The sequence below is a fragment of the Castellaniella ginsengisoli genome (assembly GCF_040955415.1).
Taxonomy (GTDB): Bacteria; Pseudomonadota; Gammaproteobacteria; order Burkholderiales; family Burkholderiaceae_B; genus Castellaniella; species Castellaniella ginsengisoli.
In genome coordinates this window covers 559,431-616,034 of record NZ_CP158257.1, presented here as the reverse complement: position 1 = coordinate 616,034, position 56,604 = coordinate 559,431, and the positions used below count along the sequence as shown (strand labels likewise).

Below are 56,604 nucleotides of genomic sequence, written 5' to 3'. Positions count from 1 at the left end.
CGCTGGGGATGCTGCTCGTCATCATCTCGGGCCAGATCGATTTGTCCGTGGGCTCGATCATGGGTTTCATCGGCGCGCTGGCCGCCATGATGATCGTCCCCTACGAAATGCCCGTGGGCCTGACCATCGTCACCTGTCTCTTGTGCGGCATGCTGATCGGCGCCATCCACGGCTACTTTGTGGCTTACTGGAGGATTCCGTCCTTCATCGTCACGCTGGCGGGCATGCTGATCTTTCGCGGCCTGTCGCTGTGGCTGCTGGAAGGTCAATCGGTCGGGCCGTTTCCGCGCAGCTTCCAGGCGCTTTCCACGGGTTTCATCCCCGATTTCATCGGCCCGGGCCGTCCCAACCTGACGGCGTTCATCGCCGGTCTGGCCGCCGTGCTGCTGATCTTGTGGCAAGGCCTGCGCGGGCGGGCGCACAACGCCCTTTATGGCATCGAGGACGAACCCATCGGGCTCTTTCTGCTGCGCAATGCCTTGATGGCTGCGGCCATGCTCTTCATCGGCTGGAAGCTGGCCTCGTTCCGAGGCCTGCCCAATGTGCTGGTATCCATGGTGGTCCTGACCGCCATCTATTTTTTCATCACCGAGCGCACCGTCATTGGCCGGCGCATCTATGCGGTGGGCGGCAATGAAAAAGCGGCCAAGCTGTCCGGGATTCGCACCGAACGCCTCACGTTTCTCACCTTCGTCAACATGGGCCTGCTGGCGGCCCTGGCCGGTCTCATCTTTGCCGCCCGGCTGAACACGGCCACGCCCAAGGCGGGATTCGGCGTCGAACTGGACGTCATCGCCGCCGTTTTCATTGGCGGCGCTTCGATGTCCGGCGGGTCCGGGCGGATCATGGGGGCTGTCATCGGCGCTTTCATCATGGGCGTGATGAACAACGGCATGTCCATCATCGGCATCGGCATCGACTACCAGCAGGTGATCAAAGGGCTGGTCCTGTTGGCGGCCGTATTTTTCGATGTTTACAACAAGAACAAAGGAGCATAAGCATGATGCTGCTTTCCCAGATCCGCCGGGGCAACGGCGAACGGGCCGTGGCGGCCCGAGAAGGGCGAACGGCCTGGATCGTGCCCGAAGCTGACTCGATCTATGCGCTGGCCCGGACTGCTTTGGCTGAGGGCCGCCTGCTGGAAGAGGAGATTGCGGCGCGTGGCAAGGGCGAGCCTGTCGATCTGGCGCGCGCGCTGGCCGAGGGGCGCTTGTTGCTGCCCATCGATCATCCCGATCCGGCGCACATGCATCTGACCGGAACCGGGTTGACCCATCTGGGCAGTGCGTCCACACGCAATGCCATGCATGCCAAGAGCGATCCGGAAACCCTGACCGACAGCATGAAAATGTTTCGCATGGGCATGGAGGACGGCAAGCCGCAGCCCGGCCGGATCGGGGTGCAGCCCGAATGGTTCTACAAGGGCAATGGGCACACGGCCGTTGCCCCGGGCGCGATCCTGCGTTCACCGGGCTTTGCGCTGGATGCGGGAGAGGAGCCCGAAATCGCCGGCATCTATCTGATCGCACCCGACGGGGTGCCCCGCCGGCTGGGTTTTGCGCTGGCCAATGAATTTTCCGACCACGTGACCGAGCGGGGAAACTACCTGTGGCTGGCCCATTCCAAATTGCGGCCCGCCAGTTTCGGCCCTGAACTGCTGCTGGGCGGCTTGCCCGCCCATGTCGCCGGTACCAGCCGCATCTTGCGCCAGGGCCAGGTGCGCTGGGAAAAACCCTTCGTATCGGGCGAAGACAATATGTCCCACAGCCTCGGCAACCTGGAGCATCACCACTTCAAATACGACGTGTTCCGCCAGCCGGGCGATGTGCATGTGCACTTCTTCGGCACGGCCACGCTGTCCTTTGCCGACGAGATCCGCGTGGATCACGGCGATGTCTTTGAAATCGTCTCGCCGGTCTTCGGCCTGCCGCTGCGCAACCCTCTGGAGCAGTGTCCCGCCGCAACCCGCCCTGTCCAGATCGAACGACTTTGATGAGGTTCACCCCATGTCTTTCAAGCCCGCACCTTGGCCCCGGAAGCTGCGCTCCCAGCACTGGTATGGAGGCAATACACGCGATGCCATCTATCACCGCGGTTGGATGAAGAACCAGGGCTATCCGCCGGACTTGTTCGATGGCCGTCCGATCATCGGCATACTCAATACCTGGTCCGATCTGACGCCTTGCAACGGCCATCTCCGCGAACTGGCCGAAAAAGTGAAGGCGGGGGTCTGGGAGGCCGGCGGGTTTCCCGTCGAAGTGCCGGTGTTCTCGGCGTCTGAGAACACCTTCCGGCCCACGGCCATGATGTTCCGCAATCTGGCCGCACTGTCGATCGAAGAGACCATGCGCGCCCAGCCCATCGACGGTGCGGTCCTGCTGGTGGGCTGCGACAAGACCACCCCCAGCCTGCTGATGGCGGCGGCCTCGACCAATATCCCCTCCATCGTGGTGTCTGGCGGACCGATGCTCAACGGCTGGTTCCAGGGCGAGCGGGTCGGCTCGGGCACCCACCTGTGGAAATTCTCCGAGGCCGTGCGCGCCGGCAGGTTGACCCAGAACGAGTTCCTGGAGGCGGAGCAGTCGATGTGCCGTTCTTCGGGAACCTGCAACACCATGGGGACGGCCTCGACCATGGCCAGCATGGCCGAGGCGCTGGGCATGGCGCTGTCGGGCAATGCCGCCATCCCGGCTGTCGATTCCCGTCGCCGCGTCATGGCGCAGATGACGGGGCGGCGCATCGTGCAGATGGTCAAGGACGACCTCAAGCCTTCGGACATCCTCACCAGACAGGCCTTCGAAAATGCCATCCGGACCAATGGCGCCATCGGCGGCTCGACCAATGCCGTCATCCACCTGCTGGCGCTGGCCGGGCGCATCGAGGTCGATCTGACGCTCGAGGACTGGGATCGCTGCGGGCGCGACGTCGCCACGATCGTCAATCTCATGCCGTCTGGCAAGTACCTGATGGAAGAGTTCTTCTACGCGGGCGGCCTGCCCGTGGTCCTGAAGAGCCTGGGAGAGGGCGGCTTGCTGCACAAGGAGGCGCTGACCGTATCGGGCCGCAGCATCTGGGATGAAGTCAAGGACGCGGTCAACCATAATCCCGACGTCATCCGGCCGGTGGACAAGGCACTGACCTCGCAAGGCGGCATTGCCGTCCTGCGAGGCAACCTGGCGCCCAGGGGGGCGGTGCTCAAGCCGTCCGCCGCCAGTCCGGAATTGATGCGTCATCGTGGCCGCGCCGTGGTCTTCGAGGACATCGACGACTACAAGGCCCGCATCAACGATGAATCTCTGGATGTCGACGAGCATTGCATCATGGTCTTGAAGAACTGCGGCCCCAAGGGCTATCCGGGCATGGCCGAAGTGGGCAACATGGGGTTGCCGCCCAAGGTGCTGCGCAAGGGCATCACCGACATGGTGCGGATCTCCGACGCCCGCATGTCGGGGACGGCCTATGGCACGGTCGTGCTTCACGTGTCTCCGGAAGCTGCGGCCGGCGGCCCGCTGGCCGTGGTTCGCGAGGGCGACATGATCGAACTGGACGTGCCCGGCCGCCGCCTGAACCTGGAGGTCTCCGACGAGGAACTGGCCGCGCGGCTGGCGCAGTGGCAACCTGCGCACGAGCAGGCCGCCAGCGGCTACGCCTGGCTGCATCAGCAGCATGTCCAGGGCGCCGACCAGGGCGCCGACCTTGATTTCCTGAAAGGATGCCGGGGCAGTCCGGTGCCCAAGGAGAGCCACTGATGATGAAGATTGCGCTTGTCGGCATGGGCAAGATTGCCCACGACCAGCATGTGCCGGCGCTGCAGGCCAGCCCGGACTGGACGCTGGCGGCCACGGTTTCCCTCGATGGCCGAAGCGATGGGCAGACCTCCTTTGTCCGGATCGAGGACATGCTGCTCGCCAGGCCCGACATCGAGGTAGTGTCGCTCTGCCTGCCGCCCGTGCCGCGTTTCCTCGTGGCCCGGGCGGCTCTGGCAGCCGGCCGCCATGTCATGCTGGAAAAACCTCCCGGGGCCACCTTGTCCGAAGTACAGAACCTGGCGATGCAGGCTCGGGCCCAGGGGCTGACCTTGTATGCCACCTGGCACTCCCGCGCAGCGGCAGCGGTGGCGCTCGCCAAGGTCTGGCTGACCGGAAAAACGATCCGAAGCGGCCGGATCATCTGGCGCGAGGATGTGCGCAAATGGCATCCCGGCCAAGATTGGATCCTGGATGCCGGAGGGATGGGGGTGTTCGACACCGGAATCAATGCATTCTCGATCCTGACGGAAATCGCGCCAGACCCCGTGCATCTGACGGCGGCCGAACTGGATTTCCCAGCCAACCGCCGGGCCCCGATTGCGGCCCGGTTATCGCTGACGCACGGTATTGAGGCGGATTTCGACTTCCGCCAGGAAGGCACACAGACCTGGGACATGACGTTGGACACCGATGAGGGGAGCGTGTCATTGCGCCTGGGCGGCAACCTGCTGGAAATCGACGGCGAATACGCCGGGGGCGAGCCCACGGTCATGGGGGAATATCCTGTCCTGTACACCCGGATGGCTGAGCTGGTCCGCCGGCGCGAATCCGAAGTCGACCTGTCGCCAATGAGGCTGGTGGCCGATGCTTTTATGGTGGGCCGGCACACCACGGTGGAGCCCTTTGAGTTGACCGCTTGATGGTTATGCCCCGGATCTTTGATACGCGCGCCTGTGAGCTGGGCGAGGGGGCTTTGTGGCATCCGTTGCGCCAGCAGTTCTTCTGGTTCGATATTCTGGGCCGCAAGCTGTTGTCCCGCAGCGGCCATCTCCCAGGTGTCTGGCACTTCGACCGGATGGCTTCGGCCGCTGGCTGGCTCGATGCAGAACGCCTGTTGTTGGCGACTGAAACGGGGTTGGCCATCCTGGATCTGCCGTCCGGGCGGTTGACGAACCATTGGACCTTTCCTTCGGCGGACGCCGCTTTGCGTTCGAACGATGGGCGCGCTGACCGCCGCCACGGGTTCTGGTTCAGCACCATGGGCAAGCGGGCGCAACCGGGTGCGGGCGCTATCTACCGTTATTTTCAGGGTGAGGTGCGTCAGTTATTCAACGGACTGACCATTCCCAATTCCATCTGCTTCAGCCCGGAGGGTGAACATGCCTATTTTTCCGATACGGCTCGGCACATCGTGTGGCGGCAGGCGCTCGACGCGGATGGTTGGCCTATCGGCCGACAGGAAGTCTTTCTTGATCTGACGGCTGAAGCGCTGAATCCAGATGGCGCCGTCGTCGACTCGGCGGGCGGGCTGTGGTGCGCTCACTGGGGCGCGGGCGCCGTGATGCGCTACGGCCCGGATGCCCGGCGCACTCATACGTTCCCGACGGGTGCCGCGCATGTGTCCTGCCCCGCCTTCGGAAGGCGGGATCTGCGCTGCCTGCTGCTCACCACGGCCCGCGAGGGCTTGTCCGACCCCGATCCCGTCCAAGGGATGACGTACCTGCTGAATGCCCCTATCAGGGGCTTGCCGGAACCTCGAGTGATTCTCTGAGCGTTCCGGGCAAACCACCCAGCGCCCTTAGTCATCCGGCCGCACCCGCCTCGGATGCCTGGGCGTGCTGCGCGCGCATCCACTCCGCCAGATAGTCCAGGAACACCCGCGAACGCTGCGGAATGAATTTGCGGCTCGGCAGGGCTGCGTACATGGCCAGGCGTCCCGTGACCCAGGGGCTCAGGACGCGCACCATGTCGCCGCGCGCCAGATAGGGCGCGATGATGTCCATCGAGATCGAGGTGATGCCGGCGCCGTCCAGCGCCGCGCGCAGCAGCGTGTCGGTGTGGTTGGCGCTCAGCACCGGCTCGATGTCCACATCGATCACGTGCTTCGGGTCCGCATCGCGCCATATGCGCCAGGCGCCCGGAGGTTCGCCCGGTTTTTTCAGGCGCAGGCATGCGTGCCGGCTCAAGTCGCCCGGCTGCCTGGGTGCGCCCTTGCGGGACACATAGGCGGGCGCGGCGACCAGGATGGCTTCGGACTCGAAGATTTTGCGGGCGACGATGCCGGCGTCGAAGTCCGCATCGACGCCCATCAGGGTGATGTCGTAGTCTTCGATGGGCGGGTTGCGGTAGGTTTCGACGTCGATGTCGATCACGATGCCGGGATGGCGCTGGCGGAATCCCGACAATAGCGGGGCGATCACGTAGCTGGCCAGCACCGGTTGCGTATGCACGCGCAGGCGGCCGGCCAGCGAGTGGGTATGCGCGCTGGCGATGGCGTCGGCTTCTTCCACGTCCTGCAGAATCTGGTGGACGCGCGCCAAGTAGGCTTCGCCGGCCTCGGTGAGCGATACGCGCCGCGTGGTGCGCTGAAAAAGCCGTGTGCCAAGCTGGGTTTCCAGTTCGGCGACCAGGCGGGTGACGACGGGCGGAGAGATGTCCAGCGCGCGCGCCGCTGCGGCGAACCCGCCTTCGCGCGCGACGCGCTCGAAGACCTGCATGGCCAGCAATCGATCCATCGTTCACTCCGGTTGATTGAATTCAATTATTCCTATAATTGGAATTATATATGAATAATTATAGTGTTTATTCTTCATTCGGGAATTTTTAGAATGATGCCATCGATGAGCGCCGGGGTGTTCCAGGCAGGCGCAGCCGTCAAGGCGCGCCTGGACCGGAAGGTGTGCCGCCCGGCCTGGCGCAGATTCGGACAGCCCCCCGGAGATGAATATGAACGCAGCCTCGCGCTATACCCGCACAGCCATTTTTCTGCATTGGCTGGTCGGCCTCGGCCTGATCGGGACGTTCGCGCTGGGCTTCTACATGGAAGGCCTGCCGCTTTCGCCCGCCAAGCTGAAGCTGTATGCCTGGCATAAATGGGCGGGGATCGCGCTGCTGGCGCTGGCCGTGGTGCGGCTGGCCTGGCGCATGAGTCATCCCGCCCCCGATCTGCCGCCGGAGATGGGGCCCAAGGCGCGTCTGGCGGCGCATGCCGGGCACTGGGCGCTGTATGTGCTGATGCTCTCCATCCCGATCAGCGGCTGGCTCATGAGTTCTGCGCAAGGGTTTTCCGTGGTGTGGTTCGGCGTGCTGCCCTTGCCCGATCTGGTGGCCAAGAACGCGGCGTTGGGCGAGGTGTTCGGCAACGTTCACGTCGTTCTGAACTACACGCTTCTGCTGGCCTTCGCCGGGCACGTGGGCGCGGCCTTGCAGCATCATTTCATCAAGAAGGATACGGTGATGGCCCGCATGCTGCCGTTTGCCGGCAGGGCTTGAGCACACGATCGCGCACGAATTTCAGACATCAAAGGACATACCGATGAACACCGCTTTTTTCCGCCCGTTCGCCTTGGCCGCAGTCCTGAGCCTGGGGATGCCCGCTGTCGCCGGCGCCGTTGAATACACCACGCTCGACGCGCAGGCCAGTCACGCCGCCTTTGCATACAGCCAGATGAACGTGAAGATGGACGGCCGCTTCGGCGCACTGGCGGCCCCCGTCCTGAGCTTCGACCCCGCCCGGCCGGAGGCGGCCAAGGTCGTCATCGAAGTGGCGCTGGCCGGCGTCGATGCCGGCTACGACGAGGCCAATGCGGAGCTGTCGAAGGACGAATGGCTGGCCACGGCGGCGCACCCGCTTGCCGTCTTCACGTCGGACCAGGTCGACGCACTCGGCGGCGGCCGCTACCAGGCGACGGGCCGCCTGACGATCAAGGGCGTCACGAAGACCGTGACGGCGCCCTTCACCTTCAAGGAGGACGGCCAGACCGGCGTCTTTGAAGGCGGCTTTACTTTCCAGCGCGCCGATTTCGGCGTGGGCGAAGGCCCGTGGAAGGATTTCGGCATTGTCGCCAACGACATCGGCATCACGTTCCGCGTGGTGGCCAAACCCTGAACACCGGTTGTTCAAGGCAACCCGCTTTTACCGCATCATTCACCATAGAGGAATCATCATGAAAAAACCCTTCATCGCCGCCGCTTTCGCCGTATTTTTTGCCGGGCAGGCGCTGGCCGCGCCACAGACGTATGCGGTGGACCCCGCGCATACATTCCCGCGCTTCTCGTATGACCACATGGGCATGTCCAAGCAGATCCTGCGCTTCAACAAAACAGCGGGCACCGTGGTGCTGGACAAGGCGGCCAAGGAGGCCCGGGTCGACGTGACGATCGACATGACTTCCGTGAGCACCGGGTTCGAGGTTTTCGACGGCCACATCCAGGGCGCCGATTTTCTGGATACCGCCCAGTTTCCGCAGGCCACGTTCAAGTCCACCAAGGTGGTCTTCGACGGCGACAAGCCTGTCAGCATCGAGGGCGACCTGACGATCAAGGGCATCACCAAGCCGGTGACGCTGACCGTGACGTCGTTCTACCACGGCCCGCATCCGATGATGAAGAAAGACGCCATCGGCGCCAATGCCACGGCCGTGATTTCGCGCACCGCCTTCAACGCGGGAAAATTCGCCCCGGGCGTGGGCGACGAGGTGACGCTCGACATCGCGCTGGAAGCCGTGAGCGAGTAACCCCGCGCACAGGCTCGGGGCGGGCGGTGCGTGGCCGCCGTCCGCACGCTTCGGCCACGCGCTCACACAAGGAACGGACATGGGACTTCTGATCGACGGCAATTGGCACGACCAGTGGTATGACACCAGTGGCACCGGTGGGCGCTTCGTGCGCAGCGATGCGCAATTCCGCCACTGGATCACGCCGGACGGTAGCGCCGGGCCGAGCGGCGAGGCGGGCTTTCGGGCCGAGGCCGGACGCTACCACCTCTATGTGTCGCTGGCCTGCCCGTGGGCGCATCGCGTGCTGATCCTGCGGGCGCTGAAGGGGCTGGAACACATGATCGGCGTGTCGGTCGTCAACCCGTACATGGGCGAGCACGGCTGGACATTCGACCCCGGCCCCGGCGTGGTGGCCGACCCCGTCGGCCAGGCGCAGTACCTGTACCAGGTCTACCTGCGCGCGCAGCCCGGCTACAGCGGGCGGGTGACCGTGCCGGTGCTGTGGGATCTGCACCGCGGCATGATCGTCAACAATGAATCCTCGGAAATCATCCGCATGCTCAATTCGGCGTTCGACGGTATCGGCGCGCGGGACGGCGATTACGCGCCGGCCGGGCTGCTGGCGCAGATCGACGCGCTCAATGTGCAGATCTACGACGCCGTCAACAATGGCGTCTACAAGGCCGGCTTCGCGACGTCGCAGGCGGTCTATGAGCAGGAAGTCAGCCAGCTATTTTCCTGCCTTGATGCGCTCGAAGATCGGCTGGGGCGGCAGCGCTACCTGTTGGGCGAGCGCCTCACCGAGGCCGATTGGCGGCTGTTTACCACGCTGATCCGCTTCGATGCCGTGTATCACGGCCATTTCAAGTGCAATCTGTGGCGCCTGGCCGACTACCGGAACCTCTGGAGCTACACCCGCGAGCTCTACCAGACACCGGGCATTGCCGCGACCGTGAATTTCGATCACATCAAGCAGCACTATTACCGCAGCCACGGCACCATCAATCCCAACGGCATCGTCCCGCTCGGGCCGGTGCTCGACCTGGAGCGCGCGCCCGACCGCGCACTGCGGGATTAATATGCCTGTAGCGGCCCGGTCGATGGGCATCGGGCCGGTTCCGCCGCAACAGGAGGCCACGGCATGTCGAATCCCCTTACCTTGTACACCGATGCGAATTTCATCAGCCCGTATGCCATGTCGGCCTTCGTCGCCCTGGAGGAAAAGGGCGTGTCGTTCGAACTGTCGCCGGTCGATCTCGACAAGGGGGCGCAGCGGCAGGCCGGCTACCTTGCCCTGTCCTTGACGGGCAAGGTGCCCTCCCTGACGCATGGGGCGTTTTCGCTGGCCGAATCGTCCGCCATCACGGAATACGTGGACGAGGTGTTTCCGGGGACTGCGCTGTATCCGGCGAACGCGCCGCAGCGCGCGCGGGCGCGCCAGATCCAGTCCTGGCTGCGTTCCGACCTGATGCCGATCCGGGAAGAACGCTCGGCGGAAAACCTGTTTCGCCGCCTGCGGCCGCTCGCGCCGCTGTCGGCCGCCGCCCGGCAGGCGGCCGACCGCTTGTTCGCGGTGGCCGATTGCTTGCTGCCGGAAGGCGCGGGCGAGTTGTTCGACGCCTGGAGCATTGCCGATATGGACCTGGCGTTCATGCTCAACAGGCTGGTGCTGTGCGGCGATGCCGTACCCCGGCGGCTGGCGGACTATGCGGATCGGCAATGGTACCGGCCTTCGGCCCAGCGTTGGGTCGCGTTGCCGCGCCCGGGCATCGCCTGACGGTATTTCCGCAAGCCCGTCCGTCCGCAGCCTGGGGGAAGGCAGGGCCGGGCAGGCCGGATTTCGTCCCGGGGCGTGTGCGATATATACTCCGCCCCATGTCCGCCTTCCGACGGCTCTTCTGGCTCAGGCACACGATCGTCCGGCACGCTTTGCTGTGCCTGACCGTGGCGTCGTTCCTGGCCCGGGCGGTCGTTCCCGCGGGCTATATGCCGGATGTATCCGGTGCGCAGGAGGGGCGCGCCCTTTTGACCCTCTGTGCCGCTGCCGGCGGCCCGGACGCGCTGTGGCTGGACTGGGGCGGCCCGCCCGATTCGTCTTCCGGCGATCACTTCGGCCAGGACTGCCCGTTCGGCATCGTCATGTCGCAAGCGGTCCTGCCCGGCCAGCCCGCCCTGGCCCTGATGGGCGACATCGTCCATCGTCCCGCCGTCCCGGCGTCCCGCAACCAGGCCCGGCCGCCGCTGCCCGCCCTGGGGCCCCCTCTCGGATCTCGCGCGCCTCCCTCGTTTTTTGCCTGAGGGCCGGCTGGCGATCGTGTGTGCGCACCGATCGCCAGCCGGCGATTCCAGTGCCGGCATCGCCAGGCAGGGCGATGCCGTCCCACGTGATCGTGCAACGAAGTGATGGGGGTCTTTCATGACGCTTCCGATGAACCGTCGGCATTTTCTTTCATGGGCGCTGGCCGCCAGCGCCGTTTCCTATGGCTGCTCGTCCCGCGACCTGGAGGCGCTGGACGAACCTTACGGCGTGGACATGACGGATGCCGGGATAGGCGCCGATTTCGTATTGAACGGCAGTGACGGCAAGCCGCACCGCCTGTCCGATTTCAAGGGCAAGGTGGTCCTGATCTTCTTCGGCTTCACGCAGTGTCCGGACGTGTGCCCGACCGCCTTGTTCCGTGCGGTGGAGATCAAGAAGATGCTGGGCGAAGACGGCGACCGCCTTCAGGTCCTGTTCATCACGATTGATCCGGAGCGCGATACGCCGGAGCTGTTGCGGGCCTATCTCGCCGCTTTCGACCCGGGTTTCATCGGGCTGTACGGGGATCGCGACCAGACGGCGCGCACGGCGCGTGATTTCAAGGTGTTCTACGCCAAGGTCCCGACCGGATCGTCCTACACCATGGACCATTCCACGATCACTTATGTCTATGACGAGGCCGGCCATCTGCGCCTGGGCCTGCGTCATGCGCAGACGCCCGAAGAATGCGTGGCGGATATCCGCCAACTGTTGCAGCGGCGTTGAACGAACCGGCCCGGCTGCGGCATCCCGGGGCCGGGCGCGCTTTTTCTGGATGGGCTTGTCGCCCAGGAGATCATTATGTTTTTCATGTCCAAACCGCTCGTCCTGGCTGCGGCCCAGGCGTGCTTCCTGTTCGTCGTTTCCGCCGCCCAGGCGCAGGTCGTGGTCCACGAACCCTGGGTGCGTGCCGCAGTCGAACAGCAGCGGGCCACCGGCGCGTTCATGCGTCTTTCCTCCGGCACGGACCGTGCGCTGGTCCAGGCGGCCTCGCCGGTTGCCCGGCACGTTGAAATCCACGCCATGATCCTGGAGGGCGATGTCATGAAGATGCGCCAGATCCCGAGGCTGGCGCTGCCTGCCGGGCAGGCGGTCGAGCTGGCGCCGGGCGGGTATCACATCATGCTGATCGATCTGTTGTCGCCCGTTCGCGAGGGCGGTCATGTGCCCTTGACGCTGACTTTCGAAAGCCCCGACGGCAAGCAAGAAACGGTCGAAGTCGAGGCGCCCGTGCGCCCGCTGGCGGGCGGCGGCGCGAAGCCCGGCGAACACGGTCATGCACATGCGCATGACCATCCACACGCCTCCGGGCATACCGGCGATGCCTCGACGGCCGCAGCCCCCGAGGGCGTTTCGGTCACCGGTTGCTGGATACGCGCGCTGCCCAATCGCTTGCCGTCGGCCGCTTATTTCAGGATCGACAATTGGGGCGCCCGGAATGCTGTGCTGGTGGGCGCGCAATCCGCGCGCTTCGGCAAAGTGATGCTGCATGCGAATCAGACGGTCGATGGGATGGCGACCATGGTCCACGCGGATCAGATCGTGGTGCCGCCGGGAGAGCGTTTTGAATTTGCTCCGGGGGGACATCACGTCATGCTGGAGCAGCCTGCCTCGGAACTGCGCGTGGGCGACGCCGTGCCCCTGACGTTCTGGTTCGAGGGAGGGCGTGCGCTGACGGAAAGCTGCGAGATCCGGCCCGCGGCCAGTCTGAAATGACCGGCGGGCGCCGCGCCGCGTGAAACCGGTGCGGCGCTCACGGGCCGGCCCGCCGGGGGGATCTGATGGCCGCTTGAAAGCCTGTTAGAATTCCAGAGGCGGGCCCCTTCGCATGGTTCGGCGGTGAACCTGGTCAGGTCGGGAACGAAGCAGCCACAGCCGCGCGGAACCAGTGCCGAAGTCAGGCTCGCCTTTCCTTTTCCCCCTCCAGGGCGGCCTATGAGCTATCTCGTCTTGGCGCGCAAGTGGCGCCCCCGTTCATTCGATACGCTGATTGGCCAGGATCACGTGGTACGTGCCCTGACCCACGCGTTGTCGTCCGGCCGGCTGCATCATGCCTGGCTGTTCACCGGCACGCGCGGCGTAGGCAAGACCACGCTGTCGCGCATCCTCGCCAAGTCCCTGAATTGCATCCAGGGCGTCTCCGCCACGCCCTGCGGCCAGTGCCAGGCCTGCACGGAAATCGACGCGGGCCGCTACGTGGATTACATCGAGCTCGACGCCGCTTCCAACCGGGGCGTCGACGAAATGACCCAGTTGCTGGAGCAGGCCGTCTACGCACCGTCGTCCGGCCGCTTCAAGGTCTACATGATCGACGAAGTCCACATGCTGACCGGGCACGCCTTCAACGCCATGCTCAAGACGCTCGAAGAGCCGCCCGAGCACGTCAAGTTCATCCTCGCGACCACCGATCCGCAGAAAATCCCGGTGACGGTGCTGTCGCGCTGCCTGCAGTTCAACCTGAAGCAGATGACGGTGCCCGCCATCGTCGATCACCTCCAGGACATCCTGGCCCGGGAATCCGTCCCCGCGGATCCTCGCGGCTTGCGCCTGATCGCCCAGGCGGCGGCCGGCTCGATGCGCGACGCGCTGTCCCTGACGGACCAGGCCATTTCCTTTTCGGCGGGCGACCTGACGGCCGCCGCCGTGGGCGAGATGCTCGGCACGCTGGACCAGCACCATTTACTGAGCCTGTTGCGCGCCCTCGCGGCGGCCGATGCGCCCGCCATTCTGGCCGTGGCCGACGACCTGGCCGCACGCGGCCTGTCGTTCCAGGCGGCCCTGGGCGACTTGGCCGTACTGCTGTCGCGGGTGGCCATCGCCCAGCGCCTGGGCCATGCCCAGGCCGACGATCCCCTGGCGCAAGCCGTCACCGAACTGGCCGGCGCCTTGACGCCGGACGACGTGCAGTTGTTCTATGCCGTGGCCGTCCACAGCCGCCAGGAACTCGCCCTGGCGCCCGACGAGCAGGCGGGCTTCGTCATGGCCTGCCTGCGCATGCTGGCCCTGTTGCCGGAAGGCCGCGTGCCGCCCGTGTCGATGGCGCCGCCGCCGGCGCTCCAGGCGGCGCCGGCGGAATCGGTCCAGGCGGCCCCCGAGACTGCGTCCGATGCCGCCCTCAAAGCCGAGCCGCCTGCCTGGGAGTCCGTGCCCGAACCCCCGGCGGCCGCCGCGCCGGCTGTGCCCGGGCCCGTCCATGCCGCCGGCGAACCGGCGGTTCCCGAGGCGGTTTCGGCGGTTTCTCCCCGGCCGCCGGTTCCCGCCCCCGATCCGGATCCCGCGCCCGACCGCGATCCGATCCCCGATCCCGATCCCGCCCCGCCGGCGCCGCCCGACGAGGCCGCGTCCGCTTCGGACGACTGGACCGATGCGGTGCCCGACGATCTGACCGAGCCTTTCGACGCCGCCGCCTCGCTGGGCGACCTGGGGCTGGATCCTGCCGCGTCCGGAGCCATTGCCGGCCTGCCCGCAGAGCCTTCCGCCTCCCGGCCCGAAACACCCGATCCGAGCCGGATGACGGCGCAGGACTGGCCGGCGGTGGCTGCGGCCCTGCCGGTCGGAGGCGCCGCGCAGGCGCTGGCGCTGAACAGCGAATGGCTCTCCGGCGACGATCACCGGATCAGGTTGCGGGTCGCCATCCACACGTATGCGGACGGCGGCGGCCATGATCGTTTGCGGACGATCCTGTCCGAATATTTCGGCCGGGCTTTGCGCCTGGACGTCGAATACGGCGTCACGGGCGACGATACCGCCCATGCCGTCGATCAGGCCGAACGCGCCCAGCGCCAGCAGGCCGCCGAGCAGGCGGTCGAGCAGGACGAACTCGTCCGCACGCTGACGCGGCGCTTCGCCGCCCGCGTCGTGCCGGGTTCGATCCGCCCGTCCGCCGCGCCGCCTGCGGTATAGTCGCACTCTTTGCTTGAACCCTTCGAACCAGGACACTGCCATGATGAAAGGTCAGATCGCCGGGCTGATGCGCCAGGCCCAGCAGATGCAGGAAAACATGAAAAAGGCCCAGGACGCCCTGGCCGACCTGATGGTCGAGGGCGCTGCGGGCGGCGGCCTGGTCAAGGTGACCATGAGCTGCAAGTACGACGTCAAGCGCGTGGCCATCGATCCTTCGCTGTTCGACGACGACCGCGACATGATCGAGGATCTGGTCGCGGCGGCCTTCAACGACGCCCAGCGCAAGGCCGAAGCCACCGCCCAGGAAAAAATGTCCGCCGCGACGGCTGGCCTGTCCCTGCCGCCGGGCATGAAGCTGCCGTTCTGAGATGGCCGCCGGTCTGCCCGAACCGGAACCCCTGCGCGCCCTGATCGATGCCTTGAGACAGTTGCCCGGGGTGGGGGTGCGCACGGCCCGGCGCATGGCCTATCACCTGCTGCAGCATGATCCGGATGGCGCTTTGCGCCTGGGCGATGCGCTGCGTGAGGCGGTGAGCGGGCTGTGCCATTGCGAGCGCTGCAATTCCTTTTCCCAGACTCCGGTGTGCGCCACCTGTGAAAACCCGGACCGGGATCCGTCCGTGCTGTGCGTGGTCGAGACGCCGGCCGATCAGAACATGATCGAGGCCAGCCACGGCTATTCAGGCCTGTACTATGTGCTGATGGGCCGGCTGGCGCCGCTGGAGGGCGTCGGCCCCGACCAGGTCCGCTTTGCGCCCCTGCGCGACCGGGTCCGGGATGGGCGGGTCCGCGAGGTCATCCTGGCCACCAATTTCACCGCCGAAGGCGAGACCACGGCCTATTACCTGGCCGAGATGCTGCGCGAATGCGGCGTCAAGGTCACCCGGCTGGCCCGGGGCGTGCCCAGCGGCAGCGAGCTGGAATACGTGGACGCCGGCACGATCGCCTGGGCGCTGCTCGAGCGCCGGCTCAACTGAGCGCCGGCCCAACTGGGCGACGACCGAACTGAGCGCCGCATCACGGCGCGCGCCATGGCGGTTGCACTCCCGTAGGCCGGGCGGCATCACTGCGCTATGATCGAAACTTCAAACGCAGCATGACCACCAGGGAGATCCGCCATCATGTCGATTTCACGTCGTGAATTGCTCAAGACCGCCGGCGCTGCGGGATTGCTGGGCGCCGCGCCCGGCCTGTCCTTCGCGCAAGCGGCCGCCGCCGCGCCCGAAAAACAGGCCGTGACCATCGCCGTCGGGGGCCAGGCGCTGATCTATTACCTGCCGCTGTCGGTGGCGCACCAGAAGCGCTACTTCAAGGACGAGGGCCTGGACGTCACGATTGCCGATTTCGCGGGCGGGTCCAAGGCGCTGCAAGCCGTGGTGGGCGGCAGCGCCGACGTCGTCTCCGGTGCCTTCGAGCACACCATCAATCTGCAGGCCAAGGGCCAGTTCTACCGCTGCTTCGCCCTGCAGGGCCGGGCGCCCATGATCGTGCTGGGCGTCTCGAAAAAAACCCTGGCGGGCTACCAATCGCCCGCCGACCTGAAGGGCAAGAAGATCGGCGTCACGGCGCCGGGGTCTTCGACCAACATGATGGCCAGTTTCTTCCTGGCGCAGCACGGGCTCAAGCCCGCCGACGTGTCCTTCATCGGCGTGGGCGCGGGCGCCGGGGCGATCACGGCCCTGCGCTCGGGGCAGATCGACGCCATCGCCAATCTGGATCCCGTCATCAGCACGCTGGTCAAGGAAGACGCCATCCGCGTCATCGCCGACACCCGCACCCTGGCCGATGCGCAGAAGATCTTCGGCGGCAACATGCCGGCGGGCTGCCTGTATACCGCACAGGCCTTCATCGATGCCAACCCGTATACCACCCAGGCGCTGGCCAACGCCATCGTGCGGGCTGACAAATGGATCCAGGCCGCATCGGCCGACGACATCGCCAAGCTGGTGCCGGAATCCTACCTGCTGGGCGATCCCGAACTCTACAAATTGGCGCTCCAGGGCAACCGCGAGGCGTTGTCGCCCGATGGCCTGGTGCCGGAAGACGGCCCGCAGACGGCGCTCAACGCACTGGCTGGCTTTGTGCCTCATTTCGATCGCACGGCGATCGACGTCTCCCGCATCTGGACCAACCAGTTTGCCGCCAAGGCCAATCAGAAATATCCCCATGCCTGAGCAGCCTGCAAGTCCGCCCGGGGGCGGGGCGGTCCGTCCCGCCCTGCTGCTCGATCAGGTCACCTGCACCTTCACGTCGCCCGACGGTTCGCCGTACACAGCCATGCGCGAGGCTTCCCTGGCCGTGGCGCCGGGCGAGTTCGTCTCGGTCGTGGGGCCCACGGGTTGCGGCAAATCCACTTTGCTGAACATGGCGGCGGGGTTGCTGCGCCCCACGTCCGGGCAAGTCCGGGTGTTCGGCGAGGCGCTGCAAGGCGTCAATGCGCGCGCCGGCTATATGTTTCAGGGTGAAGCGCTGATGCCCTGGCGCAATGCCCAGGCCAACGTCTCCGCCGGGCTGGAATTCGCCGGGGTGCCCGCCGCCGAAACCGCCGAACGCAGCCGCGAATGGCTGCGCCGGGTCGGGCTCGGCGGTTTCGAGAACCGCTACCCGCACCAGATGTCGGGCGGCATGCGCAAGCGCGTCATGCTGGCCCAGACCCTGATCCGCGATCCCGATCTCATCTTGATGGATGAGCCTTTCTCGGCGCTCGACGTCCAGACCCGCCAGTTGATGGAGAACGAAGTCCTGGATCTGTGGATGGACCGGCGCAAGGCGGTGCTGTTCATCACTCACGATCTGGACGAGGCCATCGCCATGAGCGATCGCGTCGTGGTGCTGTCGGCCGGCCCCGAAACCCGGCCGATCGGGGAATTCGTCATCGACATTCCGCGCCCGAGAGACGTGGCGGAGGTCCGCGTGCAGCCCCGTTTCGTCGAATTGCACCAGGCCATCTGGGCGGTGCTGCGCGACGAAGTCTTGAAAGGCTATGAACGGCAGCGGCGCGCCTGAGCCCACCGCCATGCCTCATGCGCCGGCGCCTTCGTTTTCCGATCCGCGTCTTCTTCCGGAGCGTTCGCAACGATGAAATCCGATCTGTCCAAACCCGTGCTCCGCGTGCTGCAGTTGGGGCTGCTGGCCGCTCTCCTGCTGGTCTGGCACTGGGCTTCGCTGAACCGCAATGTCGCGTTCTTTTTCGGCCGGCCGCTGGAAGTGGCCCAGGTCGTCTGGGCCTGGTTCGTGACCGACGCCAACATCTACCGTCACCTGTGGATCACGCTGTCGGAGACGATGCTGGCCTTCGTCATCGGCACCATCGGCGGCCTGGGCTTCGGCCTGTGGCTGGGGCTGTCGCGCAGCGCCAGCGCGCTGCTCGAGCCCTACATCACGGCGGCCAACTCCATGCCCCGCGTCATCCTGGCGCCGATCTTCGGCATGTGGTTCGGCCTGGGCATCTGGTCCAAGGTGGCGCTGGCCGTGACGCTGGTGTTCTTCATCGTTTTCTTCAACGTCTACCGCGGCGTGCGCGAGGTCAGCCCGACCCTGCTCGACAACGCCCGCATGCTGGGCGCCTCCCGTCGCCAGTTGTTGCGCCATGTGTACATCCCCTCGGCCACCAGTTGGGTGTTTTCCAGCCTGCACACCTCCGTGGGGCTGGCCTTCGTCGGTGCGGTGGTGGGCGAATACCTGGGCTCGGCTGCCGGGGTCGGCTACCTGATCCTGCAGGCCGAGGGCACCCTGGACGTGAATACCGTGTTCGCCGGCATCGTCGTGCTGACGATCTTCGCCCTGCTGCTGGACGGGTTGGTATCCCTGGTGGAACGCCGCCTGCTGGTCTGGCAGCCCGCAGGGGGGCAAGCCCAGGCCGCCAAGACCTGAAGGGCCGCCGGGCGCGCGCGTCCGGCGTGGCGGGGTTGCGGGTGCCGGCTCAGGCCCGCGCCGTTTCCAGGAGCGTGTCCAGCTTGATCGCGTCGGCCGTGAAGATGCGGATGCCTTCGGCCAGTTTTTCCGTCGCCATGGCGTCTTCGTTGAGGTTCGTGCGGAAGACGACCTCGTTGCTGGCGATCCATTCCGGGGCGTCCGCCTTCGCGGCGGCCACCGTCAAGCGGGCCTCCAGGGGTTCGTTCGAGGCCGCCAGCTCGCCCAGCAGAGCGGGGCTGATCGTCAGCAGGTCGCAACCGGCCAACGCGCGGATCTGGCCGATATTGCGGAAACTGGCCCCCATCACCTGGGTGGGGATGTCGTAGGTCTTGAAGTAGCGGTAGATGCGCGCCACGGATTGCACGCCCGGATCCCGGCCGCCGGCGTTTGCGGCTTCATCCCACTCGGCCCCCGCGGCTTTCTTGTACCAATCGTAGATGCGGCCCACGAAAGGCGAGATCAGCGTCGCCTTGGCCTGGGCGCAGGCGATGGCCTGGGTCAGGGAGAACAGCAGCGTCAGATTGCACTGGATACCTTCGGCCTGCAGCGTGCGGGCGGCCTGGATGCCTTCCCAGGTGGAGGCCAGCTTGATCAGCACGCGTTCGCGCGCAATGCCTTCAGCCTCGTACAAGGCGATGATCTGCCGGGCGCGCTCGATGCTGGCCTGTGTGTCGAATGACAGGCGGGCATCGACCTCGGTGGAGACGCGGCCGGGCACGATGGAGAGAATTTCCCGGCCGAAGGCCACCAGCAGCCGGTCGGCCTGCTCGGCCAGCGGGGCGCCGGGGTGGTCGCGCAGCACCCGGTCCAGCAAGGGGCGGTAGGCTGCCTGGCTCACGGCCTTGAGGATCAACGAGGGGTTGGTCGTGGCGTCGGTCGGCCGGTAGGCCCGCATGGTTTCGAAATCCCCCGTGTCGGCCACGACGGTCGTCAGCGCGCGCAAGGCGTCCAGTTGATTGCTCATGAGGGCGATGGTCCAGTGAATCAGGGTTGCAAAAACCCTACTGTAGACCATTTTCCGGCACGGGGCGGGCAGGGCGGCGAAGGGCGGCGGCCCTCGGGCGCAGGGCTTTGTCGATGGATACGCATGGGGAGTAACCCTCATCCGGTTGTATAATGGGAAGGTTTGAATATCGACTTTTAGAATCCTGCGGGCCGGCTGCCCGGGTGTGCGATCGGCATGCGGTGCGGCGGCTGGTTCGGGATTCTTATCACCGGGGTTCCATTTTGCTGCCGTCAATCTTTCCCGAGGGGTCCGCAGGGCTCGCTCCAGCAATTCTCGCCTTGGCTGACGGTACCGTATTCAGAGGCGTCTCGATCGGCGCCGACGGGACCAGCGTGGCCGAAATCGTCTTCAACACGGCCATGACCGGCTACCAGGAGATCCTCACCGATCCCAGCTACAGCGGCCAGATCGTCACCCTCACGTATCCCCACATCGGCAATACCGGGGTCAACCCCGAGGACGTCGAGTCCGGCCAGGTGCATGCCGCCGGCCTGGTGGTGCGCGACTGCCCGGCATTGCTGTCCAACTTCCGCGCCACCCAGTCGCTGCCCGACTACCTGAAGTCCCAGGGCATCGTGGCGATTTCGGGCGTCGATACCCGCAAGCTGACCCGCATTCTGCGTGAGCGCGGAGCCCAGGGGGCCTGCATTCTGGTGGGCGAGGACGCCGACCGCGCCGTCGAGCTGGCGCGCGGCTTCGGCGGCATGGAAGGCCAGGATCTGGCCCTGAAAGTCACCACCAGGCAGGCGGGCTCCTGGGTGCAAGGCACCTGGCGCCTGGGGCGCGGCTACAGCCGCCAGGACGAGGCGCAATATCATGTGGTCGCCTACGACTACGGCATCAAGTCCAATATCCTGCGCCTGCTGGCCGACCGCGGCTGCCGCATCACCCTGGTGCCGGCCCTCACGCCCGTGGCCGACGTTCTGGCCCAGTCGCCCGACGGGATCTTCCTGTCCAACGGCCCCGGCGATCCGGCGGCCTGCGATTACGCCGCCGAAACCTGCCGCGCCGTGCTGGATCGCGGCATCCCCTTGTTCGGCATCTGCCTGGGCCAGCAGGTTCTGGGCCTGACGCTGGGCGGGCGCACGGTGAAAATGAAAACCGGCCACCACGGCGCCAACCACCCGGTCCAGGATCTGGACACCGGCCGGGTTTTCATCACCAGCCAGAACCACGGCTTCACCGTGGATGGCAACAGCCTCCCGGCCAATGCCCGCGTCACGCACGTGTCATTGTTCGACGGCACCCTGCAGGGCTTCGAGCTCACCGACCGTCCGGCGTTCTGCTTCCAGGGCCATCCCGAGGCCAGTCCGGGTCCGCACGACATTCTGGTGCTGTTCGACAAATTCATCGACCTGATGGCGCAGCACAAAGCCCGGTCGTCCAAATAAAAAGATCCCGCCTCCCATGCCCAAGCGTTCAGACATCCAAAGCATCCTCATCATCGGCGCTGGCCCGATCATCATCGGCCAGGCCTGCGAGTTCGACTATTCCGGCGCCCAGGCCTGCAAGGCCCTGAAGGCCGACGGGTTCCGCACCATCCTGGTCAACAGCAATCCGGCCACCATCATGACGGACCCCGAAACGGCCGACGTGACCTACATCGAGCCGATTACCTGGCAGGCCCTGGAAAAAATCATCGAGGTTGAAAAACCCGATGCCGTCCTGCCCACCATGGGCGGCCAGACGGCGCTGAACTGCGCGCTGGATCTGGACCGGCACGGCGTGCTGGCCAAGCACGGCGTCGAGCTCATCGGCGCCAACGCGCACGCCATCGAGAAGGCCGAGGACCGCCTGAAATTCAAGGATGCGATGACCTCCATCGGCCTGGAGTCGGCCAAATCCGGCATCGCCCACAGCATGGAAGAAGCCTGGGCGGTGCAAAAACGCATCGCCGCCGAACTGGGCACGTCGGGCTTTCCCGCCGTGATCCGCCCCAGCTTCACGCTGGGCGGCACGGGCGGCGGCATCGCCTACAACGCCGAGGAGTTCGAGACCATCTGCCGCCGAGGCCTCGAGGCCTCGCCGACCAACGAACTCCTGATCGAGGAATCGCTGCTGGGCTGGAAGGAATTCGAGATGGAGGTCGTGCGCGACAGCGCCGACAATTGCATCATCGTGTGCGCCATCGAAAACCTGGATCCCATGGGCGTGCATACCGGCGATTCGATCACTGTCGCGCCCGCGCAGACGCTGACCGACAAGGAATACCAGATCATGCGCAACGCATCCATTGCGGTGCTGCGCGAGATCGGCGTGGATACGGGCGGCTCCAACGTCCAGTTCGCCGTCAATCCGGCCAATGGCCGCATGATCGTCATCGAGATGAACCCGCGCGTGTCGCGTTCCTCGGCGCTGGCGTCCAAGGCCACGGGCTTTCCCATCGCCAAGGTGGCCGCCCGCCTGGCCGTGGGCTACACGCTCGACGAACTGCGCAACGAAATCACCGGCGGCGCGACGCCGGCCTCGTTCGAGCCGACCATCGACTACGTGGTCACCAAGGTGCCGCGCTTCGCCTTCGAGAAATTCCCCCAGGCCGACTCGCGCCTGACGACCCAGATGAAGGCCGTGGGCGAAGTCATGGCCATCGGCCGCACGTTCCAGGAGTCTTTTCAAAAGGCGTTGCGCGGCCTGGAGGTCGGCGTGGACGGCCTGAACCAGAAGACCACCGATCGCGAACGCCTGCAGGTCGAACTCGGCGAGCCCGGCCCCGAGCGCATCTGGTACGTGGGCGACGCCTTCGCCCAGGGCTTCTCCCTGGAGGAAGTCCACAACCTGACCAGGATCGATCCCTGGTTCCTGGCGCAGATCAAAGAAATCGTCGATATCGAGCTGGCGCTGGAGCAGCGCACCTTGTCCGAACTGGACGACGGCACCATGCGCGAACTCAAGCGGCGCGGTTTTTCCGACCGGCGCCTGGCGTTCCTGCTGGACACCACCGAAGCCGAGGTCCGCAAGCTGCGCCACCAGATGAATGTGCGCCCGGTGTACAAGCGCGTCGATACCTGCGCGGCCGAATTCGCCACCACCACGGCCTATATGTACTCGACCTACGAGGACGAGGACGAAGCCGCGCCGACCGACCGCAAGAAGATCATCGTCCTGGGCGGCGGGCCCAACCGCATCGGCCAGGGCATTGAATTCGACTACTGCTGCGTGCATGCGGCCCTGGCCCTGCGCGAGGACGGCTTCGAGACCATCATGGTCAACTGCAACCCGGAGACCGTGTCCACCGACTACGATACTTCCGACCGCCTGTACTTCGAGCCGCTGACGCTCGAAGATGTGCTGGAGATCGTCCACAAGGAAAGCCCGGTCGGCGTCATCGTCCAGTACGGCGGCCAGACGCCGCTGAAGCTGGCCCGCGCGCTGGAAGCCAATGGCGTGCCCATCATCGGCACGAGTCCCGATTCCATCGACGTGGCCGAAGACCGCGAGCGCTTCCAGAAGCTGCTGACCAAGCTGGGCCTGCGCCAGCCGGCCAACCGCACCGCGCGCGCCGAAAGCGAGGCCTTGGCCCTGGCCGGCGAAATCGGCTATCCCCTGGTGGTGCGCCCCAGCTACGTGCTGGGCGGGCGCGCCATGGAAATCGTGCACGAGCCCCAGGACCTGGAGCGCTATATGCGCGAGGCGGTCAAGGTCAGCAATGATTCCCCGGTGCTGCTGGACCACTTCCTGAACAACGCCACCGAAGTCGACGTGGACTGCCTGGCCGACGGCGAGCAGGTCATCATCGGCGGCGTGATGGAGCACATCGAACAGGCCGGCGTGCACTCGGGCGACTCTGCCTGCAGCCTGCCGCCGTATTCGCTTTCGCCCGAGATCGTGGCCGAGATCGAGCGCCAGACCGCGTTGATGGCCCGGGCCCTGAACGTCAAAGGCCTGATGAACGTGCAGTTCGCCATCCAGGACGGCGACGTCTACGTGCTGGAGGTCAATCCCCGCGCTTCGCGTACTGTGCCCTACGTCTCCAAGGCCACCGGCCGGCAGCTCGCCAAGATCGCGGCGCGCGTCATGGCCGGCCGCTCCCTGGCTGCGCAGGGGGTCGCCTCGATTCCGGCGCCGGCGCGCTATTGCGTCAAGGAAGCCGTGTTCCCCTTTGTCAAATTCCCCGGCGTGGACACCATCCTGGGCCCGGAAATGAAATCCACCGGCGAAGTGATGGGGGTGGGCGAGTCCTTTGGCGAGGCCTTCGTCAAATCTCAGATCGCCGCCGGCGCCTGGCTGCCCGAATCCGGCCGCGTGTTCATCAGCGTGCGCGACCAGGACAAGCCGCGCGCCGTGGAAGTTGCGCGCGGCTTGGCCGCACTGGGTTTCCAATTGATCGCTACGCGCGGCACGGCCGCCGTGATCGAGGCCGCCGGCCTGGCGGTCCAGGTCGTCAACAAGGTCACCGAAGGCCGGCCGAACATCCTCGACATGATCAAGAACGGCGAAATCGCCCTGGTCATCAATACGGTCGAGGAACGCCGCAACGCCATTGCCGACTCGCGCACGATCCGCACGCAATCCCTGGCCAACCGCGTGACTTTCTTCACCACCATCGCGGGCGCGCGTGCCGCCGTCGAGGGGCTGCAGTACCTGCGCCACGGCGGTGGGCTGAAAGTCTATTCGCTGCAGGCCATGCATGCCGCCTGAACGGTCTGGCGCGCAGTCTCCGGCGGAGACTGCGCGTTTTTTCGTCAGACCATTTTGTCGAGTGGAACGACCCGTGGCGAGGATTGTGTATCGGTAAGAGAGGGGGTGGATCCGCCGTCGGATTCCCACAGTGGCCATTCGCAACGGGCCGCCACCTCTGCATAATGGGTTTTGCCGATGGACATCGAACCCAGGAATTGGGTATTCAGGTTACGGATATAGTCGTCGACCTCTGAGTCGTCCTTGAACAATTCGTGAGTGCCGGTCGCCTCGGATTTAAGCATCATGGTGGTGGCGGTCAACATGAGCCTGGCGCCATTGGTGGCGTAAATGACCTGCGCGTCTTCTGCAGTCCCATGAACCTGGCCGATCAATCCGGCCAGGCTGTCATAGCGCCCGTTTGACAGCATGTCTTGAAGCCGGGCGCCGCGCAGTTCGCCGTTGCTGCCGGGGCGGTTCGAGAACTCCAAGGTTCGCTCTCGTTCGGGATTGGACGGATCGCGGAATGTGGCATAGAAGATATGCTTGCCTGACGTCTCCGGATCGGGGGTGGTGATGCGGATGAAATTCGCGTGGCTGAAGGTAGGGTCATTCAGCTGATTTCTCATGGCTTCTTGCAGCTCTTCTCCGTCAACCATGTCTTGCACGGCATCCATAATGGCCTGGTCCGGGTCTTTAGACGACAGATTCAAACCCAGTGTTCCCAGGGTGATGCTCTGGTTCAAGATCAGTGCGTCGGTCAAGTCTTCGCGATTGTTCAAGGGAATCGTATCGATGCTTGTTGGACCGATGGAAAGCGAGGCTTGCAGGCCGGCCGGTGAGGAAGAGACATCCAGGCTGCATGCGGGTGAAGTGCCATACTCCTTCAAGATCGTGTTGGCGATCGATGCCAGCTTTTCCAGACGGGCGCTATTGTGGCCGATGGCCCCGTGCGGCCCGCTGTGCATGGCATTCATCTCGGTCAACTGCTCTTGCAGCCGATCCAGCAAAGGTTGAGGATCCGTCCGGGTCTGTTTGTGCAAAGTGCTGCCAAGCTGCATGAGCATTTGGGCGTCTTTGAACGCTTCCAGCGTATAGCCGTTGCCGATGGGAAGGTTCTGGCACTGAATGATCTTGTTTTCATCGATCCGCATGCTGTAGGACCAGGTCCGGGCGCTTTCATCCACATCGACCTGCAATGCGTAGTGGTCGCTGAAGGGCGCTTGTGTGGCGCTACGCAACAGGGTGAAATGGTGCAGCAGGGATTCCTGCTTGGCCAGATTGGCGGAATCCCCCATGTCGATCTTGGGCTGCTTGAGCAGGTCGAATGCCTCCTTGATCGCGGCCTTCTCGACACCGCCCCGGAACCAGTCCTTGATCTTGTCGAAGAGACCCATGCGCTGCTGGGCCTCTTCGGCGGTATTGGATTGCATGATTGCATCAAGACGGGATTGATTGAGCGTCTGGCCGTTGAACGAGATCGTCATGTTGTGCTCTTCAAAAGAAAGTGTGTTGGGTGCTGCAGGCACGCCGGGGTCATCGGTGTTCATAGAGTGACAGACGGCGATGCGCTTTCCGGTAGGTGCCAATCGAGCGGGGATGGTTCCTGCGAATCGGGGCCGGGTGCCTGTCGCTATGCGGCGCCATGGCGAGATGGTTGCCGCCAAGGCGGGCCTGCTTGATGGGACGTGGCAAGGATGCTACCGTGCGCGCTTCGCGCCGAGAGATCACGGCCCGAAACCGAGTTATTAATAGTATTTTTCAATCATTTGGGTGGGTTTTATGGATTTGGGTGATGTTTTCCAGACAGTCACGTTGACGGCTTGCAATCGTATGTTGCCTGGGCAAACGCCGATGAAAAGTGCGGTGTGCGGTAGCCTTGCCGTGATTGGCCATGTGGCGGGCGATCTGGCGCAGCCGGCCATTGCCCGTTCTCTTGGCGGGGTGTTGGTCAGCATCAGCCAACGCGGTCAGGATCTGGCGGTGGCGGAAGGCGAGAATGATGCGTCAGAAGAACCGCATGAAGAGCTGCAGGCAGTGCTCAAAGAGATCGGCAGCGGCTGGGTGGGGCAGGAATTGGCCAAAGCGCCGTGCGGCATCGCGGCCGCTACCCTGCCGGCACCGTTCTCGACGGCCGCCGGCCTGACCTGCGAGGCCGTGGCCAGCTACACGGCGGGCAAGGTGCTGCCTGGCGCCGTTGCGGCCTATCTGGAGCATTTCCATCCCCCGCTGCAGGCCTGATCCGCGCTTCGGCTTCTGATGTTCATCCAGAAGGAACTTCAGACGCGTGCCGGTCACTCACAGGAAGATGCCGTGAGCGGACAAAGTCCCTCACGGTCTGGATGAACGAACATGGCGGGAAAAACTCAATGACCATCGATATTTCCGGCGGGCGTTTCGGCCCGGTTTCCTTGGGGGCTCAGGATGTGCAAAGCGTCCGGCAGGCCACAAGTCGCGACAGCATTGGCAGTGTCTTTTCCCGCACCTGGGACAAGATCGCAGACTGGTTTTGCAGCACGAACCGGACGGAAGCCAAAAAATGCCTGTACGACCTCTACTCCGAAGCAACGCCCCATGGCCAGAAGATCGAGAGCTTCCAGGCCCTGAAAGAGATGGCCGGCGCCAATTATCAGAGCCGTTTCCAGATTGAGGAAAACGAAGAGGGCGTGCGCTACACATTGGACTTGTCCGAGGAGCAATGCCCGGGCTTTTCCCTGAGTTTGCAGAAACTGCCGGTGAACTGCGAGAGGCTGGAGCGCGAACTGAACCGCAGCGATTACTGGGGCCGCAATGGGGTTGGCTCTGCACGGGATCAGGTCAAGGCGGACATCTGCCGCGCCAGCTTCTCCGTGTCGGGGATCTCGCTGCCGGATGGCACGCCCGATGAAAGAATGAGGCATTTCGATGAGGCGCTCGGAGCGCTCGGGGTGACCGACCGTCAGCGCGAGGCTGTCATGGAAGTATGCAATCAGTCGGTGCAAGGAAACTTCCTTCAAGCGTCCACCGCCATTGTGCCGGGTGGGCAAAGCGTACGCTACGACGTGCGGATGGAAGGGGGGGAGTTGCGTGTCCAGGCCATTTGCATCAAGGACATCGACATGAACGAGTCCGATGGCCAGAATGACCTGGATCAGCGCCAGGGCAAGCTGGACATGATCCTCATGGAAGGCGAGCATGCCTTCTACAAATCGCAGGAAATGCGGCTGGATCTGCGGATCGTGGACGGCGAACCGCGCGCCATGATCGGTATTGTCGGAGCCCAGCACCTGGTCAGCCGGGACAATGACACGGTCCAGTAAGACGGCATTCCTCGAACCGGACGCGGCCCCTGGCTCCTTGCCCGGGCGCCGCGTCTTCATCACGGGCGCCAGCAGCGGCATCGGCGCCGCTCTGGCGCGCCGGTATGCGGCGCGGGGCTATGAACTGGGCCTGGTCGGCCGCCGCCAGGAGGCTTTGCAAGGCCTGTGCGGCAACCTGCCGGGGCTGGGGCACCGCGTCTATGCATTGGATGTACGCGACCGGGCGGCGCTGCAGGCGGCGGCCCGGGATTTTCTTGCCGCCGGCCCGGTCGATCTGGTCATCGCCAGCGCCGGGATCAGCGCCGGCACCTTGACCGACGAGCCCGAGGACCATGCGGTTTTCGAGGCCATTCTCGACACCAACGTCCTGGCCATGATGGCGACCTTCGCCCCCTTCATCGCGCCGATGCGTGAGCGGGGGCGGGGCACGCTGGTGGGCATCGGCAGCGTGGCGGGGGTGCGCGGCCTGCCGGGCGCGGGCGCCTACAGTGCGTCGAAGGCGGCCGTGCGCGCCTATTGCGAAAGCCTGCGAGTCGAGCTTCACGGCACCGGCGTGCGCGTGGTGACGCTCGCGCCGGGATTCATTGCCACGCCCATGACGGCGCGCAATCCTTATCGCATGCCTTTTCTGATGCCCGCCGAACGGTTTGCCGAAAAAGCGCAGCAGGCCATTGATGCCGGCGTGTCCTATCGCGTCATCCCCTGGCCCATGGCCTGGGTGGCGCGGTTGCTGCGGCTGGTGCCTGACGCGCTCTACGACCGGGCGGCCGCACGGCGCAAACGCAAGCCCAGGATGGGCGGCGACGCCTGAATGCGCCGCCGCGGCGCGGCCCCTTGCCCGTGGGTGCCCGGTGCCGGGTCCGGCGATTCGCCGGCGCGCGCTCTGATTCCGCGATCTCCCAGGGAACTTGCCACCGCATTCAGCCACTCATGAAAGGCTGGCCGAGGTGGCCAGACGGAAGATGCCCCCCTAGGCGTGGAGGAATGATGGATCGGAACGAACACCATACGGGTGACCTGGAGCGGTTCTTGGCGCTCGGCGCGGAGGCTGCGCCCGGGTTGCGGGAATACATTTTCGACGGCAGCGCCACGGGATTGACCCGGTTGCGGACCGCCGAAGGCGAAGACTGGATCATCGCCTGCGTCGATGTCGGCGTAGTGCCGGCTGAACACGCCGAGGTCGTCCATCGCTTGCTTCTGCTGGCGAACAATCTCTGGGCGGGAACCCAGGGCAATACGCTGGGCCTCTACGGCGACCAGGATGCGATCGTGCTGAGCCGGTCCGTGCGGGCGGCCGAGGCGTCGCCGCACATGCTCAGGCAAGTCCTGCGCTCCCTGGTCGAGGATGCGCGCCGCTGGCGCGTCTGGCTGGATCACCTGGTCGATGGCTCCGCGCCCGTCCTTGACTGAAAAGGAGGTCATGAAAATGCCCGCAGAAAACAAAGACTACGAAAACGCCTTGAAGAACCTGGCCGCACATGTCGGCGTGGATGAGGCCGCCTTGCTGCGTTCCGGTGAGCTGACGATCGATGGCGTGCCGGTCGGCCTGTCCCTGGAGCCGGGCACGGAGGCCGAGCCTGTGATCCAGGTGTTTTGCCTTGTGGGAATGATTCCGCAAGACGGTGCCGGTCACGTGTATCGGGAACTGCTGCGCGCCAATGCGTTTGGTGTGGGCACCGGCGGAGCGACCTTCGGCGTTCAGAAAAATGCCGGAAACGTCGTGCTGGCGCAGCGGTTGAAGGCCGAATCCGGCGTGCAGGCGCTGGCCAGGACGATGCGGCATCTTGCCGGCCTGGCGCAGATCTGGCAACGGCAACTGGGCCTTCAGGCTTGACCCGCGCTGTTTTTTGAAACGAATGAAACGATTGATTGGATTGGAGAAAAAGATGTCGAACTATACCGATTTGCTGGAGCGCTATGCGCAATTCGTGGGGCTGGCCCCGGTCGAGGCGCTGCTTTCGGCTGAGGAAGTCGTGGTGGGCGATGTGACCATCGGTTTGATGAACGAAGGCGGAGATGACGGGGAAGTGGTGTTTTTCGCCCGCCTGGGACAGCCGACGGCCGCTGCCGGCCTCGAGGCGGTCTACCGCCTCATGCTTCAGGCCAATGCCTTGTGGAGCGGCACGGGTGGCAACACGATCGGCCTGCACGAGCCTTCCGGAGAAGCCTTGCTGTGCGGCCGTGTGCCTCTTGCCTTGTGCACGGCCCAGACGCTGTCGGGCCTGCTGGAGGCGTTTTCCGACACTGCCCTGGTCTGGCGCGAGATCGTCCAGGGCCGGGTGCCCGCTATGCTGCCGTCTCTGGCGGCCTGACTGACTGACTGACTGAAGGAGGCTGCCATGGGTGGCGGTGTGCAAAACAGCGTGGGAAATGCGCCAATGCATGTGTCGAGTGGCGAATCGCTTGGCCATGATAAGGAACTGGCGAAAACGACGGGGCTCCAGTCGGGGCGCGGCGAACTGGAAGGATTCAAGGTCCAGGTTTCGGACGGCGGTTCCCGCAAGGAGTTATTGAAGGATTCGCAGGAAGCCCAGGGCTGGCTGTCCTGGGGGTGGTCCAATCTCAAGGCAGGGGTCAATCTGTGCGGGGATGTGCTTGGGATCGCCCATGAGTTCGTGGGAAAGATGTATGGGCTGCATGACGATGACGTGGAATCGGTTCCCGAGGAAGAGGGTTCTGATCGCGCATTGGTCGAGGAAGGAATCAAGGAAGGCGGTGGTGTGGGATCGGTTTCCGAGGAAGAGGATATTCGTGTATTGATCGGTGAGAGGGATGAGGACGGCGACGTGTTGTATGAGGCGCTGGAAGAGCACAAACCCGGCCAGAAGCTGCTGCTTGTAGAGAACATTCCCATCTCCAGGGGTGAAAACCTGAAGATGGACAAAGAGATCGCCCTGCTGCGCGAGGGATTCCGCGTCAAGTCGGAAGAGCAAGATTCTCGAGAAATCGAGTCGATGGAGCAGGGCCTCGGGCAGGCAATCAGGGGGAAAGTCAGCGCCGCGTGGAACTGGTTGTGGGGCCGTGACTCCAAATCTGAGTCCGTGTCGCAAGACACCCGCAGTGTGAGCGAGAAGAATCTGGACAAGATCGAGACGCTTCAGAAGAATCTGACGAACTGCATGGCGAAGCTCGACGAACATGTTGTCAGTATGAAGGGCGCGAGCATTCTGAACAAGAATATTGATCCGTCCAAGATCAAGTCGGATGTGTCCGCTCTGGGGCTCCAGGATCATGCCTGGCGCTGGGGCGAAACGGCGAAGGCGTCTTTTAGCCAGGCAGTCAGCACCCTGGGCTGGTGCGCAGCGGGGGCGGGTATCGCATACGGAGGCTCCACCGTGTCCTCGCTGACCGGTGGCGGCATCTCGGGGAACCTGGCATCGCTCCTGGGCGGCGCTTATGTGGCGCTCAGCGCATTGCGGGATTTGCCTGAAAATGTGATAGATCAGACGACGATCAATCTGATCGAAAAGAGCCTGGTGGAAATCAATGAGTTGCTCGGCACGGCGCAGGAGTTGATCGTGAAGGAGCAGCACCGGCAGGGATTGTCCGAAAAGCTGGGGGTGATGTCTCAAGGCCGCATGGAAACGATCGAACGGCTCGAACTCGAACTGGAGGTCGTGGATCGGCAGCTCGTGGGGCGCAAGGAGTCGGGCGCCGAGGTCGAACCGGTGGAAAGCCAGCCGCGCTTGCCCGCGGTTGTCGGGGATGGGGCGACGCGCAGCGAGACCTTGTCCGGCATGGCGCGCGTCAAGCAGGCGTTTTCTTCCTTTTTCGCGCCGGTCGTAGAGGGCCTGTCGCGTGCGGGCCGGTTCCTGGGCGATGCCTTGGGCGTGACGTACTTGAGCATGTTCAAGACGAGGGATCGCGATGAGGAACGCGCGTATGTAAGCACGTATGCGCAAGGGCTGCGCTTGTTGCAGCAACCTTCCGATGACACCATCATGAACAGGACGCTGGTGCAACAGGCAGCCCGGCGCATGCTGGGAATTCCTCAGGAGCGGCTTGACCACAGCCCGAGTGAAGTGCAACAGCGAATCCGGCAGATCGAGCACAAGAGTGATTCGATGCGGCCTGTGCTGCGTCTGGGCGAGAATGTCGTGCGCCATGTGCGGGAGGGCGCCGGGGGCTCCTTCGGCACGCTGATCGTCACCGATAAGGGCGTCGGCCGGTACGTCGTCAATAGCGGTCAGCCGACCGTGCGGGCGATGTGCCACTACCTCGACGTGCTGGCGCGGGATGTGGGCGAGGAAAATACGCTCGGCGTCAAGGTGGACGATTCCGGCAGCCTGGTGCTGCACGATCCGGATCGACGTCTTTATCAGTTCCTGATGGGGGCGCCGCAAGCCATGACTCCTTTGTTCATGAGCCCGGTTGGCGCGGGATCCCAGTGGCGCGAGGCGACCGAGCATGCCGGCCGGATGTGGATCAACGATTTTTCCGGCCAGTTGCCCGGCGGCGCCAATCGCGTCGTGTTCGAGATCGGTGTGGACGAGGGCAAGGATGTCCTGAAGCTGCGCTTTGAGCACCTCGGCAGGGACGAACTGGTCTCTTCCGTGCTCGATGTGCCGGAGCATTCCATGAGCAAGCAGTTGAAGCTCATGGATACCGCCTACCGCGATGTCTACCGGTCCGGCTCGAAGCCGGTGGCGGTGGATAGTCTGGACGACGAAGCGTTGATGCGGCGTTATGAGAACTTGAACAAGCAATTGGGTGTCTCCGGAGAAGACTACGGACGCTGGCCCCTGGAAAACTTGCAGGAACGGCGTGAACAGCTTCTGAACCGTCTGGCCAAGGAGCAAGTGCTGCTTCAACGGGATAACGACAGCTATCAATTGCTGCAGAACGACGACCAGTTGAGGGTCGTCACCCAGCGGGCCTGAACGGCGACGCTGGAAAAAGGGGGGGCGCGCGGCATGCCGCGCGCCCTTTCCTTGATGGGGGGCCTGTCATTAATTTCGTGTTTGAGGCATAACATGACGCCAAGGAGTGTCTATGCCACGCAAACCAAGAACCCAGCCAGCCGCGCTGCCGACCATTGCTCCAGAGTTGCTGGAGTCGTTCGGTCACGGTCCGATGACGGCCGAAGCCATCAATGCTGCGTCCCTGGCCTTCAAGAAGGCGCTGATCGAGCGCGCCCTGGCCGGTGAGATGAACCATCACCTGGGCTATCCGGCCGGGGCAGCCAAGCCGGCAGCGGTCAGCAACCAGCGCAATGGCAAGGGCGCCAAGACCGTGCTGACCGAGGACGGCCCGATCCGCATCGAAGTGCCACGCGACCGCGATGGTAGCTTCGCCCCGCTGCTGATCCCCAAGCACGAACGCCGCTTCACGGGCTTTGACGACAAGATCGTCGCCATGTATGCCCGGGGGATGACGGTGCGCGAGATCCAGGGCTTTCTGCTGGAGCAGTACGCTACTGAGGTCTCACCAGACTTCATCAGCTCAGTCACCGATGAGGTGATGGCGGAGGTCACCGCCTGGCAAGCCAGGCCGCTCGAACCGATGTACCCGGTGGTGTTCTTCGATGCCCTGCGGGTCAAGATCCGCGAGGATGCGGTCGTGCGCAACAAGGCCGTCTACCTGGCCCTGGCGGTGCTGCCCGACGGCACCCGTGACATCCTGGGGCTGTGGATCGAAGGCACCGAAGGGGCCAAATTCTGGATGAAGGTTTTCAACGATCTGAAGACCCGAGGCGTGTGCGACATCCTGATCGCCGTCACCGACGGCCTCAAAGGCATGCCCGAAGCGCTGGCAGCCGTCTTTCCAGCCACCACGCTACAAACCTGCATCGTTCACCTGATCCGCAACAGCCTGGACTATGCGAGCTGGAAGGACCGTAAGGCGCTGGCTGCCGCCATCCGACCGATCTATACCGCCGTCAGCGCCGAAGCTGCTCAGGCCGAACTTGAGGCCTTTGCAGACGGTCCCTGGGGGCAGAAATTCCCGACCGTCAGCGCGGCATGGCGCAATGCGTGGGACCGGGTGATTCCGTTTTTTGCCTTCCCGCCGGCCGTGCGCCGTGTGATCTACACCACCAACGCCATCGAGAACATCAATTCGCAACTGCGCAAGATCATCAAGACTCGGGGGCATTTCCCCAGCGATGATGCCGCCGCTAAACTGATCTGGCTGGCGCTGCGCAATATCACGGCAAAATGGAGCCGATCCGCGCATGACTGGAAGCAGGCCATGAACCAGTTCGCGATCCTCTATGAGGATCGATTCAGCCGTCTTTCCGTGTAGTGCTCAACCCGCTTCAAACACGGAATTTCTGACAACCCCTTGATGGGGGGGCGGCCTTGCAGCCGCGCAAGAGGCCGCCGTACACTTGCGGCGAACTTCTCTCATCCACCCACCTCTTCCGAATGGCCCCCCGGCCGTAATCCCCTCATGACGACTTCCTACTTTCCGCAGTGGCGCCGCGTGTCAGGCACCGCCGACGGCGCCGTGGTTCAGCCCGACGAGACCATGGCGTGGCCGCAGACCGTGGCCATGGGCGCGCAGCACGTGGTGGCCATGTTCGGCTCCACCATTCTGGCGCCGCTCATCATGGGGTTCGACCCCAACACGGCCATCCTGATGTCGGGGATGGGCACGCTGATCTTCTTCCTGTTCGTCGGCGGCCGGGTGCCCAGCTACCTGGGTTCCAGTTTTGCCTTCATCGGCGGCGTGATCGCCGTCAGCGGCTATTCGGGCAGCGGGCCGAACCTGAACATGGGTGTGGCGCTGGGCGCCATCGTCGTGTGCGGCCTGATCTACACCGGCATCGGTCTGTTGATCGCGCTGCTCAATGCCCGCCAGGGGGGTGGGGCCGACTGGATCGACCGTTGGATGCCGCCCGTGGTCACCGGCGCCGTGGTGGCCGTGATCGGCCTGAATCTGGCGCCGATCGCCGCCAAGGGCGCGATGGGCGGCTCGTTGTTCGAGTCCTCCATGGCGCTCATGACGGTCCTGTGCGTCGGCGGCGTGGCCGTGTACACGCGCGGTCTCGTGCAGCGCCTGTTGATCCTGGTGGGTCTGCTGGCCGCTTGCGTGCTCTACGTGATCCTGGCCAACGGCCTGGGGATGGGCAAGGCGATCGATTTCTCCGCCATCGCCGCCGCGCCCTGGCTGGGGCTGCCCACGCTGACGGCGCCCGTATTCGAAGCGCACGCCATCAGCGTGATTGCGCCGGTGGCCGTCATTCTGGTGGCTGAGAATCTGGGCCACATCAAGGCGGTCAGCGCCATGACGGGTCGGAATCTGGACCGCTATCTGGGCCGCGCCTTCATGGGCGACGGTGTGGCGACGATGATATCCGGCGCCGTGGGCGGTACGGGCGTCACGACCTACGCGGAAAACATCGGTGTGATGACGGCGACGAAGATCTATTCCACGCTGGTGTTCGTGGTGGCGGCCCTGGTCGCCCTGGTGCTGGGTTTCTCGCCTAAATTCGGCGCGGTCATCCAGGCCATTCCCGCCCCCGTCCTGGGCGGCATGTCCGTGGTGGTGTTCGGCCTGATCACCATTGCGGGCGCTCGTATCTGGGTGGTCAATCAAGTCGATTTCAGCGACAACCGCAATCTGATCGTCGCCGCCGTCACGTTGATCCTGGGCGCGGGGAATTTTTCCATCGATTTCGGCAGCTTCAAGCTCGATGGCATCGGTACCGCGACTTTCGGCGCCATCTTGCTGCATGCGCTGCTGCGCGGGCGGCGCAGGCCGCGGGCGTAATTGCCCTTTTCCGCCCGGGACGGGGCGCCGCGCCCCGGGCCCGATACGGCTTCGAGGCTTCATGTGCGCAAAATGGAACCTCTTGTTTTTCAATGGTTACTTACCCGGCACGAGGCCTTGGTAGTCCCGGAAACCCTCCGGCCCAGGCTTGTACCCAACTTGAGAGAAACCAGAAATGAGTGTCATCAGTGCCGTGAATTCCTACCTTTCCTGGGGCGCGCAGGAGCCCAAGAGCGCGCCGGCTGCCGAAAGCGCCAAGCAGCCGCGTGGCGATGAAGGGGTCCGGGAAAGCTACAACGTGAAGATCAGCGAAGCCTACCAGGAATTCAAGACGAAATTCCAGGAATTCCATGATCAGGAACAGTGTTTCGGCGAGGATCTGGCGCGCGAGGCCTACGAAGTGCGCAGCAAGATCAAAGAAGAGCATCAGGCACAGACTTCGTACCTGGGACGTGCGGCGATCTGGCTGCGCAATATGATGACGTACGGCGGCGGCAATGCGTCCTACGAGGGCTTGAGCAAGAACAAGAACCCGGAGGAGATCGCCTATTCGGCTTTCAAGACCGGGGGCGGAGACCTGGGGCTGCAGAACAATGGCTTCGGCGACAAGCTCGATGTCTGGAATGCGATCAAGGAAGTGTCCACGTTGTATCCGGAGGACATCACGGATGCGATGGTCGGCGTCTACAAGGCGCAGGAGCCCGGCAAGGTGGACGTCGACGCCATCCTGGCCGCGCGCGGCGACACCAGCCCGGCCAATGCATTCCTGGATTTGCTCAGGCCCGGGGCGAGCACCCTCAAGACCTACGCCTGAGGCGTTTGGGCGCCCTCGGCAATGCGCGCCAGGGCTTCGGCATCCACGGCGTCGATCTGCGCCGGCTTCATGAAGTCGCGCGCATAGGCCATCCAGACGGGACTGCGCAGGAAGTACAAGTACAGTTGAGGGTCGAGATGCCCGTCCCTGCACATGAATGCCATGATGCGCAGGGACTCGGACAGGGTCTTGGGCGGCTTGTAGGGGCGGTCGGCGGCCGTCAGCGCTTCGAAGACGTCGACCAGGGCCATGATGCGTTCGGTGAGCTGCAGCCTTTCTCCCGGAATGCGGCGCGGATAGCCGGCGCCGTCCATTCTTTCGTGGTGATTGGCTGCGATGTCGGGCACCCGCGCCAGATGGCGCGGCCAGGGCAGTTGGGTCAGCATGGACAAGGTCTGGACCATGTGATCGTTGATCGCGAAGCGGTCCTCTTCCGTCAGCGTGCCGCGGCGGATGGTCAGGTTGTGCAATTCCCCCGCATTTTGCCGGCACGCCGGCAGTTTCATGTCGAACCCCAGCGTGTTGCGCGGATCGTCGCGCTCCACTGCGGGCTTGCGCGCCTCATCCCATGGCACGATGTGCTCGGGCTTGTCGGCCAGCAGCGGTTCGGCGGCGGGCAGCTCGGGCGGGTGCGGACGGCTGATCGCCAGTTTGGCGAGTTCGGCCGAAGACAGGCCGATGCTGTCGTCGAAATGGCGCAGCCAGGTCGTTTCCGCAATCCGGTACAGGCGTGCGATCGCCTCGTCGGAAAGGAATTCCCCGCCGATGTTGCATTGGGCGACGAACCGGAAGTCGTCCTGCAATTGCGCATGCCGCGCATTCAGGGCGGCGACGGCGCGTTCCTCATCTTCGCCCGCGAGCCTGGCCTGCAGGTGGCTGATCTCGGCATCGCGCCACAGGACTTCGAAACGCATGCGGATTTCATGGATCCGGTTGTGGATGACCTCCAGTTTCGTGGCCTTGTCGATGATGTGCTCGGGGCTGGTGACCTTGCCGCAATCGTGCAGCCAGGCGGCGAGGCGGAATTCATAGCGCTCATCTTCGTTCAGAGCGAAGTCGGCGTACGGCCCGCTGGTTTCCGCCGCGATCTGGTCGGCCAGCATGATGGCCAGTTGGGGAACGCGTTCGCAATGACCGCCGGTGTAGGGGCTCTTGGCGTCGATGGCATCGGCCAGGACGCGGATGATCGCATCCAGCAGCTCCTTCTGGGCCTGCATGAACTGGCGCGCCTCGATGGACATGGCCAGCATGCCGGTCAACTGGTTCGTGAACGATAGGAACTCGGGCGAGGTGTGTTCCGGATCCCGCGCATGGGTCAGCACGAGCAATCCTTCCAGGTGGCCCCGGCGGCTGCGCAATTCGAACGTGATCCGCTCATGCGGGCCGTCCTCGTTCATGCCCGCATCCGGCGGCGGCCAGTGCTCCGGCCAGGCGCCGCCTTCCAGCGCCTCTTTCCCGCCGTTGAACGTCGCGGCCAGCAGCAGGGATTCCCGCCCGTCCTCCGTGAGGTAGACGGCGCCGTCCAGGCAGCGCGTGGCCTTGACGAGTTTTTCCAGCACTTGGGCAAGCATGGCTTCAATGCGCGGCTCGGAGCCCAGTGTCCGGCTGATTTCCAGGAAGGCCTGGACCGTGCCGCCGACGTGGTTCATGACCTGGTCGAGTTCGCGGGCCTCGCGCAGGCGCGTCGGCCCCGATCCGGGGCGGCTGAAGTCGAACTGGGACATTCTTCGCGCACGTTCCGTCAAGCGTTCCAGCACGTGACCCACGGAGCTGCCAGTGCGCCATCCAAGCGGCAGAAGCAACAGGATCAGGAGGGATGAAATGAGGACCATGTGCATCCGGTTGCGCGCCAGGTCGCCCAGGAGCTCATCGGCGGGCGCGGTGACCAGCAACTGCAGGTCGAGCCCCCGGATGCCGTCGAACGGGAATGCGGCCCCCAGCCATTCCCGGCCATTCTCTTCATACAGGACGATGGAATCGCCCGGGGACGGGGTCGTTTTCCACAGGCGGGACAACGCCGCTGCGTCCAGGTCCTCCAGGGACGGCAGCCTTGGCTGCCCATCGTTCTGGATCGATGTCGGCGCCGCTTCGCCGCTGTAGGCGATGAGGGCGCCGTCCGGGGTCGTCAGGGCCAGCTCGGCGCTGGGCGCCATGCGCAGGCTGGCGAGACCTTTGCCTAGATCCGTCAGGGTGATGTCCGCGCCCATGACGGCTTGCCCCGAGCGGGTCGGGCGGGACAGGGAGATCCCGATCTGGTGGTTCGTAAAGAACACATAGGGCCCCGAAATCACGACTTCGTCGCTGTCGATCGAGCGGGTGTACCAGGGGCGCGTGCGTGGATCGAATGCGTTCCCGGTCTGGTCCCTTTGCGCCAGCAGCTCATGATGCGCGTCGTAGAAAAACAGGCGTTGGCGGGTGGAACCGTCTTCGAGGCGGGCGAGCGAGCTGATGAGGTAATTGGCGTGGGGCGGCGCCTGGAAATAGCGCCGGGTTTCCTCGTCCTGCAAAGGCCGCAGCGAGAAAAAATCGCCGTTCCGGTAGCCGACGTAAAGCGTGGATACCAACGGGTTGGCCGCCAGCGCCGGCGCCAGCGTGGTGCGCAGCATCCGTTCCTCGTGGTCCCGCAACGTGAGGATGAAGGGATTGGAGGCGAGAGCGTTCAGCATGGCTTCGCCCGGCGCGATCATCCGACGGGACCGCTCGGCGGTCAGTTGGCTGGCATTGAGCGCGACGATCTGCGCCATGTCGAGGAAAGCCCGCTTGGATCCGAACCAGCTCAGCGAAATCAGCACGACGGCCACGAGCGCCATGGCGACGACCGTGGTGCCGGCGATGATGTGCCGGATGGGCCAGGCGCGTGCAGAACGGGGGGCATGCGGCATGGGGCTGTTGGTGTCGTTTCGCATTTCCGCTCCGGCGGCCGGGAAAGAGGCCCCGGCGGGCTATTTTCATCGAATGTTCAGGCTTGGATTGTATAGTGGCCCAGTATGGAAACGGCGCCTGAATCATGCCGGTTGCGGGCAAGAGCGAAAAGGCGGTTTTACCCTGACGCCGCATCCTGCCGGCAGGGCTTGCTTTTTCCTGCCGGATTGACCACAATAGTCTCCAGCACCCCGGTTTTGGCCGGGGTTTTTCACGGGCGAGCCGGCAGGCCACCTGGTCGGGATGCGGGCGGCGCCATGCCATTGCCCGTCTCTCATCGGCCCACACGGGCGCACAGAGCCAGGCAGCCCCCAGCGGGCCGGAACCACCACACATCGCCCATCTTCTTTCGTTGTCAGGCGCCCCGCGCATGGGGCGTCTTTTACTTTTGAGTCAAAAACTATGTCTGCGATCCCTTTGACAGCTCGCGGGGCAGAGCGCTTACAGGCTGAATTGCACCGTCTGAAGACGGTCGAGCGCCCCGAGGTCATTAACGCCATCGCCGAGGCGCGAGCCCAGGGCGATCTGTCCGAAAATGCCGAATACGATGCCGCGCGCGAACGCCAGGGCTTCATCGAGGGGCGCATCCAGGAACTCGAGGGCACTCTGTCCAATGCCCAGATCATCAATCCCGCCGACCTGGACGTGTCCGGCCAGGCGGTCTTCGGCGCCACCGTCCAGATCGAAGACCTGGAGTCGGGCGAACGCCTGACCTACCAGATCGTCGGCGATCTGGAAGCCGATATCCGCGCCAACATGATCTCCGTGTCCAGCCCCGTGGCCCGGGCGCTGATCGGCAAGAGCGAAGGCGATGTGGTCGAAGTGCGCGCGCCGGCCGGTGTGCGCGAATATGAAGTCTGCTCCGTCAGCTATGAATGACGGGCACGCCTTTGGCCGGGTCGCGCCGCACGCCTGATGGGGTGCGGCGCGACCCGGCCTGTGGCGGCCTGCCCGGCGGCGCCTGCGGCGCCGCGGGCAAGGAGAACAGGTGGTGTCAGCCGCGGCTCGTGCGGCCGCGCCGGGCGCCGGCGCGCAACGACAGGGCGCTGCCGCCGCCACTGCGACGCGGAATGCCATGGCCCGCATCGGCGCGGCCGTTCCGTGCCGGCTTGCCGGTGCCGCGGCTGGCAGCCATGCGGGATTTTGCGGTCCCCGCCGCAGGGTCTTGCGCCTGATCGGCCCGGTTTGCGCCGGCGGCGCGCTGCGAGGCGGGGCGGGCTGCGCGAGGCTGCGCGGCCTGTTTTTTAGGCACGTAAGGCTCGGATTTCCGGCGCACGGCCCGGGTGGCGTTCTCGGTGGCCTGGGCGGCTTGTTGCGCAAGCAGATCGGGTCGATAGATAATCAGCGTTTTGCCGAGATGATGCACTGCGGCGCAGGATAGCGTTTCGCAGATTTCCGTCAGCATCGCATCGCGCTCGTCGCGCTCGGCGCCGGCGACACGGATCTTGATCAGTTCATGGGCCGCCAGGGTGCGGTCGATTTCTTCCAGCACAGCGGCCGTCAGGCCGCGGTCGCCGATCAGGACGACGGGATGCAGGGGATGAGCGGCGGCGCGCAAAGCGCTGCGCTGCTGAGAGGTCAGTTCGAGTTTCGGCATACTGGAATTGTACGAGAATGGCCAAGAAAAAATTCTCCAAAGCCTGGGTTCAACGGCATATTCACGATCCTTACGTGAAAATGGCGCAACAGAAGGGCTACCGCGCCCGCGCCGCCTTCAAGCTGACGGAGATCCTGGATACGGAAAAACTATTGCGGCGCGGCGACGTGGTCGTGGATCTGGGCTCGGCCCCGGGCAGTTGGTCGCAGGTCGTGCGCGAGCGCCTGCTGGGGCCGGGCGGCGTGATCGACGGCCGTGTGCTGGCGCTGGATCTGCTGCCCATGGAGCCCATCGCCGGGGTGGAGTTCATTCAGGGCGATTTCCGCGAGGACGACGTCCTGGCGCAGTTGCACGAGCGGCTGGGGGGCCGGGCCGTAGACCTTGTGATTTCCGACATGGCCCCCAATCTATCCGGTGTGGCCTCGGCGGATTCCGCCCGCATCGCCCATGTCTGCGAGCTGGCGCTGGAATTCGCCTGCAGTCACCTCAAGCCGGAGGGCGCCTTGATCGTCAAGGCCTTTCACGGCAGCGGGTTCTCCCAGACCGTGCAGATGTTCAAGCAGCATTTCACGCGGGTGGTCGAGCGCAAGCCCAAGGCCTCCCGGGGTGAATCCTCCGAGACCTTCCTGCTCGGCCGCGGATTGAAAAACCCGTCCGCCGCGCAAGGTCCGGACGGCGTCCGGGGCAACACGGACGGCGCTGCGTCCGCCTGGCGGATTCAGGTAGAATGAAGCATTGACGTATTTGTCAGCTTGTTGTAATTATGCGCGCCGGGTGCGGCGCGCAGGCGGCGGGCAGGCAGCGGTACATACCCAGGAGGTTGGCTTTGAACAACTCGTTTTCCAAGATTGCGGTCTGGCTGGTGATCGCGCTCGTACTCTTCACGGTGTTCAAGCAGTTCGACGGACATCCGGTCGCGGGCGGGGATTCGGTCAGTTACACGCAATTCATGAACGATGCCCGTGCCGGCCGCATCGACAAGGTCGATATCCAGGGCGATACGATCTACGTGTCGCCGGAGTCCGGCCGTTCGTACAGCCTGACCTCGCCGGGCGACCTCTGGATGGTGCCCGAACTGGTCAAGAACGGCGTCCAGGTTTCCGGCAAGGCCCGCGAGGAACCTTCCTTCCTCACCAGCTTGTTCATCTCCTGGTTCCCGATGCTGCTGTTGATCGGGGTGTGGATTTTCTTCATGCGCCAGATGCAGGGCGGCGGCAAGGGCGGGGCCTTCAGCTTCGGCAAGTCGCGTGCGCGCATGATGGACGAAAACAACAACAACATCACGTTTGCGGACGTCGCCGGCTGCGACGAGGCCAAGGAAGACGTCCAGGAACTCGTCGACTTCCTGCGCGATCCCACCAAGTTCCAGCGCCTGGGCGGCCGCATTCCGCGCGGTGTGCTGATGGTCGGCCCTCCGGGCACCGGCAAGACCTTGCTGGCCAAGGCCATCGCCGGCGAGGCCAAGGTGCCGTTCTTCAGCATCTCCGGTTCCGATTTCGTCGAAATGTTCGTCGGCGTGGGCGCGGCCCGCGTGCGCGACATGTTCGAGAACGCCAAGAAGCAGTCTCCCTGCATCATCTTCATCGATGAAATCGATGCCGTGGGCCGCCAGCGCGGCGCCGGCCTGGGCGGGGGCAACGACGAGCGCGAGCAGACCCTGAACCAGTTGCTGGTCGAGATGGACGGTTTCGAGACCGGCCAGGGCGTGCTGGTGATCGCCGCCACCAACCGGCCCGACGTGCTCGATCCGGCGCTGCTGCGCCCGGGCCGCTTCGATCGCCAGGTGGTCGTGTCGCTGCCCGACATCCGCGGCCGCGAGCAGATCCTGAAAGTCCACATGCGCAAGGTGCCCATCGCCCAGAACGTCGATGCGAGCGTGCTGGCGCGCGGCACCCCCGGGTTTTCCGGCGCCGACCTGGCCAACCTGATCAACGAGGCGGCGCTGTTCGCCGCGCGCCGCAACGGCCGCACGGTCGATATGTCCGACCTGGAAAAGGCCAAGGACAAGATCATCATGGGCGCGGAGCGCCGCTCCATGATCATGCCCGAGGAAGAGCGCCGCAACACGGCCTACCACGAGTCCGGCCACGCGCTGGTGGCGCGTCTGCTGCCCAAGACCGATCCGGTGCACAAGGTCACCATCATTCCGCGCGGCCGCGCGCTGGGGGTGACGATGCAACTGCCCGAGGGCGACCGCTACAGCATGGACAAGGAACGCTTGCTGAACACCATCGCGGTGCTGTTCGGCGGCCGGATCGCCGAAGAGGTCTTCATGGGCCAGATGACCACGGGCGCCTCCAACGACTTCGAACGCGCCACCGCGATTGCGCGCGACATCGTCACGCGCTACGGCATGACCGATTCCCTGGGGCCGGTGGTGTACGCCGAAAACGAGGGCGAGGTCTTCCTGGGCCGCAGCGTGACCAAGACCACGCATGTGTCCGAAGCCACCATGCAGAAGGTCGATTCCGAGATTCGCCGCATCATCGACGAGCAGTACACCGTGGCGCGCAACCTGATCGAGTCCAACCAGGACAAGATGCATGCCATGGCCAATGCGCTACTCGAGTGGGAAACCATCGATGCGGAGCAGATCGAGGACATCATGTCCGGCCGTCCGCCGCGCGCGCCGCAGACGCCGCCCTCGGGGGGCGACACGCCGCAGACCCCGGCGTCCGGGCAGCCGGCCTCCGGCAATGATACGGGTCCCGCCGCCACCCCTGTCTGATTCGATCCTTGGTATGCCTGATCCTATTCAGTGCGGGCGTTTCCGCTTGTCCCTGGAGCGCCCCCTGGTCATGGGGATCGTGAATGTCACGCCGGATTCGTTTTCCGACGGCAACGAGCATTTCCGGGCTGACGAAGCCGTCGCCCATGCGCGCCTGCTGGTCGAGGAAGGCGCCGATCTGCTCGACATCGGCGGCGAATCCACCCGCCCCGGCGCGCAGGCCGTCCCGGCCGACGAAGAACTGCGCCGCATCCTGCCCGTGATCGAAGCCTTGCGCGACTGCGGCGTGCCGCTGTCCGTGGACACCTGCAAACCCGACGTAATGCGGGCCGTCCTGGCGGCGGGCGCCGACATGATCAACGATATCGGCGGCTTTTCGGCGCCGGGCGCGATCGAGGCCGTGGCGGATTCCGGGTGTGCGCTGTGCCTGATGCACATGCGCGGCGAACCGCGCACCATGCAGGATGCGCCGGTCTACCAGGACGTGGTCGCGGAGGTGCGCGACTACCTGGATCGGGGCGCCCAGCGCCTGCGCCAGGCGGGCATTGCGGCGGCGCGCATCGTGCTCGATCCCGGATTCGGTTTCGGCAAGACGGCGGCGCACAATTACACCTTGCTGCAGCAACTGCCGCAGGCCGTGGGCCAGGAATACCCCAGCCTGCTGGGCCTGTCGCGCAAATCCATGATTGGCGCCGTCACGGGGCGGCCCGCCTCCCGGCGCCTGGGCGGCAGCGTGGCGGCGGCCCTGGCCGGGGCGGTGCGGGGGGCGCATATCCTGCGCGTTCATGACGTGGCCGACACCGTGGATGCCCTGCGGGTATGGTCGGCCGTAGAACAAGGAGTCCGTGCATGAGCGCACGCAAGTATTTCGGGACCGACGGGGTGCGAGGCATCGTCGGGGGTGATCGGATCAATGCCGAGTTCGCCTTGCGGCTGGGCTACGCGGCGGGCCGTGTGCTGGCGCGCGGTGCCGTGTCGGCCGGCCGGCCTACGGTGGTCATCGGCAAGGACACCCGTATTTCCGGCTACATGCTGGAATCCGCGCTCGAGGCGGGTTTGTCGGCTGCCGGGGTCGACGTGATGCTGGCCGGCCCCATCCCGACGCCGGCGGTTGCCTACCTGACCCGCGCCTGGCGCCTGGCGGCGGGGATCGTGATCAGCGCCTCTCACAATCCTCACTATGACAACGGCATCAAGTTCTTTTCCGGGGCCGGCGCCAAGCTGCCCGACGAGACCGAGGCCGCCATCGAGGCGCTGCTGGACGAACCGCTGGGTTGCGCCGATTCGGCCGGCCTGGGCCGCGCGCGGCGCATCAACGATGCCGCCGGCCGCTACATCGAGTTCTGCAAGAGCACCTTTCCCAGCGAGCTCGATCTGCAGGGCTTGAAGATCGTGGTGGATGCGGCCAACGGCGCCGCCTACCACATCGCCCCTCATGTGTTCCGCGAACTGGGCGCCGAGGTGTCCGTGATCGGTTGCGAACCCGACGGTTTCAACATCAACGAAAAGGTCGGCGCCACCCATCCTGAAACCCTGGCCGCCGCCGTCGCGGCTCAGGGCGCGGATCTGGGCGTGGCCCTGGACGGCGACGCCGACCGCCTGCAGATGGTGGATGCCTCCGGCCGCCTGTTCAATGGCGATGAACTGCTCTATGCCATCGTGCGCGACCGTGCGCGATCGCAGCCCGTCCAGGGGGTGGTCGGCACGCTGATGACGAATTTCGGCTTCGAGCGCCGCATGCGCGAATTGGGCATTCCGTTCGAGCGGGCCCAGGTCGGCGACCGTTACGTACTGGAGGTCCTGCATCGCCACGGCTGGCTGTATGGCGGCGAGAGCTCCGGCCATCTGCTGTGCCTGGATCGCCACACCACGGGCGATGGCATCGTGGCCGCCTTGCAGGTGCTGGCCGCCATGCTTCACGCGGGCGCGTCCCTGGCGGATCTGGTGTCCGACTTGTCCATGTATGCGCAGAAGATGGTCAATGTGCCATTGGCCCCCGGCCTGGACTGGCGGGCGCACGCCGGCCTCCAAGAAGCCGCCGATGCGGTGCGCGCGGCGCTGGGCGATCGCGGCCGGGTGCTGATCCGGGCTTCGGGCACCGAGCCCAAGCTGCGCCTCATGGTAGAGGCCGACGACGAGGCCCTGGCCGAGGAAAGCGTACGCCGGCTCGTGGCGGTCAAACTGGCCTGAGCGTGGCTGTCACATGATTCACACAGAGCATTGGCAGAATAAGCCCGGTATCATCACTTCCGGGAATCCACCATGCTCGTCTCTATGTCTTCCGTACACGCGGGATCGATGAAACGCATAGATTGGCCGGGGGCCGAGGCCGGCGGACTGGCCTTGACCATCGCCCGCACCCCGGCCGATCTGGAGGCCTTGCAGCGCCTGCGGTTCCGGGTGTTCACGGAAGACCTGGGCGCGGTGTTCCCTCAGGCCTTAGGCGACCGCGACGTCGATCGCTTCGATCCCTGGTGTGTCCATTTCATGGTGCGCGATATGGGCACCGGCCGGGTGGTGGGTACCTACCGGCTTCTGACGCCCGAGGCCGCCCGCCAGGCGGGCGGCTACTATTCCGAGTCTGAATTCGACCTGGAGCCGTTGGCCGCACTGCGTCCGCAACTGGTCGAGGTCGGCCGTTCCTGCATCGACGCCGAGTTCCGGCACGGCACGGTCATCATGCTGTTATGGTCCGGACTGGCCCAGGTCATGAAGCAGGGCGGCTACCGCTATATGCTGGGCTGCGCCAGCGTCAGCCTGCGCGACGGCGGCACCACGGCCTCGGAAGTCTGGCGCAGGGCATGCGCCCTGATGGCCCGCAATACCGGGATGCCGCGCATCCGCCCCCTGCACCCCTATCCCGTGGATCGCCTCGACAGCACGCTGCCGGCACGGGTGCCGCCTTTGATCAAGGGCTATCTGGCGCTGGGTGCGACCATCTGCGGCGCCCCAGCCTGGGATCCCGATTTTCATACGGCCGATTTTCCGATCCTGCTGGATCTGGAGCGGCTGGATGCACGCTACCGGCGGCATTTCGGGATCGGGTAGCGGCCGCCGGGCGGGCGGGGACGCCCGGCTGGCCGGGATCGGTCAGCGTTCGACGACTTCCAGAACGAAGCCGGCCTTGCGCCAGATCGCCGCCTCTTTTTTCAGTTGGAAGCCGCTCAGGGGGCGGGAGGCGAGCCAGCCCGGCTGGATGTGCAGGCAGACGTGCTGCGCGTGGACGTCCAGCCGCAGGGGCAGTGCGCCCAAGGGCTCTCTGCGGCGCAGCAGCAGGACCGCCAGGCGCAGGCAGCACAAGGCCAGCCAGCGCGCGCGGTCGGGCGCATAGCTGCGGACTTTGGCGAGGCGCCCCTGATGCCCCAGGGCCAGGAAGGCCAGCAGCCGCTGGTCGTCGTGCGAGAAACCGGGCATGTCGGCATGCTGCAGGATATAGGCGCTGTGTTTGTGATAATCGCCGCGGGCGATGGCCAGGCCGATCTCGTGCAGATCGGCGGTCCAGCCCAACGCCCGGCGCAGTTCGGCTGTTTCGGTGCCGGCCTCCAGGCCGAGCTGGTCGAAGAACTGCAGCGCCAGGGTGCGGACGCGGCCGGCCTGGGCTGTGTCCAACTGGTAGCGGTCGCGCATCTGGCACACGGTTTCGTCGCGCTGGTCCTGGTGCAGGTCGCGGCCCAGCAGGTCGTGCAGCACGCCGACGCGCAGGGCGCCGTCGCCCGCCTGCATGCGGTCGATGCCCAGTTCCTGGAAGGCGGCGATCATGATCGCCAGGCCGCCGGGCAGCACCGGCACGCGCTCGGCCTTCAGTCCGGCCCAGTCTTCCAGGCGGACCACGCCTTTGCGCTCCAGCGCGTCGCGCAACCGCTCCATGCCATCCAGAGTGATGTCCCGGGGACTGAAGCCGTTTTCAGTCAGAACGGCCAGCAGGCCCTTGGCGGTTCCCGACGAACCGTACGCTTCTTCCCAGCCTGTGCCGCGATAGCGGCTGGAAATGGACTCCAGGGCTCCGCGTGCCGCCAGGATGGCCTGGCGCATGCGGGCCGGCGTGATGCGTCCTTGAGGAAAGAACTGCCGCGTCCAGGTGGTGCAGCCCATTTCCAGCGAGGCCAGTTCCAGGGGCTGGCCTCGCCGGCCGATGATGAATTCGGTGGAACCGCCGCCGATGTCGATCACCAGCCGCCGGTGGTCCGAGGGGGGCAGGTCCTGGATCACGCCCAGGTAGATCAGCCGTGCTTCTTCCTGGCCGGAAATGATTTCGATCGGGAAACCCAGGGCCTGTTCCGCCGCGGGCAGGATCTCGGCCGCGTTGCGAGCCACCCGGAAGGTATTGGTGGCCACGGCGCGGACGTTGGCGGGAGGAAACCCGCGCAGCCGTTCGCCAAAGCGCCGCAAGGCCGCCAGGGCCTGCTCTACGGTGGCGGCGTCGATGCGCATGTGGTCGTCCAGGCCGTTGGCCAGGGCGACCAGTTCGCGCAGTTTGTCTTCGGCATAAATCTGGGCGCCGGCACCGTGACGCACGACGCGTCCGATGGATAGCCGGAAGGTATTCGAACCCAGGTCGATCGAGGCGAGCCGGTTATCCATGGTCCAGGATGAACCCTTAACAGAGAATGTCACACTGTGCGATTATAGTGGCCGATCCATGACAGAATTGTGAGGCGTGCATGCAGGCCGTCGAGGGAATGCCGGTTCTTCTGAATCGCGAATTGTCGGTGCTGAAATTCAACGAGAGGGTGCTTTCCAAGGCCGAGCGCACGGACGTGCCGGTCCTCGAGCGCCTGCGCTATCTATGCATCGTCGGTTCGAATCTGGACGAGTTCTTCGAGATCCGCATGGCCAGCCTCAAAGAGCAGCAGCGCCAGACGCCGGAACTGCGAGGCGTGGACGGCATGACGCCCGATGAGGCGTTCGACCGGGTGCAGCGGGCCGCCCATGCCTTGGTCGACCGCCAGAATCGCCTGCTGACCAGCGAGGTCATGCCCAAGCTGATGGAGCATGGTGTGGGCCTGATCTATTCGACGGGCTGGTCCGATCTGCAACGGGAGTGGGCCTACGGAATCTTCCTGCGCGACGTGATGCCGCTGCTGACGCCCATCGGCCTGGATCCGGCGCACCCCTTTCCCCGCGTCTACAACAAAAGCCTGAATTTCATCATTTCCCTGAGCGGCGAAGACGCTTTCGGCCGCGAGGGCCACATCGCCATCGTCCAGGCGCCGCGAGCGCTGCCGCGCATGATCAAGGTGCCCGCCGAGATCGCCGGCATCCCCGATGGCTTCATGCTGCTGACCACCCTGATCAACGCGTTCGTCGGCGATCTGTTCCCGGGCATGAATGTCCAGGGCTGCTTTCAGTGGCGGGTGACGCGCAACAGCGACCTGTTCGTGGACGAGGAAGAAATCACCAATTTGCGCCAGGCGCTGCAAGGCGAGCTGTCGCAGCGCAATTTCGGAGCTTCGGTGCGCCTGGAGATCGCGCACGCCATGCCGCCCGACCTTGAATTGTTCCTGCAGCGCGAGTTCGGCCTCGGTGCGGCCGATACCTACCGCGTCAACGGCCCGGTCAATCTGGCCCGGCTGATGCAACTGTGCAACCGCGTCAATCGGCCCGACCTGGAATACCCGGTCTTCCGGCCGCGCATGCCGGCCCCGTTCGACCAGGGCCTGGAGCGGCCCGAAGAGCTGTTCGCCGCGATCGCGGCGCGGGACCATCTGCTGCATCATCCCTACCAGTCTTTCCAGCCCGTGCTGATGTTCCTGCGCAGCGCGGCGCTTGATCCACAGGTCGTGGCCATCAAGCAGACGATCTACCGCACCGGGGAAGACTCCGAGTTGATGGGCTTGCTGCTGTCGGCGGCCCGGGCAGGCAAGGAGGTCACGGTGGTGGTCGAGCTGATGGCGCGCTTCGACGAACAGACCAATATCAATTGGGCTGCGCGCCTCGAAGAGGTCGGCGCCCACGTCAGCTACGGTGTGGTGGGGCACAAGACCCATGCCAAGATGGCGCTGGTGCTGCGCCGGGAGGATGGCCGCATCCGCCGCTACGGGCACCTGGGAACAGGCAACTACCATCCCCGCACGGCGCGGCTGTACACCGACTTCGGCCTGTTGACGGCCAATCAGCAGATGTGCGAAGACATGGATCAGGTGTTTTCGTTGTTGACGGGGCTGGGTACGCGCCGCGAGTTGAAGCTGCTGCTGCAGTCGCCCTTCACCTTGCACGAGACCGTGTTGAACCTGATCCGCTCGGAAGCCGCCTTCGCCCGCGCCGGCAAGCGCGCGCGGATCCGCGCCAAGATGAATTCACTGCTTGAACCCGAGGTGATCCAGGCGTTGTACGAGGCCAGCCAGGCCGGCGTGCGCATCGACCTGATCGTGCGCGGCGCCTGCGCCCTGCAGGCCGGCGTGCCGGGGCTGTCCGACCGCATCCGGGTGCGGTCCATCATCGGCCGCTTCCTGGAGCATTCGCGGGTGTTCTATTTCTACCAGGATGGCGCCGAACCGTTGTATTTGTCCTCCGCCGATTGGATGGACCGCAATTTCCTTCGGCGGGTCGAACTCGCCTTCCCGGTCTTGGACAAGACCCTGAGGCGCCGGGTCATCGATGAAGCGTTCACCTTTGCCTGGCGGGACAACCAACTGGCCTGGACGGCCCAGCCCGACGGCCGCTACCTGCGCGTGCGCAACCGCCGCGCGCCGTTCAACCTGCACCAGCACCTGATGGCGAGGCTCGGGTGAGATCGGCACGCGGGCCGCTTGTCATGAAACTGTCACTTCCGCTCTTTACCATGTCGTCCTGACGGCCGGGGAAACCCCCGGGGCCGCCGATCATCACAAACCATAAAGGGTTTAGACATGTTCAAACGAATTCTGACGCAATGCGCCGCCGGCCTGGCGATGATGGCCGCTGCGGGCGTCGCGGCGCATGCCGCCGACCTGACGGGGGCGGGCGCCTCCTTCCCCTATCCGATCTATGCCAAATGGGCGGCCAAATACCAGGAAGTCACCGGCCATCGCGTCAACTACCAGTCCATCGGCTCGGGCGGCGGCCAGCAGCAGATCATCGCCAAGACGGTGGATTTCGGCGCCTCGGACGATCCGATGAAGCCTGCGGACCTGGAAAAGCACGGCCTGGTCCAGTTCCCCGCCATCATCGGCGGCACCGTGCCGGTCATCAATGTCGAAGGCGTCGAGGCGGGCCAGCTCAAGCTGACCGGCCCGGTGCTGGCGGACATCTTTCTGGGCAAGATCAAGAAGTGGGACGATCCGGCGATCGCCGAGCTGAACAAGGATCTGAAACTGCCTTCCCGGGGCATCGTGGTGGTGCACCGTTCCGACGGCTCGGGCACGACCTTCGGCTGGACCAACTATTTGTCCCAAGTGTCTCCGGCCTGGAAAGAGCAGGTCGGCCAGGGCAAGGCGGTCAAGTGGCCCACCGGGCAGGGCGGCAAGGGCAATGAAGGCGTGGCCGCCTACGTGCGCCAGCTCGCCAACTCCATCGGATACGTGGAATACGCCTACGCCCACCAGAACGGCCTGGCCTGGGCGCAGTTGCAGAACCGCGACGGCCAGTTCGTGCAGCCCTCGCAGCAGGCGTTCGCGGCGGCGGCCTCCCATGCCGATTGGGATTCGGCGCCGGGCATGGGCCTGGTCCTGAACAATGAGCCGGGCGCGGATTCGTGGCCCGTCACGGCGGCGAGCTTCATCCTGGTGCACGGCAAGCAGGCCGATGCCGCGCGCGCCCGCGAAGTCCTGGCTTTCTTCGACTGGGCCTGGCGTGAAGGCGGCGCCATGGCCAGCGAGCTGGACTACGTGCCGCTGCCCGATGACGTGACCGCCAAGATCCGCGGCATTTGGGCCGAGAAGATCCGCGGCGAGGATGGTTCGGCGGTCTGGAAATAAGCCCGCCTGCATTTCCTTCCCGGCGGGGTGGCGCAGCGCCGCTCCGCCTGTGGGAAAATAGCGGTTTTGAATTCCGATGAGGATCCCCGGCATGCCGGGGATCCTGTCGCCACGGATAGAGTCCCTCATGGCCAATACGCAGCGCAGCCTTCTGGTGGATACCGGTTTCCGGTACCTGACCCGCCTGTTTGCGTTCTTCGTCTTCATCCTGCTGGCCGGGATCATGGCGTCCCTGATCTACGGCAGCCGGGATTCCCTGGCCGAATACGGCCTGGCATTCCTGTGGACCAACGACTGGGACCCCGTGCGGCACAGCTACGGCGCGCTGGTGCCGATGCTGGGCACGGTGATCAGCGCCTTCCTGGCGCTGCTGATCGCGGTGCCGGTGTCCTTCGGCATCGCCATGTTTCTGACGGAACTGGCCCCCGTCTGGCTGCGCCGTCCGCTGGGGGTGGCCATCGAGATGCTGGCCGCGATTCCGTCCATCATCTACGGCATGTGGGGCCTGTTCGTCTTCGTGCCCCTGTTCCAGAAATACATCCAGCCGTACATGGTTGATTTCTTCGAAGGCGTGCCGGTGCTGGAACACCTGTTCGGCGGGCCGCCGATGGGCATCGGTCTGTTTACGGCGGGGCTGATCCTGTCCATCATGATCATTCCCTTCATCGCGGCGGTGATGCGCGATGTGTTCGAACAGGTGCCGCCCATGCTCAAGGAATCCGCCTACGGCCTGGGCAGCACCACCTGGGAAGTCGTCTGGAAAGTCGTGCTGCCCTATACCAAGCATGGCGTCATCGGCGGGATCATGCTGGGCCTGGGGCGCGCCCTGGGTGAAACCATGGCGGTCACCTTCGTGATCGGCAATGCGTTCAATCTGCCGTCCTCGATCTTCTCGCCGTCCAACTCCATCGCGTCCGCCCTGGCGAACGAATTCAACGAAGCCGGCGGCCTGCAGAAATCGGCCTTGCTGGAATTGGGCCTGCTCCTGTTCCTGATCACGACCGTGGTGCTGGCCTTGTCGAAACTCATGCTGTTGAAACTGACGCGCCAGGAAGGCGCCAAGCACTGATGTCCGCCTCCGACTCCACCATCGTCCCCGCCAACCCGGTCTACCGCCGCCGGCGCCGGATCAATCGGCTGATGCTCGCGCTGTCGGGCCTGACACTGGGCTCGGGCCTGTTCTGGCTCGCCTGGATCATCCTCACGCTGCTGGTGAAAGGGGGCTCCGCGCTGTCCTTGTCGCTGCTGTGGGAAAGCACGCCGCCGCCCGGGGCCGACGGCGGCCTGATGAACGCCATCGTCGGCAGCGTGCTGATGTCGGCCGTCGGCACGCTGATCGGCACGCCCATCGGCGTGCTGGCGGGTACTTACCTGGCCGAGTACGGCCGTCGGGGCTGGCTGGCGCCGGCCACGCGCTTCCTGAACGACGTGCTGCTGTCGGCGCCGTCCATCATCATCGGCCTGTTCATCTATGCCATCTATGTGGCGCAGGTCGGGCATTATTCCGGTTGGGCGGGCGCCTTCGCGCTGGCCATCCTGGTCATTCCGGTGGTGGTCCGGGCCACCGACAACATGCTGGGCCTGGTGCCCAACAGCCTGCGCGAAGCCGCCGCCGCCCTGGGTTGCCCGCAGTGGCGCATCGTGGTGTTCATCTGCTACCGGGCCGCGCGCTCGGGGATCATCACCGGCGTCCTGCTGGCCGTGGCCCGCATCGCCGGGGAAACCGCGCCACTGCTCTTTACCGCCTTGAACAACCAGTTCATGTCCTGGAACATGAACGCCCCCATCGCCAACCTGCCGGTGGTGATTTTCCAGTATGCCGCCAGTCCCTTCGAGGACTGGAACCGGCTGGCCTGGGCGGGCGCCGCGCTGATTACCCTGCTGGTGCTGGGGATCAACATCGCCGCGCGCAGCCTGTTCCGTAAATAATCTGATTCCGACCATGACCCTGCAACCGCCCGCCGCCCCAGAACGCACGAAGCTGGCCGTGCGCAATCTGAACTTCTATTACGGCAGCTTCCATGCCTTGCGCGATATCAACATGGATATCGAGGAAAACAAGGTCACGGCGTTCATCGGCCCCTCGGGGTGCGGGAAATCCACGCTGTTGCGCACCTTCAACCGCATGTTCGAGCTTTATCCGGGCCAGCGCGCCGAGGGCGCCATCGAACTGGACGGCGAAGACCTGCTCAATTCGCGGCTCGATATCTCCTTGATCCGCGCCAAGGTGGGCATGGTGTTCCAGAAGCCCACGCCGTTCCCCATGAGCATCTACGACAACATCGCTTTCGGCGTGCGGCTGTTCGAGCGCCTGAGCAAGGGCGAAATGGATGAACGCGTGGAATGGGCCCTGACCAAGGCCGCGCTGTGGGCCGAGGTCAAGGACAAGCTCGGGCAAAGCGGCAACAGCCTGTCCGGCGGGCAACAGCAACGCCTGTGCATTGCGCGCGGCGTGGCGATCAAGCCGGAAGTCCTGCTGCTCGACGAGCCGTGCTCCGCCCTGGATCCGATCTCCACGGCCAAGATCGAAGAACTCATCGCCGAGCTGAAATCCGACTACACCGTCGTCATCGTGACCCACAACATGCAGCAGGCGGCGCGCTGTTCCGACTACACAGCCTACATGTACCTGGGCGAGCTGATGGAGTTCGGCCCCACCGACCAGGTCTTCATCAAGCCCGCCCGCAAGGAAACCGAAGACTACATCACCGGACGTTTCGGTTGATGCATCGCCCGCAGCAGTCCGCGCTGCACCTTGCCCGTGGTCGTCATGGGCAGGCTCTCCATGAATTCGATCAGCCGGGGATATTCGTGCGCGGCGGCCTTGCTGCGGACGTGATCCTGAAGCTCGGCCACCAGCGCGGCATCGCCTGAATAGCCTTCATTCAGCACGATGCAGGCCTTGACGATCTCCGTGCGCGCGGGATCGGGCACCCCGATCACCGCCGCCATGCGCACGGCCGGGTGGCCGAGCAGGCAGTCTTCGATCGGCCCCGGCCCGATCCGGTAGCCGGCGCTGGTGATCACGTCGTCGCCCCGGCCCTTGAACCAGAGGTAGCCGTCCGCATCGGACACGCCCCGGTCGCCCGTCACCAGCCAGTCGCCAATGAAGGCGCGGGCCGTGGCCTGCGGATTTTGCCAATATTGCAGAAACATCACCGGATCGGGCCGCCGCACGGCGATGTGGCCCTCGACGCCGGGGGGCTGGGGAGCGCCGGTTTCGTCGACGATGCACACTTCGTGCCCCGGCACCGGCCGGCCCATGGCGCCGGCGCGAGGTTCGAACAGGGCGGCGCAGGACGAGACGATCATGTTGCACTCGGTCTGGCCGTAGAACTCGTTGATGGTCACGCCCAGCGCCTTGCGGCCCCATTCGATCAACTGCGGCCCCAGCGATTCGCCGCCGCTGGCCACGGAGACCAGGCTCAGGCGGCCGCAGCGGCCGGGATCCTGCAGCGTGCGCAGCATCTTCAGGGCCGTGGGCGGCAGGAAAGTATGGCTGACCCGGTGCCGGGCCATGAGTTGCCATGCGACGGCGGCGTCGAATTTTGCAAAACGGCGGGCCAGCACGGCCACGCCGTGGTGCCAGGACGGCATCAGCACGTCCAGCAGGCCGCCGATCCAGGCCCAGTCCGCCGGCGTCCACATCAGCGTGGCGCGGTCGGGAAAGAAATTATGCGAGATTTCCACGCCCGGCAGATGCCCGAGCAGCGCCCGGTGGGCATGCAGCGCGCCCTTGGGTTTGCCGGTGGTGCCCGAGGTATAGATGATGAGGGCCGGATCGTCGGCGGCGGTGTCCTCGGGAATGAATCGCTGGCCTTCCTGCGATTCGATCGCGGACCAGAACGAAGCCTCGCCGGCCTGCGCGTCGATGTCCAGCACGCAGCCCAGGTCCGGCAGGCCCGGGCGGATCTGGGCGATCTTGTCCAGGCCTTCCGCCTGAGTGATGAGTGCGCGGGCGCCTGAATTGCTCAGACGGTATTGAAGCGCTTCGGTGCCGAACAGCGTGAACAGAGGCACGGCGATGGCGCCGAGCTTGTAGGCGGCCAGATGAGCCAGCGCCGTCTCCAGCGATTGCGGCAGCAGGATGCCCACCCGGTCACCCCGGGCGATGCCGCGGGCGCGCAGGGCCAGGGCCAACCGGTCCGACCAGAGCTTGAGCTGATCGAAGGTGTAGTGTTTCGCCGGGGCGTCTTCGCCATCGACGATCAGCGCCAGGCGGCCGCTGCCGTCGGCCCAGCGGTCGCAGACGTCCGTCCCGATGTTGTAGCGTTCCGGCACAACCCAGGTGAATGCTTCGCGGGTCTGCCGATAGTCGCCTTGGGCGTGCAGCATGGCGTGTCCTTTCAAGTGCTTCGGGGCCTGGAGGGGGAGGGGTCATGGTACTGCGGCGTCATCCCGGCCGCCAGTGAGCCGGGATGCGGTGGCGCCATTCATTTCCGGTTCATGCGCTTCCTGATATCGTAGGATCCATCGATTGAATGAGGAGTCTGCCGATGCATCGCCGAGGGTTGCTGGCAGGTGTGCTGGCCCTGGGGCTCTGGGCTTCGGGTGCGGCGGCGCACAACCATGACCGGGACGCCGCCGAGCGGCTGCAGGCCCTGGGGGAAGTGCTGCCGCTGCAGGACATCCTGACGCGCGTGGCGCGCGACTATCCAGGCCAGGTCCTGAAGGTCGAATTCGAGCAGGACGAGGGCGGGCATTGCCAGGGGCCGGGCGGCCGGGCGGCCGGGTGCTGGCGCTATGAGTTCAAGATCCTGCAAGACCAGGGCCGCCTGGTCAAGCTGGAGGTCGACGCCCGCACGGGGGAAGTCGTGCGGGTGAGCACGCGGCCCCTGCGTCGCGGCGGGAGGCACCCATGAGAGTGTTGATCGTCGAGGACGAGCCCTTGCTGGCCGCGCAACTGAAGACCTCGCTGGAAAAGGCCGGCTATGTGGTGGATGTGGCGGCAGACGGCCTGGACGCCGAGCACCAGGGGCTTCATGAGCCGTGCGATCTGGCGGTGCTGGACCTGGGCCTGCCCGGACGCGACGGCCTGTCGGTGCTGCGCAGTTGGCGCGCAGCCGGCCGGACCATGCCGGTGCTGATCCTCACGGCGCGCGACAACTGGCACGATAAAGTGGCCGGCATCGACGCGGGCGCCGATGATTACCTGACCAAGCCTTTCCACCAGGAAGAGCTTGAAGCCCGCATGCGCGCGCTGCTGCGCCGGGCGGGCGGGCACGCCACGGCCGAGATCCGCTGCGGGCCGCTGCTGCTGGATGCGCGCCAGTCCCGCATCCTGCTGGACGCCACGCCGCTGGAGCTGACCAGCCACGAATACCGGGTCCTGGCTTACCTGCTGATGCATCAGGGCGAGGTGATATCGCGCAGCCGGCTGGTGGAGCATATCTATGCACAGGACTTCGACCGCGACTCGAACACCATCG

51 protein-coding genes, 1 other RNA gene and 1 pseudogene (2 of these 53 running past the window's edge) are annotated in these 56,604 nt (G+C 65.1%); 46 read left to right on the top strand and 7 right to left on the bottom strand.

The features are described from left to right. The 5 genes in view from mmsB to ABRZ00_RS02885 are tightly spaced (at most 13 nt apart) and all read left to right on the top strand, a layout consistent with a single transcriptional unit that may run on beyond the window. Positions 1-998 carry the 3' portion of a multiple monosaccharide ABC transporter permease gene (mmsB, locus tag ABRZ00_RS02905; protein ID WP_368641203.1) on the top strand. It extends 193 nt beyond the left edge of the window, so 998 of the gene's 1,191 nt are visible here — the last part of the coding sequence; the start codon falls outside the window, past its left edge; the stop codon is at positions 996-998. Positions 999-1,003: 5 nt separating this feature from the next. Continuing rightward, complete coding sequence (araD1, locus tag ABRZ00_RS02900; protein ID WP_368642805.1) at positions 1,004-1,993, top strand: AraD1 family protein; 990 nt, start codon at positions 1,004-1,006, stop codon at positions 1,991-1,993. Positions 1,994-2,006: 13 nt separating this feature from the next. Then, a complete protein-coding gene (gene araD / locus ABRZ00_RS02895) occupies positions 2,007-3,749 on the top strand; it encodes an L-arabinonate dehydratase (RefSeq protein WP_368644422.1) in 1,743 nt (580 codons plus the stop codon). Beyond that, on the top strand, positions 3,749-4,669 hold the full coding sequence (locus ABRZ00_RS02890; protein WP_368644421.1) for a Gfo/Idh/MocA family protein: 921 nt from the start codon (positions 3,749-3,751) through the stop codon (positions 4,667-4,669). Before araD ends, ABRZ00_RS02890 begins: the two co-directional genes overlap by 1 nt. After that, a complete protein-coding gene (locus ABRZ00_RS02885) occupies positions 4,669-5,520 on the top strand; it encodes an SMP-30/gluconolactonase/LRE family protein (RefSeq protein ID WP_368644637.1) in 852 nt (283 codons plus the stop codon). Before ABRZ00_RS02890 ends, ABRZ00_RS02885 begins: the two co-directional genes overlap by 1 nt. 31 nt (positions 5,521-5,551) lie before the next feature. Here the strand turns inward: ABRZ00_RS02885 and ABRZ00_RS02880 are convergent, their stop codons facing one another. Then, on the bottom strand, positions 5,552-6,484 hold the full coding sequence (locus ABRZ00_RS02880) for a LysR family transcriptional regulator (protein ID WP_368644420.1): 933 nt from the start codon (positions 6,482-6,484) through the stop codon (positions 5,552-5,554). Between the two features lie 211 nt (positions 6,485-6,695). On the opposite strand from ABRZ00_RS02880, the gene ABRZ00_RS02875 reads away from it, so the two are divergent. The 16 genes and pseudogenes from ABRZ00_RS02875 (at position 6,696) to ABRZ00_RS02800 (ending at position 18,542) form a co-directional block, all read left to right on the top strand. Continuing rightward, positions 6,696-7,241 (top strand): cytochrome b, encoded by a 546-nt coding sequence (locus ABRZ00_RS02875; RefSeq protein WP_368644419.1) that lies wholly within the window; start codon positions 6,696-6,698, stop codon positions 7,239-7,241. Between the two features lie 43 nt (positions 7,242-7,284). Beyond that, positions 7,285-7,857 carry a YceI family protein gene (locus ABRZ00_RS02870; RefSeq protein ID WP_343837348.1) on the top strand — a complete coding sequence of 191 codons (573 nt, stop codon included), beginning with the start codon at positions 7,285-7,287 and terminating at the stop codon, positions 7,855-7,857. Positions 7,858-7,915: 58 nt separating this feature from the next. Further along, positions 7,916-8,485, top strand: a complete 570-nt coding sequence (locus tag ABRZ00_RS02865) for a YceI family protein (RefSeq protein ID WP_343837346.1) — start codon at positions 7,916-7,918, stop codon at positions 8,483-8,485. 79 nt (positions 8,486-8,564) lie between these two features. Next, positions 8,565-9,545 (top strand): glutathione S-transferase family protein, encoded by a 981-nt coding sequence (locus tag ABRZ00_RS02860; RefSeq protein ID WP_368644418.1) that lies wholly within the window; start codon positions 8,565-8,567, stop codon positions 9,543-9,545. 63 nt (positions 9,546-9,608) lie between these two features. Continuing rightward, entirely contained in the window at positions 9,609-10,244 is a 636-nt protein-coding gene (gene yfcF / locus ABRZ00_RS02855; protein WP_368644417.1) for a glutathione transferase, read from the top strand. Positions 10,245-10,342: 98 nt separating this feature from the next. After that, entirely contained in the window at positions 10,343-10,765 is a 423-nt protein-coding gene (locus ABRZ00_RS02850) for a DUF2946 domain-containing protein (RefSeq protein ID WP_343837339.1), read from the top strand. A gap of 118 nt (positions 10,766-10,883) precedes the next feature. Beyond that, entirely contained in the window at positions 10,884-11,492 is a 609-nt protein-coding gene (locus tag ABRZ00_RS02845; RefSeq protein ID WP_368641210.1) for an SCO family protein, read from the top strand. An 84-nt stretch (positions 11,493-11,576) separates the two neighbouring features. Continuing rightward, positions 11,577-12,011: pseudogene (locus ABRZ00_RS02840) on the top strand (copper chaperone PCu(A)C); the annotation flags it as partial. Further along, positions 11,997-12,482: a copper chaperone PCu(A)C gene (locus ABRZ00_RS02835; RefSeq protein ID WP_368644636.1), complete on the top strand. Its 486-nt coding sequence runs from the start codon at positions 11,997-11,999 to the stop codon at positions 12,480-12,482. The pseudogene ABRZ00_RS02840 and the gene ABRZ00_RS02835, both read left to right, overlap by 15 nt. A gap of 97 nt (positions 12,483-12,579) precedes the next feature. Continuing rightward, positions 12,580-12,677: signal recognition particle sRNA small type (ffs, locus tag ABRZ00_RS02830), an RNA gene on the top strand. A 24-nt stretch (positions 12,678-12,701) separates the two neighbouring features. Beyond that, positions 12,702-14,669: a DNA polymerase III subunit gamma/tau gene (gene dnaX / locus ABRZ00_RS02825; protein WP_368644416.1), complete on the top strand. Its 1,968-nt coding sequence runs from the start codon at positions 12,702-12,704 to the stop codon at positions 14,667-14,669. Between the two features lie 40 nt (positions 14,670-14,709). Further along, complete coding sequence (locus ABRZ00_RS02820) at positions 14,710-15,036, top strand: YbaB/EbfC family nucleoid-associated protein (protein ID WP_368641212.1); 327 nt, start codon at positions 14,710-14,712, stop codon at positions 15,034-15,036. A 1-nt stretch (position 15,037) separates the two neighbouring features. Next, positions 15,038-15,646: a recombination mediator RecR gene (gene recR, locus ABRZ00_RS02815; protein ID WP_368641213.1), complete on the top strand. Its 609-nt coding sequence runs from the start codon at positions 15,038-15,040 to the stop codon at positions 15,644-15,646. Positions 15,647-15,790: 144 nt separating this feature from the next. Next, entirely contained in the window at positions 15,791-16,843 is a 1,053-nt protein-coding gene (locus ABRZ00_RS02810; protein ID WP_368641214.1) for an ABC transporter substrate-binding protein, read from the top strand. Continuing rightward, positions 16,836-17,675 (top strand): ABC transporter ATP-binding protein, encoded by an 840-nt coding sequence (locus ABRZ00_RS02805; protein ID WP_368641215.1) that lies wholly within the window; start codon positions 16,836-16,838, stop codon positions 17,673-17,675. The genes ABRZ00_RS02810 and ABRZ00_RS02805 overlap by 8 nt, the downstream gene beginning before the upstream one ends. Before the next feature lie 72 nt (positions 17,676-17,747). Then, positions 17,748-18,542: an ABC transporter permease gene (locus ABRZ00_RS02800; protein ID WP_368641216.1), complete on the top strand. Its 795-nt coding sequence runs from the start codon at positions 17,748-17,750 to the stop codon at positions 18,540-18,542. 49 nt (positions 18,543-18,591) lie between these two features. On the opposite strand, the gene tal is transcribed toward ABRZ00_RS02800, so the two are convergent. After that, entirely contained in the window at positions 18,592-19,548 is a 957-nt protein-coding gene (gene tal / locus ABRZ00_RS02795) for a transaldolase (RefSeq protein WP_368641217.1), read from the bottom strand. Positions 19,549-19,811: 263 nt separating this feature from the next. Between tal and carA the strand changes: the two genes are divergently transcribed. Both carA and carB read left to right on the top strand, forming a co-directional pair. After that, positions 19,812-20,981, top strand: a complete 1,170-nt coding sequence (gene carA, locus ABRZ00_RS02790) for a glutamine-hydrolyzing carbamoyl-phosphate synthase small subunit (protein WP_368641218.1) — start codon at positions 19,812-19,814, stop codon at positions 20,979-20,981. A 16-nt stretch (positions 20,982-20,997) separates the two neighbouring features. Continuing rightward, positions 20,998-24,228 (top strand): carbamoyl-phosphate synthase large subunit, encoded by a 3,231-nt coding sequence (gene carB / locus ABRZ00_RS02785; protein WP_368641219.1) that lies wholly within the window; start codon positions 20,998-21,000, stop codon positions 24,226-24,228. A gap of 44 nt (positions 24,229-24,272) precedes the next feature. Here the strand turns inward: carB and ABRZ00_RS02780 are convergent, their stop codons facing one another. Beyond that, entirely contained in the window at positions 24,273-25,757 is a 1,485-nt protein-coding gene (locus ABRZ00_RS02780) for a hypothetical protein (RefSeq protein WP_368641220.1), read from the bottom strand. 232 nt (positions 25,758-25,989) lie between these two features. On the opposite strand from ABRZ00_RS02780, the gene ABRZ00_RS02775 reads away from it, so the two are divergent. The 10 genes from ABRZ00_RS02775 to ABRZ00_RS02730 all read left to right on the top strand — a co-directional run bounded on the left by ABRZ00_RS02775 (position 25,990) and on the right by ABRZ00_RS02730 (position 36,033). Beyond that, complete coding sequence (locus ABRZ00_RS02775) at positions 25,990-26,448, top strand: hypothetical protein (protein ID WP_368644415.1); 459 nt, start codon at positions 25,990-25,992, stop codon at positions 26,446-26,448. 101 nt (positions 26,449-26,549) lie between these two features. Then, positions 26,550-27,506, top strand: coding sequence for a hypothetical protein (locus ABRZ00_RS02770; protein ID WP_368644414.1), 957 nt, complete (start codon positions 26,550-26,552; stop codon positions 27,504-27,506). Further along, complete coding sequence (locus ABRZ00_RS02765; protein WP_368641223.1) at positions 27,490-28,317, top strand: SDR family oxidoreductase; 828 nt, start codon at positions 27,490-27,492, stop codon at positions 28,315-28,317. The genes ABRZ00_RS02770 and ABRZ00_RS02765 overlap by 17 nt, the downstream gene beginning before the upstream one ends. Before the next feature lie 173 nt (positions 28,318-28,490). Further along, entirely contained in the window at positions 28,491-28,916 is a 426-nt protein-coding gene (locus ABRZ00_RS02760; protein WP_343837301.1) for a type III secretion system chaperone, read from the top strand. 10 nt (positions 28,917-28,926) lie between these two features. Then, positions 28,927-29,340: a CesT family type III secretion system chaperone gene (locus ABRZ00_RS02755; protein ID WP_368641224.1), complete on the top strand. Its 414-nt coding sequence runs from the start codon at positions 28,927-28,929 to the stop codon at positions 29,338-29,340. A 52-nt stretch (positions 29,341-29,392) separates the two neighbouring features. Next, a complete protein-coding gene (locus ABRZ00_RS02750; protein ID WP_368644413.1) occupies positions 29,393-29,818 on the top strand; it encodes a CesT family type III secretion system chaperone in 426 nt (141 codons plus the stop codon). Positions 29,819-29,845: 27 nt separating this feature from the next. Next, the gene (locus tag ABRZ00_RS02745; RefSeq protein WP_368644412.1) at positions 29,846-32,386 is read left to right on the top strand and encodes a hypothetical protein; all 2,541 of its coding nucleotides are present in this window, start codon (positions 29,846-29,848) and stop codon (positions 32,384-32,386) included. 112 nt (positions 32,387-32,498) lie between these two features. Beyond that, positions 32,499-33,749 (top strand): IS256 family transposase, encoded by a 1,251-nt coding sequence (locus ABRZ00_RS02740; protein ID WP_368641258.1) that lies wholly within the window; start codon positions 32,499-32,501, stop codon positions 33,747-33,749. A gap of 147 nt (positions 33,750-33,896) precedes the next feature. Beyond that, positions 33,897-35,219 carry a solute carrier family 23 protein gene (locus ABRZ00_RS02735; protein WP_368641226.1) on the top strand — a complete coding sequence of 441 codons (1,323 nt, stop codon included), beginning with the start codon at positions 33,897-33,899 and terminating at the stop codon, positions 35,217-35,219. 175 nt (positions 35,220-35,394) lie between these two features. Further along, positions 35,395-36,033: a hypothetical protein gene (locus tag ABRZ00_RS02730; protein WP_368644411.1), complete on the top strand. Its 639-nt coding sequence runs from the start codon at positions 35,395-35,397 to the stop codon at positions 36,031-36,033. Here the strand turns inward: ABRZ00_RS02730 and ABRZ00_RS02725 are convergent. Then, positions 36,024-38,939: an HD domain-containing phosphohydrolase gene (locus ABRZ00_RS02725; protein ID WP_368644410.1), complete on the bottom strand. Its 2,916-nt coding sequence runs from the start codon at positions 38,937-38,939 to the stop codon at positions 36,024-36,026. The two genes, ABRZ00_RS02730 and ABRZ00_RS02725, sit on opposite strands and share 10 nt — an antisense overlap. Before the next feature lie 418 nt (positions 38,940-39,357). Between ABRZ00_RS02725 and greA the strand changes: the two genes are divergently transcribed. Continuing rightward, entirely contained in the window at positions 39,358-39,834 is a 477-nt protein-coding gene (greA, locus tag ABRZ00_RS02720; RefSeq protein WP_343837285.1) for a transcription elongation factor GreA, read from the top strand. A gap of 115 nt (positions 39,835-39,949) precedes the next feature. On the opposite strand, the gene ABRZ00_RS02715 is transcribed toward greA, so the two are convergent. Next, positions 39,950-40,552: a YhbY family RNA-binding protein gene (locus ABRZ00_RS02715; protein ID WP_368641229.1), complete on the bottom strand. Its 603-nt coding sequence runs from the start codon at positions 40,550-40,552 to the stop codon at positions 39,950-39,952. Positions 40,553-40,569: 17 nt separating this feature from the next. On the opposite strand from ABRZ00_RS02715, the gene ABRZ00_RS02710 reads away from it, so the two are divergent. The 5 genes from ABRZ00_RS02710 (at position 40,570) to ABRZ00_RS02690 (ending at position 46,328) form a co-directional block, all read left to right on the top strand. Continuing rightward, complete coding sequence (locus ABRZ00_RS02710; protein ID WP_368641230.1) at positions 40,570-41,283, top strand: RlmE family RNA methyltransferase; 714 nt, start codon at positions 40,570-40,572, stop codon at positions 41,281-41,283. 95 nt (positions 41,284-41,378) lie between these two features. Beyond that, positions 41,379-43,280 (top strand): ATP-dependent zinc metalloprotease FtsH, encoded by a 1,902-nt coding sequence (ftsH, locus tag ABRZ00_RS02705; protein WP_368644409.1) that lies wholly within the window; start codon positions 41,379-41,381, stop codon positions 43,278-43,280. A gap of 13 nt (positions 43,281-43,293) precedes the next feature. Continuing rightward, positions 43,294-44,133, top strand: coding sequence for a dihydropteroate synthase (folP, locus tag ABRZ00_RS02700; RefSeq protein WP_368641232.1), 840 nt, complete (start codon positions 43,294-43,296; stop codon positions 44,131-44,133). Next, on the top strand, positions 44,130-45,470 hold the full coding sequence (glmM, locus tag ABRZ00_RS02695) for a phosphoglucosamine mutase (protein ID WP_343837273.1): 1,341 nt from the start codon (positions 44,130-44,132) through the stop codon (positions 45,468-45,470). Before folP ends, glmM begins: the two co-directional genes overlap by 4 nt. 108 nt (positions 45,471-45,578) lie before the next feature. After that, entirely contained in the window at positions 45,579-46,328 is a 750-nt protein-coding gene (locus ABRZ00_RS02690) for a GNAT family N-acetyltransferase (RefSeq protein ID WP_368641233.1), read from the top strand. Between the two features lie 42 nt (positions 46,329-46,370). On the opposite strand, the gene ABRZ00_RS02685 is transcribed toward ABRZ00_RS02690, so the two are convergent. Further along, a complete protein-coding gene (locus ABRZ00_RS02685) occupies positions 46,371-47,861 on the bottom strand; it encodes an exopolyphosphatase (RefSeq protein ID WP_368641234.1) in 1,491 nt (496 codons plus the stop codon). Positions 47,862-47,959: 98 nt separating this feature from the next. Between ABRZ00_RS02685 and ppk1 the strand changes: the two genes are divergently transcribed. The 5 genes from ppk1 (at position 47,960) to pstB (ending at position 53,900) form a co-directional block, all read left to right on the top strand. Then, positions 47,960-50,011, top strand: coding sequence for a polyphosphate kinase 1 (ppk1, locus tag ABRZ00_RS02680; RefSeq protein ID WP_368644408.1), 2,052 nt, complete (start codon positions 47,960-47,962; stop codon positions 50,009-50,011). Between the two features lie 117 nt (positions 50,012-50,128). Next, entirely contained in the window at positions 50,129-51,175 is a 1,047-nt protein-coding gene (pstS, locus tag ABRZ00_RS02675) for a phosphate ABC transporter substrate-binding protein PstS (protein WP_368641235.1), read from the top strand. Positions 51,176-51,302: 127 nt separating this feature from the next. Next, positions 51,303-52,244, top strand: coding sequence for a phosphate ABC transporter permease subunit PstC (gene pstC, locus ABRZ00_RS02670; protein WP_368641236.1), 942 nt, complete (start codon positions 51,303-51,305; stop codon positions 52,242-52,244). Then, positions 52,244-53,104 carry a phosphate ABC transporter permease PstA gene (pstA, locus tag ABRZ00_RS02665; RefSeq protein WP_368644407.1) on the top strand — a complete coding sequence of 287 codons (861 nt, stop codon included), beginning with the start codon at positions 52,244-52,246 and terminating at the stop codon, positions 53,102-53,104. Before pstC ends, pstA begins: the two co-directional genes overlap by 1 nt. A gap of 13 nt (positions 53,105-53,117) precedes the next feature. After that, positions 53,118-53,900, top strand: coding sequence for a phosphate ABC transporter ATP-binding protein PstB (gene pstB, locus ABRZ00_RS02660; protein WP_368641237.1), 783 nt, complete (start codon positions 53,118-53,120; stop codon positions 53,898-53,900). On the opposite strand, the gene ABRZ00_RS02655 is transcribed toward pstB, so the two are convergent. Next, positions 53,876-55,510: an acyl-CoA synthetase gene (locus tag ABRZ00_RS02655; protein WP_368641238.1), complete on the bottom strand. Its 1,635-nt coding sequence runs from the start codon at positions 55,508-55,510 to the stop codon at positions 53,876-53,878. The genes pstB and ABRZ00_RS02655 overlap by 25 nt on opposite strands. A gap of 161 nt (positions 55,511-55,671) precedes the next feature. Between ABRZ00_RS02655 and ABRZ00_RS02650 the strand changes: the two genes are divergently transcribed. Further along, entirely contained in the window at positions 55,672-56,037 is a 366-nt protein-coding gene (locus tag ABRZ00_RS02650) for a PepSY domain-containing protein (RefSeq protein ID WP_368641239.1), read from the top strand. Next, on the top strand, positions 56,034-56,604 hold the 5' portion of the coding sequence (locus ABRZ00_RS02645) for a response regulator transcription factor (protein ID WP_343837252.1). It continues 95 nt past the right edge of the window; 571 of the gene's 666 nt are visible here — the first part of the coding sequence; the start codon lies at positions 56,034-56,036; the stop codon falls past the right edge of the window. Before ABRZ00_RS02650 ends, ABRZ00_RS02645 begins: the two co-directional genes overlap by 4 nt.

Bases quoted from the DNA above. Each gene is read 5' to 3' on its own strand.
- araD1 (WP_368642805.1), top strand. From the start codon at position 1,004: ATGCTGCTTTCCCAGATCCGCCGGGGCAACGGCGAACGGGCCGTGGCG.
- araD (WP_368644422.1), top strand. From the start codon at position 2,007: ATGTCTTTCAAGCCCGCACCTTGGCCCCGGAAGCTGCGCTCCCAGCAC.
- ABRZ00_RS02890 (WP_368644421.1), top strand. From the start codon at position 3,749: ATGATGAAGATTGCGCTTGTCGGCATGGGCAAGATTGCCCACGACCAG.
- ABRZ00_RS02885 (WP_368644637.1), top strand. From the start codon at position 4,669: ATGGTTATGCCCCGGATCTTTGATACGCGCGCCTGTGAGCTGGGCGAG.
- ABRZ00_RS02880 (WP_368644420.1), bottom strand. From the start codon at position 6,484: ATGGATCGATTGCTGGCCATGCAGGTCTTCGAGCGCGTCGCGCGCGAA.
- ABRZ00_RS02875 (WP_368644419.1), top strand. From the start codon at position 6,696: ATGAACGCAGCCTCGCGCTATACCCGCACAGCCATTTTTCTGCATTGG.
- ABRZ00_RS02870 (WP_343837348.1), top strand. From the start codon at position 7,285: ATGAACACCGCTTTTTTCCGCCCGTTCGCCTTGGCCGCAGTCCTGAGC.
- ABRZ00_RS02865 (WP_343837346.1), top strand. From the start codon at position 7,916: ATGAAAAAACCCTTCATCGCCGCCGCTTTCGCCGTATTTTTTGCCGGG.
- ABRZ00_RS02860 (WP_368644418.1), top strand. From the start codon at position 8,565: ATGGGACTTCTGATCGACGGCAATTGGCACGACCAGTGGTATGACACC.
- yfcF (WP_368644417.1), top strand. From the start codon at position 9,609: ATGTCGAATCCCCTTACCTTGTACACCGATGCGAATTTCATCAGCCCG.
- ABRZ00_RS02850 (WP_343837339.1), top strand. From the start codon at position 10,343: ATGTCCGCCTTCCGACGGCTCTTCTGGCTCAGGCACACGATCGTCCGG.
- ABRZ00_RS02845 (WP_368641210.1), top strand. From the start codon at position 10,884: ATGACGCTTCCGATGAACCGTCGGCATTTTCTTTCATGGGCGCTGGCC.
- dnaX (WP_368644416.1), top strand. From the start codon at position 12,702: ATGAGCTATCTCGTCTTGGCGCGCAAGTGGCGCCCCCGTTCATTCGAT.
- ABRZ00_RS02820 (WP_368641212.1), top strand. From the start codon at position 14,710: ATGATGAAAGGTCAGATCGCCGGGCTGATGCGCCAGGCCCAGCAGATG.
- recR (WP_368641213.1), top strand. From the start codon at position 15,038: ATGGCCGCCGGTCTGCCCGAACCGGAACCCCTGCGCGCCCTGATCGAT.
- ABRZ00_RS02810 (WP_368641214.1), top strand. From the start codon at position 15,791: ATGTCGATTTCACGTCGTGAATTGCTCAAGACCGCCGGCGCTGCGGGA.
- ABRZ00_RS02805 (WP_368641215.1), top strand. From the start codon at position 16,836: ATGCCTGAGCAGCCTGCAAGTCCGCCCGGGGGCGGGGCGGTCCGTCCC.
- ABRZ00_RS02800 (WP_368641216.1), top strand. From the start codon at position 17,748: ATGAAATCCGATCTGTCCAAACCCGTGCTCCGCGTGCTGCAGTTGGGG.
- tal (WP_368641217.1), bottom strand. From the start codon at position 19,548: ATGAGCAATCAACTGGACGCCTTGCGCGCGCTGACGACCGTCGTGGCC.
- carB (WP_368641219.1), top strand. From the start codon at position 20,998: ATGCCCAAGCGTTCAGACATCCAAAGCATCCTCATCATCGGCGCTGGC.
- ABRZ00_RS02780 (WP_368641220.1), bottom strand. From the start codon at position 25,757: ATGAACACCGATGACCCCGGCGTGCCTGCAGCACCCAACACACTTTCT.
- ABRZ00_RS02775 (WP_368644415.1), top strand. From the start codon at position 25,990: ATGGATTTGGGTGATGTTTTCCAGACAGTCACGTTGACGGCTTGCAAT.
- ABRZ00_RS02770 (WP_368644414.1), top strand. From the start codon at position 26,550: ATGAACGAACATGGCGGGAAAAACTCAATGACCATCGATATTTCCGGC.
- ABRZ00_RS02765 (WP_368641223.1), top strand. From the start codon at position 27,490: ATGACACGGTCCAGTAAGACGGCATTCCTCGAACCGGACGCGGCCCCT.
- ABRZ00_RS02760 (WP_343837301.1), top strand. From the start codon at position 28,491: ATGATGGATCGGAACGAACACCATACGGGTGACCTGGAGCGGTTCTTG.
- ABRZ00_RS02755 (WP_368641224.1), top strand. From the start codon at position 28,927: ATGAAAATGCCCGCAGAAAACAAAGACTACGAAAACGCCTTGAAGAAC.
- ABRZ00_RS02750 (WP_368644413.1), top strand. From the start codon at position 29,393: ATGTCGAACTATACCGATTTGCTGGAGCGCTATGCGCAATTCGTGGGG.
- ABRZ00_RS02745 (WP_368644412.1), top strand. From the start codon at position 29,846: ATGGGTGGCGGTGTGCAAAACAGCGTGGGAAATGCGCCAATGCATGTG.
- ABRZ00_RS02740 (WP_368641258.1), top strand. From the start codon at position 32,499: ATGCCACGCAAACCAAGAACCCAGCCAGCCGCGCTGCCGACCATTGCT.
- ABRZ00_RS02735 (WP_368641226.1), top strand. From the start codon at position 33,897: ATGACGACTTCCTACTTTCCGCAGTGGCGCCGCGTGTCAGGCACCGCC.
- ABRZ00_RS02730 (WP_368644411.1), top strand. From the start codon at position 35,395: ATGAGTGTCATCAGTGCCGTGAATTCCTACCTTTCCTGGGGCGCGCAG.
- ABRZ00_RS02725 (WP_368644410.1), bottom strand. From the start codon at position 38,939: ATGCGAAACGACACCAACAGCCCCATGCCGCATGCCCCCCGTTCTGCA.
- greA (WP_343837285.1), top strand. From the start codon at position 39,358: ATGTCTGCGATCCCTTTGACAGCTCGCGGGGCAGAGCGCTTACAGGCT.
- ABRZ00_RS02715 (WP_368641229.1), bottom strand. From the start codon at position 40,552: ATGCCGAAACTCGAACTGACCTCTCAGCAGCGCAGCGCTTTGCGCGCC.
- ABRZ00_RS02710 (WP_368641230.1), top strand. From the start codon at position 40,570: ATGGCCAAGAAAAAATTCTCCAAAGCCTGGGTTCAACGGCATATTCAC.
- folP (WP_368641232.1), top strand. From the start codon at position 43,294: ATGCCTGATCCTATTCAGTGCGGGCGTTTCCGCTTGTCCCTGGAGCGC.
- glmM (WP_343837273.1), top strand. From the start codon at position 44,130: ATGAGCGCACGCAAGTATTTCGGGACCGACGGGGTGCGAGGCATCGTC.
- ABRZ00_RS02690 (WP_368641233.1), top strand. From the start codon at position 45,579: ATGAAACGCATAGATTGGCCGGGGGCCGAGGCCGGCGGACTGGCCTTG.
- ABRZ00_RS02685 (WP_368641234.1), bottom strand. From the start codon at position 47,861: ATGGATAACCGGCTCGCCTCGATCGACCTGGGTTCGAATACCTTCCGG.
- ppk1 (WP_368644408.1), top strand. From the start codon at position 47,960: ATGCCGGTTCTTCTGAATCGCGAATTGTCGGTGCTGAAATTCAACGAG.
- pstS (WP_368641235.1), top strand. From the start codon at position 50,129: ATGTTCAAACGAATTCTGACGCAATGCGCCGCCGGCCTGGCGATGATG.
- pstC (WP_368641236.1), top strand. From the start codon at position 51,303: ATGGCCAATACGCAGCGCAGCCTTCTGGTGGATACCGGTTTCCGGTAC.
- pstA (WP_368644407.1), top strand. From the start codon at position 52,244: ATGTCCGCCTCCGACTCCACCATCGTCCCCGCCAACCCGGTCTACCGC.
- pstB (WP_368641237.1), top strand. From the start codon at position 53,118: ATGACCCTGCAACCGCCCGCCGCCCCAGAACGCACGAAGCTGGCCGTG.
- ABRZ00_RS02655 (WP_368641238.1), bottom strand. From the start codon at position 55,510: ATGCTGCACGCCCAAGGCGACTATCGGCAGACCCGCGAAGCATTCACC.
- ABRZ00_RS02650 (WP_368641239.1), top strand. From the start codon at position 55,672: ATGCATCGCCGAGGGTTGCTGGCAGGTGTGCTGGCCCTGGGGCTCTGG.